Origin of the sequence: Virgibacillus kekensis (genome assembly GCF_042654125.1) — a bacterium.
Taxonomy (GTDB): Bacteria; Bacillota; Bacilli; order Bacillales; family Amphibacillaceae; genus Lentibacillus; species Lentibacillus kekensis.
In genome coordinates this window covers 1-55,819 of record NZ_JBHSFU010000010.1, presented here as the reverse complement: position 1 = coordinate 55,819, position 55,819 = coordinate 1, and the positions used below count along the sequence as shown (strand labels likewise).

Below are 55,819 nucleotides of genomic sequence, written 5' to 3'. Positions count from 1 at the left end.
GTTAAGATTATATGTTTACTAAATTGACTGTTTTATACAGTTGTGCTATGGTCTATTTGAAATGATATTTTTTTTTATTAGGAAAGACCTAAGTTCCTGCATCGGATTTAGGTCAGCAAGCGTTATGTAATAATCGGGTTTTCTTTTTCTAACGATAAAGTGAACAACGGATTATTTTTGGAAAAATAGGTAATAATAGGAGTTAGGAGGTGACAGTGGTGCTGAAAAAGATTGTCCATTTATTTTTTCTCATTACTGGTGGAACGATCGGGTATCTATATGTACCTGATATAGTTAATTTCATGGATTTCACAGAAGCAGACTGGGTTGCATCCCCATACGTAGGTTTAGTACTAGGTGCAATAATTTTATTTTTAATTTCTTACTGGATTGCTGATTACATTGTCGGTTTTCTAAGATGGATTGAGGAAGCGCTGATTAAAGTGCCTGTCGGTGATTTATTCTTCGGAAGTCTTGGTCTAATTATCGGTCTGGTCGTAGCGTATCTGATTAATATTCCTCTGCAGGATATTGAGATTGAGCTTGTCTCCCAGGTAATACCGCTATTTATTACGATTTTATTAGGTTATTTTGGTTTTCAGGTTGGTTTCAGACGCAGAGAGGAATTTGTCAATCTGCTTAATATCGGCCGAAAAGAGCGTGAAAAACGGGGAGGATCCGATGGGGAAACTCCAACGCAGATTCAGCCCAAAGCAAAAATTCTGGATACCAGTGTTATTATCGATGGGCGTATCGCTGACATTTGTCAGACCAGCTTTCTGGAAGGAACAATTGTGATTCCCCAGTTTGTCCTTGGTGAACTGCAGCATATTGCCGATTCATCCGATGTCCTGAAACGAAATCGTGGCCGGCGTGGTCTTGATGTACTGAACCGAATTCAAAAGGAACTTCCGGTTAACGTTGAGATTTACGAAGGTGATTTCGAGGAGATCCAAGAAGTTGACAGTAAGCTGATCAAACTGGCAAAAGTGATTAATGGAATTGTTGTTACGAATGACTTTAACCTAAACAAAGTCTGTGATCTGCAGGGTGTCCATGTGTTAAACATCAATGACCTGGCAAATGCCGTAAAACCGGTTGTGTTACCAGGTGAAGAGTTAATGGTTCAGGTGATTAAAGATGGTAAAGAGCAGAATCAAGGTATTGCATATTTAGATGATGGTACAATGATCGTCGTGGAAGAAGGACGCGATTATATTGGTAAAACAATTGAAGTACTTATTACGAGTGTGCTCCAGACATCGGCTGGCCGTATGATCTTTGCTAAACCAAAATTACTTGAAAAAGCACAGTAAAAAGGGTATAACATAAGAGGATGGGAAAGTGATAACAGAAGTGTTATCACTTTTCTTACGGAAGGAAAAGTATACACGAAAGTTATATTATGCTGAGATACCGGGTTTTCTGCTAATAAGATGAACAGAAATATAGGCAACTGGGTTATTTTCTGTAGTTTCAGCAGACAATCCGGTTTAATTATTATTTTGGCAGGCAGAGAAATTTTACGATTTCCGCCAACGCACGTGTAACTAAGGCTTAGCGATATATTTACAGAAGAAAGGGGAACCACCATGGCAAATCAGGTTCGTGTACGTTATGCGCCCAGTCCTACAGGTAATCTACACATTGGGAATGCGCGGACGGCATTATTTAATTATTTGTATGCAAGGCATTTTGACGGGAAATTTATTATTCGGACAGAGGATACCGATCAGAAAAGGAATGTGGTTGGTGGGGAAGAGAGCCAGCTGAAGTTTCTGAAATGGCTCGGAATTGATTGGGATGAAGGTGCTGATCTTGGTGGTAATTATGGACCATACCGCCAGATGGAGCGACTGGATATTTATCAAAAATATGTGGACGAGCTGCTGGAAAAAGGGCTTGCCTACAAATGCTATATGACAGAAGAAGAACTGGAACAGGAACGTGAGGAGCAGCGTGCGAAGGGAGAAGTTCCTAAATACTCCGGCGCACACAGCAATCTGAGTGATGAAGAAATCGCCAAATTTGAAGAAGAAGGCCGTCAGCCGAGTATCCGGATGCGGGTTCCTGCCAATAAGGTATATACGTTCAACGATATTGTGCGTGACAATATTTCTTTCGAATCAAGCGATTTCGGTGACTGGGTTATTGTTAAGAAAAACGGGATACCGACATACAACTTTGCCGTGGCCATTGATGACCATCTGATGGAAATCACGCACGTACTCAGAGGGGAAGAGCATATCTCCAATACGCCCAAACAGATAATGGTTTACGAAGCATTTGGCTGGGAGCCTCCACAGTTCGGTCATATGACGCTTATTCTAAATGAGGAACGTAAAAAGCTGAGTAAACGTGACGAACATATTCTGCAGTTTATTGAACAGTATCGTAATCTTGGTTATCTGCCGGAAGCACTGTTTAACTTCATTACATTGCTTGGCTGGTCACCAGTTGGCGAGGAAGAGATTTTCACCAAGGAAAAGCTGATTGAGATTTTTGACCCGGAACGTCTGTCAACTTCAGCAGCAATTTTTGATCGCCATAAGCTGAAGTGGATGAACAATGAATATATTAAAGCGGCTGATGTGAAGGATGTTATTGACCTTGCACTGCCGCATCTGATTGAAGCAGGAAAACTTCCAGAGGACATGGATGCATCAACACGTGAATGGGCTGAGAAAGTTATCGCGCTTTATCAGGAACAGCTGCGTTTCGGTGCAGAAATCGTGGAACTGACTGAGCTGTTTTTCCAGGAAGATATCAGCTATGATGAAGGGGCCATGGATATTCTGCAACAGGAGCAGGTGCCAGAAGTATTGCAAGTATTCACCGATAAACTGATTCATCTGGACGAATTCACAGGCGCTGAAATTAAAGCACAAATTAAAGCGACACAGAAAGAGACTGGACACCGCGGTAAAAAGCTGTTTATGCCAATCCGCGTGGCTACAACTGGACAGGCACATGGACCTGAACTTCAGACTGCGATTGAGCTGCTAGGCAAAGAAGTTGTCCTTTCTCGTCTTGATAAAGTGCTGAAACAAATAGGAGCGTAATGATTCACATCCCGCATAAAATGTAATATAGTATTAATACAATATAGAGCGTCGATAAGGAGAAGTAAAAAACGACAAACTTACACAGAGAGAATCACCATCGGCTGGAAGTGATTCTGAGTATCGTTTTTGAAATGCACCTTGGAGCCCGTTATGGAATAAAGTACATAACGGCGGTACTCTGCCGTTAATGGAGCCAAGTTGGGAGATAGCATCTCCAAACAGAGTGGGACCGCGCCAAAAGCGTCTCTGTGTATACCAAGCACAGGGACGCTTTTTTTTAACGTATAGAAAAGTATAAAATTTGAGGCGTTGTTCAGCTTTTGACAGGGCAAGCCACGTCTAGCTCCAGCACCCAGCAACTAGCAAACTTCACACTCCTTCACTACGATAAGTTAACATCGGCTCGTACCTCGCCGTGTTTCCTTTATCTCATTGCAGATTGCTCCAGTTTGTATGTTGCTAAACGGGCGCTTGCGCTTTTCTTACGTAAAAACAATATCACTGATAGTTGAAAGCCAGATTTCAAATATTTATATAAAGGAGGTTGGCGGTTATGGGGTTTTTTAAACGGTTAAAAGAAGATATGGATGTTGTGTTCGATCAGGACCCGGCAGCACGGACTTATTTTGAAGTGTGCCTGACGTACTCAGGACTCCATGCAATCTGGATGCACCGTATTGCACACTTTTTTTTCAAACGGCGGTTATTCTTTATTGCACGGGCAATCTCCCAGTTCAGCCGCTTTTTGACCGGAATTGAAATCCATCCTGGAGCCAAAATCGGCAGAAGGTTCTTTATTGACCATGGAATGGGAGTCGTAATAGGGGAGACATGCGAAATAGGGGATGATGTCACCGTGTTTCAAGGGGTTACATTGGGAGGGACCGGCAAGGAAAAAGGCAAGCGCCATCCTACTATTAAAAATAATGCAATGATTGCTACTGGTGCCAAGGTACTGGGTAATATAATAATAGGAGAAAGCTCAAAAGTCGGCGGTGGATCTGTCGTGCTTAAAGATGTGCCTGACCATTCCACTGTGGTAGGTGTTCCGGGACGGGTAGTTGTACAAAATGGTGAAAAAGTCCGTAAAAATCTCGACCACCATAAGCTCCCTGATCCGGTTGCAGACCGTTGTGACCTGCTCCAGAAGGAAATCGATATGTTAAGAGAAGAAATAGCCAAGCTGAAGGAAGTGAATGATCATGCCAATAACCATCTATAATACACTTACACGCGACAAAGAAGAATTTAAACCGCTTGAAGAAGGAAAAGTAAGCATGTATGTATGCGGACCAACTGTGTACAACTATATTCATATTGGAAATGCGAGGCCGGCCATTGTATTTGATAGCGTTCGGCGCTACCTTGAATACAGAGGTTACCAGGTAGACTATGTCCTTAACTTTACCGATGTTGATGATAAAATAATCAAAACCGCCAATGAATCGGGAGAAGAAGTACAGGTAATTGCAAACCGCTTTATTAATGCATATCTTGAAGACGTGGAAACCTTGGGTGTGAAGAAAGCTACCTATAATCCACGAGTGACCGAAACAATGGATGAAATCATTAGTTTCATCGACGGTTTAATTGAAAAAGGTTTTGCCTACGAAGTGGAAGGCGACGTGTATTTTAAGCCGCGGGCGTTTGAAGGATATGGGAAACTTTCACATCAGTCCATCGATGAACTTCGCTCAGGTGCCCGTATTCAGGTAGGGGAGAAAAAGGAAGATCCGCTTGATTTTGCATTATGGAAGAAAGCGAAGGAGAACGAAATCGCCTGGGACTCACCATGGGGAAGAGGGCGCCCAGGCTGGCATATCGAATGCTCGGCAATGGCAAAGAAGTACCTTGGTGAAACAATCGACATTCATGCTGGCGGGCAGGATCTTACATTTCCACACCACGAGAATGAAATTGCTCAATCTGAGGCAATGAACGGAAAGTCTTTTGCAGCGTATTGGATGCATAACGGATATATTAATATCGATAATGAGAAAATGTCCAAGTCGCTAGGAAACTTTGTACTGACTCGTGATATTCTTAAGAAACAGGATCCGGAAGTTGTTCGTTTCTTTATGCTGAGTGTCCATTACCGGAACCCGATTAATTTTACGGAAGAATTACTGGAAGGAGCGGGGAACAGTCTGGACCGTATCCGGAATGCATACCTGAACCTTGAACACCGCAAACAGTCAAGTACTAATATGGATAAAAATACAGATGAATGGCTTGAAAAAATCAGCCAGTTTAAACAGCGGTTTGAGGAAGCAATGGACGATGACTTCAATACTGCCAACGCAATTTCCGTGTTATTTGATACAACAAAAGAAGCCAACTTGTATTTGCAGGAAAAGCATACTTCACCTCAGGTTATCGAAACGTTCCAGGAGACGCTGGAAACCCTGCTTGAAGTACTTGGTATTCAAGTTGAACAGGAAGCGGAGTTACTGGATGAAGAGGTTGAAGCACTACTGAAGGAGCGGGAAGAAGCCCGTAAAAACCGGGACTTCAGCCGGGCAGACGAAATCCGGGACACCTTAAAAGACAAAGGCATTATTCTGGAAGACACCCCACAGGGCACACGTTGGAAAAGGGCCAGCAATGAGCATTGATGTTAAACAGATGAAAAGCCTGGCCCTCGCCTATATGGGCGATGCCGTATATGAGCTCCATGTACGGGAGTATTTACTAGAGAGCGGCAAGGTAAAGCCTAACCAGCTGCATCGGTCAGCGGTGTCGTTTGTCTCAGCAAAGGCTCAGGCTGCGGTGATTTTGCATTGGTTGGATAATGAAATACTCACCAAAGAGGAAGTAGCAGTTGCAAACCGCGGGAGGAACGCCAAGTCCGGCACCATCCCCAAAAATACCAGTGTTCAGACATACCGGTACAGCACTGCATTTGAAGCGGTGTTAGGATACCATTATCTTCTGAAAAACAATGATCGTTTAATGAGTTTGATTAAGGATGCTATACAGCTCAGTGAAGGGTGGCAAGGCTGAAAATGGATCAGGAAATTATCATTGGTAAAAACCCAGTTATTGAGGCGCTAAGTTCAGGCCGGTCCGTCAATAAAGTACTGGTGACCGAACAGCTTAACAGGCAGCTTTTCGGAAAACTGCAGCAGCTCAGTAAGAGTGCAGGTACAGTTATACAGAAGGTTCCGAAGAAGAAACTTGATCAGATTGCAGAAGGAAACCATCAGGGTATTATCGCTTATGTGGCTTCCTATCAGTACGCATCACTAGATGATTTGTTTCAGCGGGCGGAAGAAAAAGACGAGGCTCCATTTTTTATTATTTTGGACGAGCTTGAGGATCCACATAATCTTGGATCTATTTTACGGACATCGGATGCTGCCGGGGTACATGGTGTAATTATTCCGAAGCGGCGTTCAGTTGGACTGACGGCAACAGTAGCCAAAACAGCTGCAGGAGCGCTCGAACATATCCCTGTTACACGGGTGACCAATATTGCTCAGACTATAGAAGAATTGAAGTCCCGGCAGGTATGGATAGTTGGAACGGCAGCAGATGGCACGGAAGACTATCGAGCCCTTGATGGAACCATACCGATTGCTCTAGTAATCGGAAATGAGGGAAAAGGAATAAGCCGTCTCGTGAAAAAGAACTGTGACTGGACCGTGAGCCTTCCCATGACTGGACATGTATCCTCCCTTAATGCCTCGGTTGCATGTGGCCTTCTTTTGTATGAAGTTTACCGGAAAAGGTTCCCGCTCGTTGAGTGACCACCATTTCATTCTCGTAGTTGATGGTTACAACATCATCGGGGCATGGGATGAACTACAACGGTTGAAGGAAAAAGATATAGGACAGGCACGTGACAGGTTAATCGATCAGATGGCGGAGTATCAGGCGTACTCTGGATTCCGGGTAATTGTAGTATTTGACGCTTATTATGTTAAAGGGATTGAAAGCAAGCATAAGGCTTCAAAAGTGGAAGTTATTTATACAAGGGAACATGAAACCGCGGACGAGTGTATAGAAAAGCTGGTAAAAGACTTAAAGAATGTAAAAACCCAGGTGTATGTGGCTACCTCTGATTATGCGGAACAACGAACAATATTTGGTCGCGGAGCATTAAGGAAGTCGGCTAGAGAATTACTTATCGAACTGAATGATATCCACCGGGAAATTAAAGCAAGTGTTGAAATTCATAAAAAGGCAAGACCCAAGTTGAAAATTCCTTTAAAAGATGAAGTTTTGGAAAAATTTGAGAAGTGGCGAAGGGGAGACAAATAGAGTCTTCTCTTGGTCAAAACCCTTGTCCTATATACGGTTGAGCGTTTAAACTCTATCTTCAGACTGCGAAGAACCGGGGTTTTAGAAGATTATGCTCTATTGACGGTTGTAAAGCGCTTACTGTATAATACGTTTAAATTGACTGCAGTGTAGTCGGGGGGTCTTACTTGATGTATGTCAAGCTAGCAGAGACAGATGAACAAAACTTGGAAATGCTTGATGACGATCAAATTATTCGTTTAATCCATGATGATAACAGTCAGGCGCTTGATTTTTTAATAAATAAATACATTAATTTCGTACGCGCCAAGGCAAGGACATACTTTATCATCGGGGCGGATAAAGAGGATATCATTCAGGAAGGTATGATTGGGCTGTATAAAGCTATCCGTGATTATGACGGGGAAAAGCTTTCATCCTTCAAAGCATTTGCAGAGTTATGTGTAACCCGCCAGATTATCACTGCCATCAAAACGGCTACCCGACAGAAACACATACCGCTTAATTCGTATGTGTCATTGGACAAGCCCATATATGAAGAAGAGTCTGATCGCACTTTGCTTGACGTTATTGCTGGCTCAAAGGCGATAGATCCACAGGAGTTACTACTGAACCGGGAAAAATTCGGTGATATGGAACTTAAATTATCTGAATTATTGAGCGAGTTAGAAAAGAAAGTCTTGCATCTCTATCTTGATGGGCGAACCTATCAGGAAATCTCGGTAGAATTAAAACGCCATGTCAAATCTATCGATAATGCCCTTCAGCGGGTAAAAAGAAAGCTTGAGCAACTGCTGGAGTCAAGCGAAGTAAGCATTTGATAGCCGTTGACACTTCAGGGTAACCATGCTACATTTATAAGAGTGAGAAAAACCCTTTATGGGGTGATAAGATGAATAAAAAAGTAATTCTAGCGTGTGCAATCTGTTCTAGCAGAAATTATACTACCAGCAAAAATGTATCCACACAACCTACACGACTTGAAGTGAAAAAATACTGCAAAACATGTGGGAAACATACATTGCACCGTGAGACTAAATAAAGCATTCTTCGGTTAGAGTTTGGGGGTACAGGCATGAATCTAGTGAAATTTTTTAAGAACGTATCTAGAGAAATGAAAAAAGTCAGCTGGCCTAAAGGCCGGGAACTGACAAGCTATACGATTACAGTAATAGCAACTGTGGCGTTTGTAGCAGTGTTTTTTGCACTTGTTGATTTAGGGATAACACAAATTTTAAATTCGCTATTTTAAATCTTAATTATACTTGAATAAATAAACAGTTTTTATGCTATAATGAGATATAATATTTCGATTAAAAAACCCGGCGACGGGTTTTTTAATATGGCGGAAATTCCTAATGGAAATAGAAACTTACCTTAGTAAGGGAGGGAAGGACAAATAATTTTGTCCTGAATAAATGGAAAAGAACTGGTACGTGATTCATACTTACTCCGGGTATGAAAACAAAGTGAAAACTAATCTGGAGAAGCGCGTGGAGACAATGGGGATGGATGACAAGATATTCCGTGTTATAGTTCCGGAAGATGAAGAAACAGAAATCAAGAATGGTAAGAAAAAAGTCTCTATGAAAAAATCTTTCCCGGGATATGTCCTTGCGGAAATGGTTATGACCGATGATTCCTGGTATGTTGTCCGTAATACTCCTGGTGTAACCGGGTTTGTTGGTTCAAGTGGACATGGGACCAAGCCGACTGCCTTGCTTCCTGAAGAAGTGGATGCGGTGTTGAAACGTATGGGGGTATCAGAACCGACAACTCAAATAGACTTTGAGCTTAAGGAAAACGTTCGGGTAAACGATGGTCCTTTCACCAACTTCACTGGATCAATTGAACATATTGATTTGGACAAGCAGAAGGTAAAAGTGCATGTTAATATGTTTGGCCGGGAAACACCTGTTGAACTCGAATTCTCTCAGATAGAGAAGCTCTAACCTAACCAATAGGCTATAGTCTTTATCAAGAATAACTGGTTTAAGAGACTGGGACATAACCAAGACTTTGCCATCTAGAGACGAACGAGTTTGGATGGAAATCTTATAATATTACCCTTTTATAGTTAGATCTTATTTCAAAGTTGATATAAACTGCGACATAGCTAGCTATGTTGATTTTCGCTTCGCGCAGTCGCTTTCCGCGGGCAACGCTTCAACTTCCTCGGAAGAAGACCACTTCCTGCGGGATTTTCAGCTGTTGCTTTTCCCGCAGGAGTCGACTACTCTACGCTCCAATCAACGCCAAGTTAGCGAAGGAGATTTATGTAGAATTCAGTACAAGCCTATTGGAATCATGTTCAAACCCTTATAAGTTTTTGGACAACAAGCGTAAGCAATACGCGTAGACTCCTGTGGAAAAACGAGCCTAAGAGACCCCGCAGTGAGCGATTTTTGCGAACGAGGAGGCTCGTGGTGAGTCCAACGGCAAAGGAGACACTACGAAAGCGAACGGCGTGAGCTTGAGTAGATGTCGCACTTGCACCCGGAGTGGTGAAAGCGAAGTGTATTGCTGTAGCGGTTACCTAACATTTCCTAAATTCACTACTTCGCAGTTTATAGATTCTACGAAGGCAACCTAAGAATATGGAAGGTAGTTCTGATTATTTTACGAGTTGTACACTTTTGGCCCAGCCTCAATGAATACAGCGTAGAAATTGGCAACATGTAAATCGATTCACAACAAAAACTTGCAAAGTTATATATTTCATGCTAAAATTCTTTTGTTATTTATGTCCTCGAAATAAGAGGAAAATGGCTAATAATGAGTGGGAGGGGTAATCCCCTATTACCACATCACGGACTTTAAGGAGGTGTGTCTCGTGGCTAAAAAAGTAATTAAGGTTGTTAAATTGCAAATCCCAGCTGGGAAAGCAAACCCTGCACCGCCAGTAGGACCTGCATTGGGTCAGGCCGGCGTTAACATTATGGGATTCTGTAAAGAATTTAACGCACGCACGCAAGATCAGGCTGGTATGATCATTCCGGTTGAAATCTCAGTTTTTGAGGACCGTTCATTTACGTTTATCACAAAAACTCCACCTGCAGCTGTACTTCTTAAGAAAGCAGCAGGAATCGATACTGCTTCAGGTGAACCAAACCGAAATAAAGTAGCTACCATCAAGCGTGATAAAGTTAAAGAAATCGCAGAAACCAAAATGCCTGATTTAAATGCTGCTGATGTAGATGCAGCTATGCGCATGGTTGAAGGAACTGCACGCAGTATGGGCATCACTATTGAAGACTAATGCTTAGTGATTTTTAAAACTGTACAGGTTGCGGAAAATGCCATTTCCCGCAACCTTTTTAGAGAAAAGTGAAATAGAAATTATGAATGCCACTGTGGCATTTATACTATATGCTTATGCTCTTACGCTAGGCTTTATAAAGGCGGACGAAGCCTTTATAAGTGGGAGGTCTTACCGCTATAAACCACAACCCAAGGAGGAAACAAAATGGCTAAAAAGAGTAAAAGGTATCAAGAAGCTACTAAGCTTGTTGATCGTTCAAAATCATATGAAATCGAAGAAGCTATTTCATTGCTGAAAGAAACAGCAAAAGCAAACTTTGATGAAACTGTAGAAGCTGCATTCCGTCTGGGCGTTGACCCTAAGAAAGCAGACCAGCAAATCCGCGGAGCAATGGTTCTTCCGCATGGTACTGGTAAAACACAGCGCGTTCTAGTATTCGCAAAAGGCGATAAAGTAAAAGAAGCTGAAGAAGCTGGCGCAGATTATGTAGGAGATCAGGATCTTATTAATAAAATCAACCAGGGATGGTTTGATTTTGACGTAATCGTTGCTACTCCTGACATGATGGCTGAAGTCGGTAAATTAGGGCGGGTACTCGGACCAAAAGGTCTTATGCCTAACCCGAAAACTGGTACAGTGACATTCGAAGTTGAAAAAGCTGTTAAAGATATCAAAGCTGGTAAAGTTGAATACCGCGTAGATAAATCAGCAAACATTCACGTACCAATCGGTAAAATTTCATTTGATAATGAAAAACTGGTTGAAAACTTTGCATCTCTGACTGAAACACTTGTAAAAGTAAAACCTCAGGCAGCAAAAGGTGTTTATATGCGTAATGTTTCTGTTACTTCAACAATGGGACCTGGAATCAAAGTTGATGTTTCCAACTACCGTTAATTTTTCTATCTGATTGGATTTACAGAATGTCCTTGACTTTTTGATAATCATCGGATATACTAATTCTCGTTGAAAAAATAAATACGTTGTACCGTAGACAGTAGGTGCGAGCAATCGCTTAATTTCCTGCCGAGGTGTTAAAAGCAGATTGGATAACCCATAGCGGTTGATAATTTTGTAATAATAGCCTCCATGTCTACATGGGGGCTTTACTTATTATATGAGTCCTGCGCTTTTCGGAGTCCGGTATAATGAACGTTAAACTAACAGGAGGTGGAACAATGTCAAACAGCACTATTATTGAGCAAAAGAAGCAGCTCGTACAAGAGATTGCTGACAAATTCCGTAATAGCCAGTCTACACTTCTGGTTGATTACCGTGGGCTTGATGTTGCTGAAGTAACCGAACTGCGTAAGCAGCTTCGTGAAGCTGGCGTTGAATTCAAGGTCTACAAAAACTCAATGGCACGCCGTGCGGTTGAGGAAGTAGAGTACAATGAACTGTCCGAAAACCTGGTTGGACCTACCGCTATCGCATTCAGTAATGAAGACGTAGTGGCACCGGCCAAAATTTTGAACAACTTCGCAAAAGAGCATGAAGCACTTGAAATCAAAGGCGGCGTAATCGAAGGAAACGTTGCAAGTCTTGAACAGATAAAAGAGCTTGCAGATCTCCCAAATTACGAAGGTATGGTATCCATGCTGCTTAGCGTGCTTCAAGCACCAGTACGGAACTTTGCATACGCTGCAAAAGCTATTGCAGAACAAAAAGAAGAAGAGCAAGGTGCGTAAGCTGCCGATTCTGGCAAGTTAGCACATCGATAATAATTAATTAAAAAAACGGAGGAATATAATCATGACTAAAGAACAAATCATTGACGCGATTAAAGAAATGTCTGTTCTGGATCTTAACGATCTAGTAAAAGCTATTGAAGAAGAATTTGGTGTAACTGCTGCAGCACCAGTTGCTGTTGCTGGCGGAGGCGGCGGAGAAGCTGCTGAAGAGCAAACTGAATTTGATGTAGTACTTGAAAGTGCTGGAGCATCAAAAATTAAAGTAGTTAAAGCAGTACGTGAAATCACTGGTCTTGGTCTTAAAGACGCTAAAGATCTTGTAGATAACGCTCCAAAAGCAATCAAAGAAGGCGTTTCTAAAGACGAAGCTGAAGAAGTCAAAGGCAAGCTTGAAGAAGCTGGCGCAACTGTAGAAGTTAAGTAATTTTTTATACAATAAGGAGCTCGTCGGACTACGGCGGGCTTTCTGTATTATTTCTTCATATACTACTTGCAAAGTAGGTGCCCGAATGTCAGAGCATTACTTTTCGCAGAAACCTCATTCAAAAAGTTCACCCAAGAAGTGGAGTTATCAGTTACGAGACAGAGATTATACATTTGAGAGTGATTATGGCGTTTTTTCGAAAGACGAAGTAGATTTCGGTACACGTTTACTGGTTGAGCAATTTAGGTTACCGGAAATAGAGGGAGATTTGCTGGACCTTGGATGTGGTTATGGTCCAATTGGGGTCACCCTTGCTGATTGTTTTCCGGACCGTAACGTAGTGATGGCCGATATCAATGAACGTGCAGTATCACTCGCAAAACAGAACGCAAAACATAACGATGCAACAAACGTTGAAATTGTCCAAAGTAACAGATTCAGTGCTATTTCCGAAAGATCATTTGCAGCAATTCTGACTAATCCACCAATCAGAGCTGGTAAAAAGACCGTTCATCAAATGTTTGAGGAGAGTAAAGATGCTCTCTTGCAAGGCGGTGAACTCTGGGTGGTTATTCAGAAAAAGCAGGGCGCTCCATCCGCGATGGAGAAACTGAATGATTTGTTCGGGGGAGTTGAAACAGTGGCTCGAAGCAAAGGGTACTATATTCTTCGATCGGCAAATGTTTGACCTTGCAAACCACTTGTGATAACATAGTAAAATGCTAACATGGGACTTCCTTTGTCAAGAGGAAATTTTATGTGTATGAAATGTATATTTCATTGTGAATCGGAGACACTGTTAGAATCTAAAAATAAGCAACCACGGCGTGAAGAAGGTTGTTTTTTCCAGTTGTTACTACATAACTACTGGAAGTCTGCTCTGCCGGGGGATGATAAGTGGAAGCTTGTAATAACTCCGGATTGCAAGTTTGTTCGGCATGCCTAAGAGCAGTAGTCTAGTAAATGCTGTTGTTAGCATGTGTATAATCATTATCAGATTTCAAAACAACTGATCTATCTTAACGTGTATATCAGTTTGTTTTTGCTAAATATTATTAGCCATTTTTCAAAACCGATTAGTATATCTATTCGGTGAAAAATGCTGGATTTGAGGGGTGAAGCAGTTGACAGGTCAACTAGTTCAGTATGGACGGCACCGCCAGCGCAGAAGCTATGCGCGTATCAGCGAGGTGTTAGAATTACCAAATCTTATCGAAATTCAAACCGCTTCGTATGATTGGTTCTTAGAAGAAGGTTTGAGGGAGATGTTTCAGGACATTTCACCGATTGAGGATTTCGCAGGTAACCTATCACTGGAGTTCATTGATTACAGTCTAGGAGAACCAAAGTACTCTGTGGATGAATCAAAGAACCGTGATGTAACGTATAATGCTCCACTTCGCGTGAAGGTTCGTTTGATTAACAATGAAACCGGTGAAGTGAAGGAGCAGGAAGTATTCATGGGTGATTTCCCGCTCATGACAGATACAGGTACGTTTGTAATCAATGGTGCTGAACGTGTCATTGTTTCCCAGCTTGTACGTTCACCAAGTGTTTATTATAACGAAAAGATAGACAAAAATGGCAAACGAGGCGTCACCGCTACGGTTATTCCAAACCGTGGGGCATGGCTCGAGTTTGAAACTGATGCCAAAGACGTGGCCTATGTCAGGATTGACCGGACACGTAAACTGCCTATCACAGTACTTCTGCGTGCACTAGGTTTCAGCACAGATCAGGAGATAATGGATCTTATAGGCGAAAATGAATACCTGAAGAATACGCTGGAAAAAGACAATACCGAAACAACTGACAAAGCTTTGCTAGAAATCTATGAGCGTTTGCGTCCTGGTGAACCACCTACAGTGGATAACGCAAAAAGTTTGCTTGTTTCTCGTTTCTTTGATCCAAAGCGATATGACCTGGCGCATGTTGGCCGGTATAAAATGAATAAGAAGCTTCACATTAAAAACCGCCTGTTCAACCAGGTGCTTGCTGAACCTGTTGTCGATCCTGAAACAGGGGAAGTTCTGGCAGAAAAAGGCGATAAACTGGAACGTAAATTACTTAATAAAATAATCCCTTATCTTGAAAATGATGAAGATATGGTTGGCGAAAAGGTGCTTGAGCCCCAGGAAGGTGTTCTTGAGGACCCAATTCGCTTGCAGTCCATTAAAATAGTAGACCCAACCGATCCTAGCGGAGAAAGAGAATTAAATGTTATAGGAAATGCGGCGATAGACAGAAGCGTTAAAAATATCACGCCTTCTGATATTCTATCAGCAGTAAGCTATTTCTTTAATTTACTTCATCGGGTTGGAGATACCGATGATATTGACCATTTGGGTAACCGTCGTCTCAGATCAGTAGGGGAATTGCTGCAGAATCAGTTCCGTATTGGTTTGTCCCGGATGGAGCGTGTTGTGCGTGAAAGAATGTCCATTCAGGACACTTCCAGCATTACACCACAACAGTTGATCAATATCCGGCCGGTAATTGCATCAATTAAAGAGTTTTTCGGAAGTTCTCAGCTGTCACAGTTTATGGATCAAACGAATCCATTGGCTGAACTGACGCATAAACGTCGTCTATCAGCACTTGGACCTGGTGGTCTGACGCGTGAGCGTGCCGGATTTGAGGTTCGTGACGTACACTACTCCCACTATGGGCGTATGTGTCCAATCGAAACGCCTGAGGGTCCAAACATCGGACTTATTAACTCTTTGTCAAGTTATGCAAAGGTAAATAAATTCGGGTTTATTGAAACACCGTATCGCCGTGTCGACCCTGAAACAGGGAAGGTAACCGCACAAATTGATTATCTGACAGCAGATGAAGAAGATAATTATGTTGTGGCACAAGCTAACGCCCGCCTTGATGAAGACGGAAGCTTTACCGACGAAGAAGTTATCGCCCGTTTCCGTGGTGAGAACACTATCGTCGCCCGTGAAAAAATCGACTATATGGATGTTTCGCCAAAGCAGGTAGTATCTGCTGCGACTGCTTGTATTCCGTTTTTGGAAAACGATGACTCCAACCGTGCGCTAATGGGTGCAAACATGCAACGTCAGGCTGTACCGCTTATGCAGCCGGAAGCACCATTGGTAGGAACAGGTATGGAATACGTTTCCGGAAAAGACTCCGGTGCTGCAATTATTTGCCGGTATGAAGGGGTAGTTGAACGGGTCGAGGCCAAAGAAGTACAGGTCCGTCGTATATCAGAAGTAGATGGTAAAGAGGTAAAAGGTGAATTGGACGTTTACCGTCTGCAGAAATATATCCGTTCCAACCAGGGAACATGCTATAACCAGCGTCCGATTGTCAGTGAAGGTGACCGTGTCACAAAAGGTGAAATACTTGCTGATGGTCCGTCAATGGAAAAAGGTGAACTTGCGCTTGGCCGCAACGTCCTTGTCGGCTTCATGACCTGGGAAGGTTATAACTACGAGGATGCAATTATTATGAGTGAGCGTCTTGTAAAAGACGATGTCTATACATCTATTCATATTGAAGAATATGAATCAGAGGCACGCGATACTAAACTCGGACCTGAAGAAATCACCCGTGATATTCCAAACGTGGGTGAAGAAGCACTGAAAGATCTTAACGAACAGGGGATCATCCGTGTTGGTGCAGAAGTTACCGACGGAGATATCCTAGTAGGTAAAGTAACTCCTAAAGGGGTTACGGAGCTATCAGCTGAAGAACGTCTTCTTCATGCAATATTCGGTGAGAAAGCCCGCGAAGTACGGGATACTTCACTGCGTGTGCCTCACGGAGCTGGCGGCATTGTGCTGGATGTGAAAATCTTTAACCGTGAAGATGGCGATGAACTGCCACCTGGTGTTAATGAGCTTGTACGTGTGTACATTGTTCAGAAACGTAAGATTCATGAAGGTGACAAAATGGCCGGACGTCACGGTAACAAAGGTGTTATTTCAAAAATATTACCTGAAGAGGATATGCCGTTCCTTCCAGACGGCACACCGATCGATATCATGCTTAACCCGCTAGGTGTTCCATCACGAATGAACATCGGACAGGTGTTTGAACTGCATCTTGGTATGGCTGCAAGAGCACTTGGCATACACGTTGCTTCCCCAGTATTTGATGGGGCGCGCGAGGAAGATGTTTGGGATACGCTTGAAGAGGCAGGCATGGCGAAAGATGCTAAGACAATCCTGTATGACGGAAGATCCGGGGAGCCTTTTGACAACCGTGTTTCTGTAGGTGTCATGTACATGATTAAACTTGCACACATGGTTGACGATAAGCTTCACGCACGTTCTACAGGCCCATATTCACTTGTTACACAGCAACCGCTGGGTGGTAAAGCTCAGTTCGGTGGACAGCGTTTCGGTGAAATGGAGGTTTGGGCACTTGAGGCATATGGTGCTGCATATACCCTGCAGGAAATTCTAACCGTCAAATCAGATGATATTGTCGGACGGGTAAAAACCTATGAATCAATCGTTAAAGGGGATAACGTTCCTGAACCAGGCGTTCCTGAATCATTTAAAGTACTGATTAAGGAGCTTCAGAGTCTCGGAATGGATGTTAAGATGCTGGCAGCTGACGAATCGGAAATTGAAATGCGTGAGCTGGAAGAGGAAGAAACGCAGGCTGCAAGCAAACTGAACCTGGAAGTCGATTAACGGAAGAAATGGAGATGGCTGACTCAAAAGGGTTGGCCCCTCCAATTATATAATTCTGAGTAAATGGTAAAATCGGACACTAAAAGGGAGGTAGGCCCCTTGCTGGATGTTAATAACTTTGAGTATATGAAAATTGGTTTAGCGTCACCGGAAAAAATCCGCTCATGGTCTTATGGCGAGGTCAAAAAACCAGAAACAATAAACTACCGTACACTAAAACCGGAGAAAGACGGATTGTTTTGTGAACGAATCTTCGGGCCGCAGAAAGACTGGGAATGTCATTGCGGGAAATACAAACGTGTCCGGTATAAAGGTGTTGTCTGTGACCGATGTGGTGTAGAGGTGACAAAAGCAAAAGTACGTCGTGAACGTATGGCGCATCTTGAGCTTGCTGCACCTGTATCGCACATCTGGTACTTTAAAGGAATCCCAAGCCGTATGGGGCTCGTGCTGGATATGTCTCCACGGGCGCTTGAGGAAGTAATTTATTTTGCCGCGTATATTGTGACCGAGTCAGGTGATACACCACTGGAGAAGAAACAACTTCTCTCCGAAAAAGAATACCGGGCATATTATGATAAATACGGCAAGTCATTCAAGGCGCAAATGGGCGCTGAAGCTATCCGTAAACTTCTCCAGGATATAGACTTGGACAAAGAAGTGGATGCACTGAAAGAAGAACTTAAAACTGCCCAGGGGCAACGCAGAACCCGGGCAATAAAACGGTTGGAAGTGCTTGAAGCGTTCCGCCATTCCGGAAACGATACATCATGGATGATTCTTGATGTACTGCCGGTTATTCCGCCAGAAATCCGCCCGATGGTACAGTTGGATGGTGGGCGTTTTGCCACATCTGACCTAAATGATCTGTATCGTCGTGTGATTAACCGTAACAACCGTCTTAAACGACTACTGGACCTTGGTGCCCCTAGCATCATCGTGCAGAATGAAAAACGGATGCTGCAGGAAGCAGTTGACGCACTGATTGACAATGGACGTCGCGGCCGTCCGGTAACCGGACCAGGTAACCGTCCACTTAAGTCTCTGTCCCACATGCTGAAGGGTAAACAGGGGCGTTTCCGTCAGAACCTGCTGGGTAAACGTGTTGACTATTCCGGCCGTTCCGTTATCGTAGTTGGCCCGCACCTGAAAATGTATCAGTGTGGTCTGCCAAAAGAAATGGCATTGGAACTGTTCAAGCCATTTATCATGAAAGAACTGGTTGAGAAGGGCTTTGCGCACAACATAAAGTCAGCTAAACGGAAAATCGAACGGGTGCATCCGGAAGTCTGGGACGTTCTGGAGGAAGTTATCAAGGAACACCCAGTACTGCTTAACCGTGCACCGACACTGCACCGTCTGGGTATTCAGGCATTTGAACCAACATTGGTTGAAGGACGTGCAATTCGTCTGCATCCATTGGTATGTACGGCGTATAACGCTGACTTTGATGGGGACCAGATGGCCGTTCACGTGCCGCTTTCAGCTGAAGCACAGGCTGAAGCCCGTATTCTGATGCTGGCAGCGCAAAACATTCTGAATCCAAAAGATGGCAAGCCTGTTGTTACACCATCACAGGATATGGTATTGGGTAACTATTACCTGACACTGGAACGTGAAGGTGCAATGGGTGAAGGAAGCATCTTTAAAGATGTTAAAGAAGCAGTCCTTGCATATCAGAATGGTTATGTACATCTGCATACAAGAATTGCAGTTCAGGCATCCAGCTTAAATAAAAAGTCATTTACCGAAGAGCAGCAGAATCAGTTACTGCTCACAACGGTTGGAAAACTGATTTTTAATGAGATACTGCCGGAGTCGTTCCCGTATATTAATGAACCAACAAATGAAAACCTGGAAGTGAAGACTCCAGAAACATACTTTGTTGAAAAGGGAACTGACGTAAAAGAAGAGATTAAAAAGCGTGAAGAAATACTTCCGTTTAAAAAAGGTATCCTTGGCGATATCATCGCGGAAGTCTTCAAACGGTTCAAAATTAGTGAAACGTCCAAAATGCTTGACCGTATGAAAGATCTTGGATTCAGCTACTCAACAAAAGCGGGTATGACCGTTGGTGTATCCGATATTGTGGTACTTGCTGAAAAAGAAAAGATTCTGGATGAGGCACAGACAAAGGTTGATAATGTGCTGAAGCAGTTCAGACGTGGTCTGATTACAGAAGAAGAACGTTATGACCGTGTTATTGCCATCTGGTCTCAGGCAAAAGACGATATTCAGGAGCGACTGATGAAGTCACTGGATAAGCGGAACCCAATCTTCATGATGAGTGATTCCGGTGCCCGTGGTAACGCGTCGAACTTCACTCAGCTTGCTGGTATGCGTGGTCTGATGGCCAATCCGGCTGGTAAGATCATTGAATTGCCGATTAAATCAAGCTTCCGTGAAGGTCTGACAGTATTGGAATACTTTATTTCCACACACGGTGCGCGTAAAGGTCTTGCCGATACAGCACTGAAGACAGCCGACTCAGGTTACCTGACACGCCGTCTTGTGGATGTTGCACAGGATGTGATCATCCGTGAAGATGACTGTGGAACTGACCGCGGTCTGACCGTTTCCGCATTGACCGATGGAACCGAAATGATCGAACCACTGCTTGACCGTCTGATTGGACGTACAGCATTTGAGACTGTTAAACATCCTGAAACAGGCGAAGTCATCGTTGAAAATGATACCGTAATTTCAGAAGACCAGGCTAAACAAGTTGTTGAGTCCGGTATAGAAGAAGTTGCTATCCGTACAGCATTTACATGTAACACTAAGCATGGTGTATGTCAGAAATGTTATGGTCGCAACCTGGCAACAGGTGACGAGGTTGAAGTCGGAGAAGCAGTTGGTATTATCGCAGCTCAATCTATCGGTGAGCCAGGTACACAGCTTACAATGCGTACATTCCACACAGGTGGGGTAGCAGGTGACGATATTACACAGGGTCTGCCGCGTATTCAGGAGCTCTTTGAAGCGCGTAATCCGAAAGGTCAGGCAGTCATCAGTGAAATCCACGGTGTGGTTCACGAAATTAAAGAAGTTAAGGATAAGCAGGAAATTGTCGTTCAGGGTGATGTGGAGCAACGTTCCTATGCTGTACCATACAATGCTCGGATGAAAGTTGCTGTCGGCGATGAAGTCGAAGCCGGTGAGGAACTTACAGAAGGTTCTGTTGATCCGAAACAACTTCTTAGCATTAAGGGTGTTTCCGGAGTTCAGGACTATCTGCTTCGTGAAGTACAGCGTGTATACCGAATGCAGGGTGTTGAAATTGGTGATAAGCACGTTGAAGTTATGGTTCGCCAGATGCTTCGTAAAATTCGCGTGGTCGAATCTGGAAATACAAATGTGCTTCCAGGATCACTGCTTGAAATTCACCAGTTTAAAGAGGCCAACCGTCCTATTCTTCAGGAAGGTCAGGAGCCAGCCGTTGGTAAACCGGTATTGCTTGGGATCACGAAAGCCTCACTGGAAACAGACTCGTTCTTATCTGCAGCATCATTCCAGGAAACAACTCGTGTCCTGACAGATGCAGCAATTAAAGGTAAGCGTGATGAACTACTAGGTCTGAAAGAAAATGTTATTATCGGTAAGCTTGTTCCGGCGGGGACTGGAATGCAACGCTACCGCAAAATAGAAGCAGGGTTGAATGTTCCACAGGAAAGTGTGGAAGAACCGGAAGAGACAGAAACGGTTCAGTAGCATTAAAAAAAACTTGGCTATTACCAGCCCTGTTAAAAACAAGATAATATATCGGAAGCACCTAAAAAATAGTTGAATTGCAGTTGACATTGAAAAACCAGGATGATACTATATTCAGGGTGCTTCCGATTATACTTGTTACTTTGGAGGATATGAGAATGTCTTATGAAAAAGTACAGCAAGTTCAATCACGATTAATAATTGGAACAAAGCAAACACTTAAGGCACTGAAAAATGCTGCCGTAAGTGAAGTGTTTATTGCTGAAGATGCAGACCAACAGATCATACAGAAGGTGGAACGTTTAGCCAGGGAAGTTAATGTACCTTGTCAGCGTGTTGATTCAATGAAACGGCTGGGCAGGGCTTCCGGGATAGACGTCGGCGCATCTGCGGTGGCAGTGAAAGAATAGAGGTTTTGGCGGGTAACTCGCGCGAAAGCTTTTGTTTTTTGCCAAAAGATGAACCACCTGGATATGTGGTATTACAAAATAACCGTTAAATGGGTGTTTGGTTACTGCTAAAACCCATCAATATAGAAGGGAGGATATATATAATGCCTACAATCAATCAGCTTGTACGTAAAGGTCGAGTAAGTAAGCCAAGGAAGTCTGATTCTCCTGCACTTAACAAAGGATACAACAGCTTCAAAAAATCACTTACTGATGAAAACTCACCACAAAAACGCGGTGTTTGCACACGTGTTGGTACATTGACTCCAAAAAAACCGAACTCGGCACTACGTAAGTATGCACGTGTTCGTTTGTCAAACAACATGGAAGTAACAGCATACATCCCTGGTATTGGACACAACCTGCAGGAGCACAGTGTAGTACTGATCCGCGGTGGACGTGTTAAAGACCTTCCGGGTGTACGTTACCACATTGTACGTGGTGCTCTTGATACTGCCGGTGTTGAAGGACGTGCCCAAGGCCGTTCTAAATACGGAACCAAGAGACCTAAGAAGAAATAACTAAATCACAAGTGATTAGAGATACACCTATGATACAGGAAAGGAGGGGGACATATGCCACGTAAAGGACCAGTACCTAAGCGCGATGTCTTGCCGGATCCACTTTATAATTCAAAACTAGTTACCCGTCTGATCAACCAGATCATGATTGATGGTAAAAGAGGTAAGGCACAAAAGATTCTTTATAATGCGTTTGAATTAGTCGCTGAAAGAAGCGGCCAGAACGCAATGGAAGTTTTTGAACAAGCTATGAAAAACGTAATGCCAGTACTAGAGGTGCGTGCCCGCCGTGTTGGTGGCTCGAACTACCAGGTACCAATGGAAGTACGCCCAGAACGCCGTCAGGCACTAGGACTTCGTTATATCGTTAACTATTCACGTCTTCGCGGTGAAAAGACGATGGAAGAACGTCTTGCTAATGAAATTCTTGATGCTTCCAATAACACTGGAGCTTCAGTTAAGCGACGTGAAGAAATGCATAAAATGGCGGAAGCCAACAAAGCATTTGCTCACTACCGTTGGTAAGAAACCAAATAAAGCACTTAACAGGAAGGAGAAGAATACATGGCTAGAGAGTTCTCCTTGGAAAAGACGCGTAATATTGGTATTATGGCTCACATCGATGCAGGTAAGACCACTACTACAGAGCGTATTCTTTTCTACACAGGACGGATCCACAAAATTGGTGAAACGCACGAAGGTGCTTCACAGATGGACTGGATGGAACAAGAGCAGGAACGTGGAATCACAATCACTTCCGCGGCCACTACTGCTCAATGGAAAGGCCACCGTATCAACATCATTGATACACCGGGGCACGTGGACTTCACAGTTGAAGTTGAACGTTCATTGCGTGTACTTGATGGTGCGGTAACGGTTCTTGACGCCCAATCAGGTGTTGAACCACAAACAGAAACTGTATGGCGCCAGGCTACTACGTATGGTGTACCTAGAATTGTTTTTATCAACAAGATGGATAAAGTGGGAGCAGATTTCCTTTATTCCACCAACACATTGAAAGAACGTCTGGGAGCAAACGCTCATCCTGTACAGCTGCCAATCGGTGCTGAGGATGATTTTGAAGGCATCATCGACCTGATTACCATGCAGGCGTATTACTACGAAGATGACTTGGGTACACGTGCTTCTGCTCGTGAAATTCCTGCCGACTATAAAGAGAAGGCAGAAGAATTACGCGGTGAGTTGGTTGAAGCAGTATCTGAGCTTGACGAAGAGCTAATGATGAAGTACCTCGAAGGAGAAGAAATCTCTAATGAGGAACTGAAGAGTGCAATTCGTACTGCTACCCTAAATATCGAGTTCTATCCGGTATTCGTTGGGTCAGCATTTAAGAACAAAGGTGTACAGCTAATGCTGGATGGTGTCTTAGACTACCTTCCTGCTCCAACAGATGTACCGCCAATTGAGGGTATTCTTCCTGGCAGTGAGGAGAAAGTGACTCGTCCATCTGACGATAACGCACCATTCTCAGCACTTGCGTTTAAGGTTGCTACAGACCCTTATGTTGGTAAACTCACTTTCTTCCGCGTTTATTCTGGAACATTGGATTCTGGCTCCTATGTCAGAAACTCTGTAAAAGATAAGCGTGAACGTGTAGGTCGTATCTTGCAGATGCACGCGAATTCACGTGAAGAAATTTCTACAGTATATTCTGGTGAAATTGCTGGTGCTGTAGGACTTAAGGACACTTCAACAGGTGATACCCTATGTGATGAAAAGGATCTTGTAATCCTTGAATCTATGGAATTCCCTGAACCGGTTATCGGTGTTGCAATTGAACCTAAGACAAAAGCAGACCAGGATAAAATGTCTGTTGCTCTAGGTAAGCTTGCAGAAGAGGATCCTACTTTCAGAACTGAGACAAATGTGGAAACTGGTCAGACAATCATTTCTGGTATGGGTGAACTTCACCTTGATATCATTGTGGACCGTCTGAAACGCGAATTTAAAGTTGAAGCTAATGTTGGTGCACCTCAGGTTGCATACCGTGAAACTTTCCGTGGATCAGCAGAAGTTGAAGGTAAATTCGTACGTCAGTCTGGTGGACGTGGACAATACGGACACGTTTGGGTTAAATTTGAGCCAAACGAAGAAGGTGCCGGATTTGAATTCACTAACAAAATTGTTGGTGGGGTAGTACCACGTGAATATATCCCTTCTGTTGAACATGGTATTAAAGAAGCGACAGAAAATGGTGTATTGGCTGGTTATCCGCTGATTGACATCAAAGCAACATTGTATGATGGAAGCTATCACGACGTCGACTCCAACGAGATGGCATTTAAGATTGCAGGTTCAATGGCATTGAAAGCTGCTAAGAATAAATGTAACCCAGTTCTTCTGGAGCCAATGATGCGCGTGGAAGTTGTAATCCCTGAAGAATATATGGGAGACATCATGGGTGACATTACATCCCGTCGCGGACGTGTGGAAGGTATGGAATCACGCGGGCCTGCACAGGTAGTAAAAGCCTTTGTACCACTGGCTGAAATGTTTGGTTATGCAACAGCATTGCGTTCCAATACACAGGGCCGTGGACAGTTCACAATGCACTTTGATCACTATGAAGAAGTGCCAAAGAGCATCTCTGAAGAAATTATCAAGAAAAATGCAGGAGAATAATTGATTTTTTCCTGAATGTAACGTATAACATTTATTATGAAGCTAAGGAATACTAAGCGCATTCCTTAGCTACACATAAACTAAAACATTACTTTTATTCAATTAAAGGAGGAAATATAAATGGGTAAAGAAAAGTTTGATCGCTCAAAAAGTCACGTTAACATTGGAACTATTGGACACGTTGACCATGGTAAAACTACTTTAACTGCTGCAATCACTACTACATTGCACAAGAAATCAGGTAAAGGATCTGCAATGGCATATGACCAAATTGACGGTGCTCCTGAAGAGAAAGAGCGCGGTATCACAATCGCAACTTCTCACGTTGAGTATGAAACTGATACTCGTCACTATGCACACGTTGACTGCCCAGGTCACGCTGACTATGTTAAAAACATGATCACTGGTGCAGCACAAATGGACGGAGCTATCCTTGTAGTATCTGCTGCTGATGGCCCAATGCCACAAACTCGTGAGCACATTCTGCTTTCACGTAACGTTGGTGTACCTTCAATCGTTGTATTCCTGAACAAAACTGACATGGTAGACGACGAAGAACTTCTTGAACTAGTAGAAATGGAAGTACGCGACCTTCTTACTGAATACGACTTCCCTGGTGATGACGTACCAGTAATTAAAGGTTCTGCACTTAAAGCACTTGAAGGCGATGCAGAATATGAAGAGAAAATCTTCGAGCTAATGGCTGCAGTTGACGAATACATTCCAACTCCAGAACGTGACAATGACAAGCCATTCATGATGCCTGTTGAGGACGTATTCTCAATCACTGGCCGTGGTACTGTTGCGACTGGACGTGTTGAACGTGGATCTGTTAAAGTCGGTGACGAAGTAGAAATCATCGGTCTTGCAGAAGAGCCTTCTAAAACAACAGTAACTGGTGTAGAAATGTTCCGTAAGCTTCTTGACTATGCAGAAGCTGGTGACAACATCGGTGCACTTCTTCGTGGGGTTTCCCGTGAAGATATCAACCGTGGTCAGGTACTTGCTAAACCAGGTTCAATTACACCACACACGAACTTCAAAGCTGAAGTTTATGTTCTGTCAAAAGAAGAAGGTGGACGTCACACTCCATTCTTCGGAAACTATCGTCCACAATTCTATTTCCGTACAACTGACGTAACTGGTGTTATTCAGTTGCCAGAAGGAGTAGAAATGGTTATGCCTGGCGATAACATTGAAATGGACGTTGAGCTTATTTCACCAATCGCTATTGAAGACGGTACTCGTTTCTCTATCCGTGAGGGTGGACGTACTGTTGGATCAGGCGTAGTATCTTCTATCTCTAAGTAATAGCATATTGAATAAAAAAACAGACAGCGTGACGACGCTGTCTGTTTTTTTGTCTATCGATACATCAGAGAACGAGGCTGGGACATAACTATAGTTTTACATTTTAAAGACGAACGAATTAGCCACGGAATCTTATAATGTTATCCTCTTATAGTTGAATCTTTATTCAAAGTTGATATAAACTGCAAAATAACTCGTAGCTTCGCTCCGGAAATACACTACGCTTTCCGCGGGCTCGCACTGAGCCTCCTCGTTCGCCAAGAACGCTCACTGTGGGGTCTCAACGTCTTCGCTTTCCCGCAGGAGTCTTTGTGTATTTCCCTCGCTACCATGGTGTTGATTGGAGTGCAGGAAGTGGTTTTCTTCCGAGGAAGTTGAAGCGTTGCCCGTGGAAAGCGATTTGTCCGAAGCGCAAATCAACATCGCTATACTTTGTCCCAGCTCCCTTTTTGTCTATCGATACATCAGATAACTTCCTAACGCTTAATTCAGTACTTTTTTTACAAGATTTCTTACACCCATTGACTTTACCATATTTAAATAGACTATGAATGTAGTTTATAAAAGCTGATTGAATCGAAAGACAATAGAATGTTGCAAGCCCATTAAAAGCGAGTGTCTCGAAGTTAAAGCTAAAGTTCTAGATAGAGACTACGCAGCAATGTATTTTTATTAACATGCAGCTCATAGTTAAAGAATTTAGGAATGGATGAACTTTCCCGTTAAAAAAATTGCAATAACCCTTGCAATCAGTGCTATACCTTAGTATAATACATAAATGTGCAATCTAATAGTTAACTCAAAAAGGGTTGCATTGACCACGTTTTTTCTTTATACTATTAATGTTGGTCAAAAAAAGGCGATGAAGTGAAAGGTTGTTGATACACCCGGCCCCTTTGCCATGGCGGGTGCTCAAGAAATTTTCACGGAGAAAGTCTATTATAAAATGGGCGAAAAGGAGGGAAAATAATGGCAAAAGAAAAGATTAGAATTCGATTAAAGGCATATGATCACCGCATTCTTGATCAATCTGCTGAAAAGATTGTAGACACTGCGAAGCGTTCTGGTGCTAATGTATCCGGTCCGATTCCATTGCCTACAGAAAAGTCTATCTACACAGTTCTTCGTGCAGTACACAAGTACAAAGATTCTCGTGAGCAGTTTGAGATGCGTACTCATAAACGTTTAATCGACATTGTCAATCCAACACCACAGACAGTTGATTCGCTAATGCGTCTTGACCTGCCATCAGGTGTGGATATCGAAATTAAATTATAAACTATTGAATTATTATAGGAGGTGTAACGGATGACGAAAGGAATCTTAGGTCGTAAAATCGGCATGACACAATTGTTTTCGGAAGAGGGAGAACTTGTCCCGGTAACAGTTGTGCAGGCTGAGCCAAACGTAGTTCTTCAAAAGAAGACTATGGAAAATGATGGCTATGAAGCACTACAAATCGGTTTTGCAGATGAAAAGGAATCACGTACAAACAAAGCGGAAAAAGGTCATGCTGAGAAAGCTAACACAGCCCCTAAGCGCTACGTTCGTGAAATCCGTAACGCAAATCTTGATGAATATGAAGTTGGTCAGGAACTTGGCGTTGATGTATTTCAGGAAGGCGATAAAATCGATGTAACTGGAACTTCCAAAGGGAAAGGATTCCAGGGTGCGATTAAGCGTCATGGACAACAGCGTGGACCAACAACTCACGGCTCTCATTTCCATAGAGCTCCAGGTGCGATGGGTGTTATTGACCCAATGCGTGTTTTCAAAGGTAAAAAGCTTCCAGGACAAATGGGTGGTAAGCAAATCACAATCCAGAACCTTGAAGTGGTTAAAGTGGATGCCGAGCGCAACCTGCTTCTAATCAAAGGTAATGTCCCTGGTGCGAAGAAATCCTATGTAAAAATCGAAAGTGCTTTAAAGGATAACTAATCAGATTACGAAGGGAGGATATGTCATGCCTAAAGTAGCACTATTAAAACAAGATGGTTCTCAAGCTGGAGATTTCGAACTGAATGATTCAGTATTTGGTATTGAACCAAACACACATGTATTAAACGAAGCGGTTATAATGCAACGTGCTAACCTGCGTCAGGGTACTCACGCTGTTAAAAACCGTTCAGAAGTAAGAGGCGGTGGCCGTAAGCCGTGGCGCCAAAAAGGAACTGGACGCGCACGTCAAGGTTCAATCCGTTCACCACAATGGGTTGGCGGTGGAGTTGTCTTCGGACCTACACCACGCAGCTACAGCTACAAACTGCCTAAGAAAGTTCGCCGTCTGGCACTTAGATCTGCACTTTCTTCTAAAGCAGTAGAGGAAAACATTATTGTTTTGGATAGCATTTCAATTGAAGCTCCTAAAACAAAAGAAGTTGTTAAGATGCTGGAAGCACTTAGCGTAGACACAAAAGCATTAATCGTGACAGCTGATAAAGATGAGACTGTTGTCCGTTCAGCAAATAACCTTCAAAATGTAAATGTGCTTACTGTTGAAGAGGTAAACGTACTTGACTTGCTGACGCATGACAAGCTGATCATCACGAAAGATGCGGCTGAAAAAGCAGGGGAGGTGCTTGCATAATGAAAGATCCACGTGATATTATTAAGCGCCCTGTCATTACAGAGAACACTGCTGATTTAATGGCAGAAAAAAAGTACACTTTTGAAGTCAGCACTAAAGCCAACAAGACTGAGATCAAAGATGCAGTTGAACTGGTTTTCGGTGTTAAAGTAGATCGTGTAAACACAATGAATATTAAAGGTAAATTCAAGCGTATGGGCCGTTATGGCGGTTACCGTGCAGACCGTAAAAAAGCTATCGTACAGCTTTCAGAGGACAGTAAAGAACTGGACTTCTTTGAAGGTTAAAAACAACAAACTAGCAGAGGAGGGAAATTAGATGGCTATTAAGAAATTCAGACCTACCACAAACGGTAGACGTAATATGTCTGTATCTGACTTTGCAGAGATCACCACGGATACTCCGGAAAAATCTCTACTTAGTCCTCTATCAAAACGCGGCGGCCGTAATAACCAGGGTAAACTGACTGTCCGTCATCAAGGTGGAGGCCACAAGCGTCAATATCGTATTATCGACTTTAAACGCGACAAAGATGGAATACCTGGACGCGTTGCTACAGTTGAGTATGATCCTAACCGTTCAGCAAACATTGCGCTGATTAATTATGCGGATGGAGAGAAGCGTTACATCCTTGCTCCAAAAGGCGTAAAGGTAGGTCAGCAAATCGAATCAGGGGAAAACGCAGATATCAAAACTGGTAATGCTCTTCCACTTAAAAACATTCCAGTGGGTACAATTATCCACAATGTTGAACTGAAGCCAGGTAACGGTGGTCAGCTTGCACGTTCTGCAGGAGCTGAAGCACAAATCCTTGGTCGTGAAGATAAATATACACTTGTACGTCTGGCATCAGGCGAAGTACGTCTGGTATTATCTACTTGCCGTGCTACTGTCGGCCAGGTTGGAAACATCGAACACGAACTTATACGTGTTGGTAAAGCAGGACGTTCCCGTTGGAAAGGTGTCCGCCCAACTGTACGTGGTTCTGTTATGAACCCTAACGATCACCCACACGGTGGTGGTGAAGGACGTGCGCCAATCGGTCGTAAATCACCAATGTCACCATGGGGCAAACCAACTCTTGGTTACAAGACTCGTAAGCGTAACAAACCTACAGATAAATTCATCGTTCGTAAGCGCAAGAAATAAACGGATAAAACGGCGGTCTAAAACATCCGTCGTTCAAGTGCGAAAGGAGGTTTATCCATGGGTCGTAGTTTAAAAAAGGGACCTTTTGTAGATGACCATCTAATGAAAAAGGTTGAAAGCTTAAATGAAGCGGATAAGAAGCAGGTAGTTAAAACCTGGTCTCGCCGTTCAACAATATTCCCTACTTTTGTTGGCCATACAATCGCTGTATATGACGGTCGCAAACATGTGCCTGTCTATGTTACAGAAGATATGGTAGGACACAAACTAGGTGAATTCGCGCCAAGCCGTACGTATAAAGGGCATGCTGGTGCTGATAAGAAAACAAAACGCTAATGAGAGGAGGCACTTAACATGCAAGCTAAAGCCGTTGCGAAATCTGTTCGTATTGCTCCTCGTAAAGTTCGTTTAGTCGTAGATTTGATTCGAGGAAAAGAAGTTGGTGAAGCAGTAGCAATTTTGCGCCATACACAACGCGGTGCTTCTCCGGTTGTAGAAAAGGTTTTGAACTCTGCTATTGCGAATGCAGAGCATAACTATGAAATGGATGCAGATAATCTGGTAGTTTCCGAAGTGTTCGTAAACGAAGGTGCTACATTGAAACGTTTCCGTCCGCGTGCACAAGGTCGTGCAAGCAAAATCAATAAACGCACAAGCCACATTACAGTGGTTGTAACTGAAAAGAAGGAGGGATAGTCAGTGGGTCAAAAAGTAAATCCTAAGGGTCTTCGCGTAGGTATCATTAAAGACTGGGAGTCTAAATGGTATGCTGGCAAAGACTATGCAGACTTACTACATGAAGATATTAAAATAAGAGAATATCTTGAAAACCGCTTGCGTATTGCTGCTGTTTCTTCGATCGAAATTGAACGTGCAGCAAACCGCGTAAACATCACTATCCATACTGGTAAACCTGGAATGGTTATTGGTAAAGGCGGTTCTGAAGTAGAAGCTCTACGTAAATCATTAAACGCTCTGACAGGCAAACGTGTTCACATCAATATCGTTGAGATTAAAAAAGTTGATCTTAATGCAGCATTGGTTGCTGACAACATTGCCCGTCAATTGGAAAACCGTATTTCATTCCGTCGTGCACAGAAACAGGCTATTCAGCGTGCTATGCGCGGTGGGGCAAAAGGTATTAAAACACAAGTATCCGGGCGTCTTGGCGGTGCCGATATCGCTCGTGCGGAACATTACAGCGAAGGAACAGTACCACTTCACACGCTTCGTGCTGACATCGACTATGGTACAGCAGAAGCAGACACAACTTATGGTAAGTTAGGTGTCAAAGTGTGGATTTATCGTGGAGAAGTCCTTCCAACTAAAACGAATAAATAAGGAAGGGGGAAATGCATTATGTTAATGCCTAAACGTGTTAAATATCGTAGACAGCATCGTGGAAAAATGACAGGCCGAGCTAAAGGTGGCACAACAGTAGCTTTTGGTGAATATGGTCTGCAGGCAGTTGAAGCTTCATGGATCACAAGTCGCCAAATCGAGTCTGCACGTATCGCAATGACTCGTTACATGAAACGTGGCGGTAAAGTCTGGATTAAAATATTCCCTGATAAACCATATACTGCAAAGCCCCTTGAAGTTCGGATGGGTTCCGGTAAAGGTGCTCCTGAAGGATGGGTAGCAGTAGTTAAACCAGGAAAGATTATGTTTGAAATCGCAGGTGTATCTGAAGAGGTTGCACGTGAAGCGTTGCGTCTTGCTTCTCATAAACTGCCGATTAAAACTAAGTTTGTAAAACGTGAAGAAATTGGTGGTGAAAGCAATGAAGGCTAATGAAATCAGAGAACTGACCACTGCCGAAATTGAACAGAAAGTTAAATCTCTAAAAGAAGAACTTTTTAACTTACGCTTTCAGCTGGCAACAGGACAACTTGAAAACACTGCACGCCTGCGTGAAGTACGTAAGTCCATTGCTCGTATGAAAACAGTTGTACGTCAACGTGAACTAAGCGTGAATAACTGAGACAAGAGAGGAGGCTAGCCTCAAATGAGTGAGCGTAATAATCGTAAAGTATACACTGGACGCGTTGTATCCGACAAAATGGATAAGACAATCACAGTGCTGGTTGAAACTTATAAATTCCATAAATTGTACGGCAAGCGTGTAAAGTATTCTAAGAAATTCAAAACACATGATGAGAATAACCAAGCTAAGATTGGTGATATCGTTCAAATCATGGAAACTCGTCCGCTGTCAGCAACTAAACGTTTTCGTCTAGTTGAAGTCGTTGAAGAAGCGGTAATAATATAATAAAGTTCGCTCGGAAGGTATCCGAAGGGAGGTCACAGCGATATGATTCAACAGGAAAGTCGTTTAAAAGTTGCAGATAACTCTGGTGCACGTGAAGTATTGACCATCAAAGTATTGGGTGGTTCCGGACGTAAGACAGCTAATATCGGTGATGTGATTGTTTGCACGGTCAAACAAGCAACACCAGGAGGCGTTGTCAAAAAAGGTGAAGTCGTAAAGGCTGTTATCGTACGTTCTAAGTCTGGTATGCGCCGTAAAGATGGATCATATATTCGTTTTGATGAAAATGCTGCCGTAATAATCCGTGATGACAAGGGTCCACGTGGTACACGTATTTTTGGACCAGTTGCACGCGAATTACGTGATGCAAAATTCATGAAAATCGTATCTCTAGCTCCAGAAGTTTTATAAGCAGTAATGAAAAGCCTTGTAGGGAGGTGCGTCAAGCATGCATGTAAAAAAAGGTGATAAAGTAAAAGTCATTTCCGGTAAAGACCGCGGAAAGCAGGGCACTATTTTAGAAGCATACCCAAAAAATGAACGTGTTCTTGTTGAAGGTATTAACATGATCAAGAAACACGCAAAGCCTTCACAGGATAATCCGCAAGGTGGGATTCTTAACCAAGAGGCACCAATCCATGTTTCTAACGTAATGCCAATCGATCCAAAATCCGGAGAGCCAACTCGTGTTGGATATGAAGAACGTGACGGAAAAAAAGTCCGTATCGCTAAAACATCCGGTGAAGCATTAGATAAATAGTTTCAGGTGAAAGGAGGGCGACATGATGAATGAACTTAAACAAAAGTATCAGGATGATGTACTGCCATCATTAATGAATAAATTCGAATATGACTCAGTTATGGAAGTGCCGGCTGTAGAGAAAATAGTTATCAACATGGGTGTTGGTGATGCTGTTCAGAACTCTAAAGCATTGGATAATGCAGTAGAGGAACTTTCATTAATTTCCGGTCAGAAACCTATGGTAACTCGTGCTAAAAAATCAATCGCTGGATTCCGCTTGCGTGAAGGTATGCCGATCGGTGCAAAGGTTACACTTCGCGGAGAGCGTATGTATGAATTCCTGCAAAAACTGATTGCAGTTTCACTGCCACGTGTACGTGACTTCCGTGGTATTTCCAAGAAAGCTTTTGATGGCCGTGGCAACTATACCCTAGGCGTTAAAGAGCAACTGATTTTCCCGGAAATCAACTATGATAAAGTAAGCAAAGTGCGCGGTATGGATATTGTTATCGTAACAAGCTCCAACACTGATGAAGAAGCACGTGAACTTTTAACTCAGCTAGGCATGCCTTTCCAAAAATAAGCTGAAAGCTGAAAAGGAGGGAAAATTTTGGCTAAAAAATCAATGATCGCAAAGCAAAAGCGCCCACAGAAGTATAAGGTTCAGGAATATACACGCTGTGAAAGATGTGGACGTCCACACTCTGTAATCCGTAAATTTAAACTTTGCCGTATTTGTTTCCGCGAACTTGCCTATAAAGGTCAAATTCCTGGTGTCAAAAAAGCAAGCTGGTAAACCCCGATTCGGGAAGGAGGTAATGTAGTAATGGTTATGACAGATCCAATCGCAGATATGCTGACTCGTATTCGTAATGCAAACATGGTACGCCATGAAAAGTTGGAGCTTCCGGCTTCTAAAATGAAAAAAGAAATCGCTGATATCCTTAAACGTGAAGGTTTCGTTCGTGATTATGAATTCATTGAAGATAACAAGCAAGGTGTTCTGCGTCTTTTCCTTAAGTACGGTTCAAACAACGAACGAGTAATTACAGGTATCAAACGTATCAGTAAACCAGGATTACGTGTTTATGCCAAAGCTGATGAGGTACCACGCGTACTGAACGGTTTGGGTATTGCTATCGTTTCAACATCCAATGGAGTGCTTTCCGACAAAGAAGCACGCAAGCAGGCTGTTGGTGGCGAAGTACTCGCGTATGTTTGGTAATTTATACTTTTAAGACAGGAGGTGCATGGGATGTCTCGTATAGGACATAAGACACTCGAGATTCCAGAGGGCGTTGAAATTAAATTCAACGACAACACTGTGACAGTTAAGGGCCCTAAAGGGGAATTAACCAGAGATTTTAGTAAAGATATGAAAATCGTTATTGAAGATAACGTTCTTACTGTTCAGCGTCCTAGTGACAATAAAGAACACCGCGCGCTGCACGGTACTACTCGCAGTTTGATCGGCAACATGGTAGAGGGAGTTCACAAAGGTTTTGAGAAAAGCCTTGAAATCAACGGCGTTGGTTATCGTGCTCAGAAGCAAGGTAACAAAGTCGTTGTAAACGCAGGTTACTCACATCCAGTTGAACTTGATCCAATCGAAGGTATTGAGATTGAGGTTCCTAAAAACACACAGATCGTTGTAAAAGGGATTGACAAAGAATTAGTTGGCGCAGTAGCCGCTAATATCAGAGCAATCAGACCACCTGAGCCATACAAAGGTAAAGGGATTCGCTATGAAGGTGAATATGTACGTCGTAAAGATGGTAAAACTGCTAAGTAAGGTTAGTTAGGGAGCAGAAAGGAGTGACCTAGATGATCACAAAACCTGACAAAAATGCTGTACGCAAAAAAAGACATGCTCGTGTCCGTAAGAACCTTTTCGGAACTGCGGAACGTCCACGTCTGAATGTGTACCGTTCAAATAAACACATTTATGCACAATTAATTGATGATGTTAATGGCACAACAGTGGCAAGCGCATCTACTAAAAACAATGATGCTTCAGGGAATGTTGAAGGAGCTAAGCAGGTCGGAGAAATGATCGCGAAACATGCCCAAGATAAAGGTTACAAATCAGTTGTATTTGATCGCGGAGGCTACCTTTATCATGGACGTGTCAAAGCTTTAGCAGATGCGGCTCGTGAAGCCGGTCTTGAATTTTAATCGATAGATAAAGGAGGGACATAGATGCTTACTAGCATTGATCCGAACAAATTAGATCTTGAAGAACGCGTAGTAACAATCAACCGTGTTGCAAAAGTAGTTAAAGGTGGACGCCGTTTCCGTTTTGCTGCACTAGTTGTTGTTGGAGATAAGAACGGACATGTAGGTTTTGGTACAGGTAAAGCACAGGAAGTACCTGAAGCAATCAAGAAAGCTGTTGATGATGCTAAGAAAAACCTTATTACAGTACCAATCGTAGGAACAACAATTCCACACGAAATTCATGGCAGATTCGGTTCTGGTAACGTATTACTAAAACCTGCTGCAGAAGGTACTGGAGTTATTTCCGGTGGCCCTGTTCGTGCTATTCTGGAACTTGCAGGTGTTGGTGATATCCTGACAAAATCACTTGGATCCAACACACCAATCAACATGATCCGCGCAACACTTAATGGATTAACAAACTTGAAACGTGCAGAAGAAGTAGCAAAACTACGAGGAAAGTCTGTAGAAGAACTGTTAGGATAAGGAGGGAAATACTATGGCTAAAAAGTTAGAAATCACCCTCACGCGAAGTGTCATCGGCAGAATCGAGTCACAACGTCAAACTGTTCAGGCACTAGGTTTGAAAAAAATTAATCAATCCGTAGTCCGTGAAGATACTCCAGCCGTACGTGGTATGGTTGACAAAGTATCTCACCTGGTATCGGTTAAAGAAGTTTAATATAACAAAGCGTAAAGAGGAGGTGCTCGCATGAAACTTCACGAATTGAAGGCATCAGAAGGAACACGCAAAAAGCGCAATCGCGTAGGTCGCGGAATGTCATCAGGTAACGGAAAAACTTCCGGCCGTGGGCATAAAGGACAAAAAGCACGTTCAGGTGGCGGAACACGTCCAGGCTTCGAAGGTGGCCAAATGCCATTATTCCAGCGTCTGCCTAAGCGTGGATTCACCAATATTCACCGTAAAGAGTTTGCTGTTGTAAACCTAGATGCTCTAAATCGTTTTAAAGAAGGCACAGAAGTAACACCGGAACTTCTACTTGAAGAAGGTGTTGTAAGCAAGCTTAAAGCAGGTGTTAAAGTACTTGGTAAAGGTACTGTCGAAAAGAAACTAACTGTTAAAGCTCATAAGTTCTCTGCTTCAGCGAAAGAAGCTATTGAAGCAGCGGGCGGTCAAACAGAGGTGATTTAATGTTCCGCACGATCTCCAATTTTATGCGCGTAGCTGACATTAGACGGAAAATAATTTTCACTTTGTTAATGTTAATTGTATTCCGTATTGGTACGTTTATTCCCGTGCCATATACAAACAAGGATGCCATTGATTTCATGAATTCGCAGAATGTGTTCGGTTTTCTGAATACATTCGGAGGCGGGGCATTACAAAACTTCTCCATTCTTGCAATGGGGATTATGCCTTACATTACAGCATCCATCATTATGCAGCTTCTGCAAATGGATGTTGTGCCAAAGTTTGCCGAGTGGAAGAAGCAAGGTGAAATGGGCCGCAAAAAGCTGGCGCAAATCACCAGATATGGGACCGTAGTCCTTGCATTCGTTCAGGCAATTGCAATGTCAATTGGGTTTAATGCGATGGCTGGCGGAGCTTTAATTGCTGATCCGAGTGCGTTTAAATTCATTATCATCGCACTGGTTCTGACAAGTGGAACGACATTCCTTATGTGGTTGGGCGAGCAGATTACTGCGAATGGTGTTGGAAATGGTATATCCATTCTGATTTTCGCGGGTATTGTTGCTGCTGTACCAAACGGAGTAAATCAATTATACAGCCAGTATTTCGTAAATCCTGGTGATGAATTATTCATTAACATTGTGATCGTTGCATTAATTATACTGGTGGTCATTGCAGTAACTGTTGGTGTTATCTTTATCCAGCAGGCATTGCGTAAAATACCAATTCAGTATGCTAAAAAGCTTGTAAACCGTTCACCGGTTGGCGGGCATTCAACCCATCTGCCGTTGAAAGTTAATGCAGCAGGGGTTATCCCGGTAATCTTCGCAATTGCATTCATTATTGCACCTCGGACAGTCGCGGGTCTTTTTGAAGGTAATGCGTTTGCTGATTCAATTGAGCGGATATTCAATTATACGCAACCAATCGGTATGGTAATCTATGTAGCACTGATTATTGCTTTCACGTACTTCTATACCTTTGTTCAGGTGAATCCTGAACAAATGGCAGAGAATCTGCAGAAGCAAGGTGGCTATATCCCAGGTATCAGACCTGGTAAAAATACTGAAACGTATTTGACACGAGTTATGTATCGCTTAACATTTGTAGGTTCCATCTTCCTGGCGGCTGTTTCAGTGTTGCCTATCATATTGGGTGGTCTTGCAAATCTGCCTCAAGCAGTCCAAATCGGCGGCACAAGCTTACTGATTGTTGTAGGTGTTGCGCTCCAGACAATGAAACAACTGGAAAGCCAGCTGGTTAAGCGGCACTACAAAGGTTTTATCAAGTAAGGAATTATACTGCCAATGAGAGCGAGGGGAAAGTAGTTGAATTTAATCCTAATGGGTCTTCCTGGTGCTGGTAAAGGCACCCAGGCAGAGAAGATAAATGAAAAGTACCAAATCCCTCATATTTCAACAGGAGATATGTTCCGTTTAGCAATAAAAGAAGGAACTGAACTTGGTAAGCAGGCTAAGGCTTATATGGATCAGGGTGACCTTGTTCCAGATGAAGTAACAATAGGAATTGTCAAAGAGCGGTTAAGCAAAGATGATTGTAAAAATGGATTCTTATTGGACGGTTTTCCGCGAACCATCGCACAAGCCGAGGCTTTGCAATCTCTTTTATCCGATATGAAGGAATCAATTGATTGCGTTTTGCATGTAGATGTACCAGAAGAAAAATTAGTGGAGCGTCTGACCGGTCGTAGAATTTGTCCAACATGCGGTGCCACTTATCATGTTATCTATAATCCCCCGAAAGAAGAGGGGATATGTGACAAAGATGGCTCTGCGTTAATTCAGCGTGAAGATGATCAGCCAGAAACGGTTAAGACGCGTTTGAGAGTAAATATCAAGCAGGCTCAGCCGTTACTGGACTTTTATCAGGAAAAAGGGTATCTCGTGACAGTCGATGGCGACCAGTCAATCGATAAGGTGTTCGAGGATATCCAATCAAAACTAGAAAAATAAGCGTTTTGGATGTATAACCAGCACGGGACGGATGCAATTTTGTCCGGTTAAAGATATAATGAATTCCGTAGTGTAGTTACTACTGAGATGCGTACGACTTGATTAGCAGTGACACAAAAGATTACAGACAGTGTGGTTCCTCTTCAAGAGGACAGCAATAAAATATGCCTAAGTGAAGGTGATCGTTGTTGAGCGAAGCTGAGTCGGTTCCGCGAATAGGTCAAGTTGTTCGTATTATGCGAGGACGAGAAGCCGGGCAATACGCGGTAGTATTAAAATTGATAGATGATCGATATGTATTGCTGGCAGATGGGGAAAAACGTAAATATGATCGGCCAAAGAAAAAGAATCTGCATCATATTGAAGTTATGGATTATGTTTCTCCGGAAGTCCAAAACAGCCTTCTAGAAACCGGTCGTGTCACAAATGGCAAGTTACGATTTGCCATAACTAAATTTGTCAATGAGGTTGTGACTGATTTGAAGAAGGGAGATCAACACGATGGCGAAAGACGATGTAATTGAAGTCGAAGGTACCGTTACGGAAACATTGCCGAACGCAATGTTTAATGTTGAGCTTGAAAACGGTCATACTGTTCTGGCTCATGTCTCCGGTAAAATCCGCATGCACTTTATCCGCATTTTACCAGGTGATAAAGTAACGGTAGAACTTTCACCGTATGATTTAACAAGAGGACGAATTACGTACCGTTATAAATAGACGAGTGAGCTCCGATATTAAAGGAGGTAAAGATGATGAAAGTAAGAGCATCTGTAAAACCCATTTGTGAAAAATGCAAAGTCATTAAACGCAAAGGTAAAGTAATGGTGATTTGTGAAAATCCGAAACACAAGCAAAAACAAGGCTAACAAACAAGGAGGTGCGAAGAATCTATGGCACGTATTTCAGGAGTAGATATTCCACGTGATAAACGTGTAGTTATTTCATTAACGTATATTTATGGTGTTGGAAAAAGTACTGCACAGAAAGTCCTTAATGAAGCAGGCGTTTCAGAAAGCACTCGTGTACGCGATCTGACTGAAGATGAACTTGGACGTATCCGTAAGGCTATCGGCGACTATACAGTTGAGGGTGACCTTCGTCGTGAAACATCCCTTAACATCAAGCGCCTGATCGAGATCGGTTCTTACCGTGGTATCAGACACCGTCGTGGCTTGCCGGTTCGTGGACAAAAGACTAAAAACAACTCACGTACCCGTAAAGGTCCTCGTCGTACAATCGCAAACAAGAAAAAGTAAAGTAAAGGAGGTAAGCTAATCCATGGCACGTAAAACAAATACGCGTAAGCGTCGTGTGAAAAAGAATATTGAAACAGGTATCGCTCATATCCGTTCCACATTCAACAATACTATTGTTACTATTACGGATACTCAAGGGAATTCCATCGGATGGAGCTCTGCTGGATCACTTGGCTTCAAAGGTTCCCGTAAGTCAACACCATTTGCTGCACAAATGGCCGCTGAAACTGCAGCTAAAACAGCAGTAGATAACGGAATGAAAACACTTGAAGTAACTGTTAAAGGACCTGGTGCTGGTCGTGAAGCAGCTATTCGTTCTCTGCAGGCAGCTGGTTTGGAAGTTACCGCTATTCGTGACGTAACCCCAGTACCTCATAATGGTTGCCGCCCACCAAAACGTCGTCGTGTATAATTATACCGTATAGAATTTGTCACCCTGTCTATAATGGGTTATGATAGCTAAAAGTAAAATGCCGAAAAGTTTCGCTACTTTTAAGCAGAACTTTACTATTCAACATGACAGAGACAAGAAGATACGAAGGAAATGCAATAGTGCAGAAACGCCAACTGCCTATTTGAGGAATTTCGGTTAGACTGGTGTCTAACCGGGGTTTCGACGTTTTAAAGGAGGGTTTTGTGAATGATCGAAATTGAAAAACCAAGAATAGAAACGGTAGAGATCAGCGATGATGCCACTTTTGGGAAATTCGTCGTCGAGCCGCTTGAGCGTGGATATGGTACTACTCTAGGAAACTCCTTGCGTCGTATCCTAGTATCCTCACTTCCGGGTGCCGCTGTAACATCGGTTCAAATTGATGGAGCACAGCATGAATTTTCAACAATCGAAGGCGTTGCTGAAGATGTGACCACTATTATTCTGAACCTGAAGAAGCTTGCTCTGAAGATTTATTCTGATGAAGAGAAGACTTTGGAAATCGATGTGCAGGGAGAAGGAAAGGTTACCGCTGCAGATCTGACATATGACAGTGATGTAGAGGTGTTAAATCCGGAATTGCCAATCGCTACGATCAACAGCAAAGGCAGTTTGCATATGAAGATTACTGCAGAACGGGGCAGAGGCTACCGTCCGGCAGAATCCAACAAACGCGATGATCAGCCAATTGGCGTAATTCCTGTTGATTCTATCTTTACACCAGTGTCACGTGTAACATATCAAGTTGAGAATACTCGTGTAGGTCAAATCACTAATTACGATAAACTTACCCTTGATGTATGGACAGATGGAAGCATTCGTCCTGAGGAAGCAGTTTCTCTAGGTGCGAAAGTATTCAATGAACATCTGAATATTTTCATTGGGTTGACCGATGAAGCGCAAAACGCAGAAATCATGGTCGAAAAAGAAGAAGACCAGAAAGAAAAAGTTATGGAAATGACCATTGAGGAACTTGATCTGTCAGTCAGATCCTATAACTGCCTGAAGCGTGCTGGAATTAATACAGTTCAGGAGCTTTCAAATAAATCAGAAGAAGATATGATGAAAGTACGTAACCTTGGCCGTAAGTCACTTGTGGAAGTAAAACACAAACTTGAAGATTTAGGTCTCGGACTGCGTGATGACGATTAATAGATAAGACACCTTTAGAATTTCCAAAAAGGGAGGGAAAGTCCATGGCTAGAAAGTTAGGTCGTACAACAGACCATCGTTTGGCATTGCTTCGTAACCTTGCTTCAGATCTGATCATTCATGAGCGGATTGAAACAACGGAGGCAAAAGCGAAAGAACTTAAATCAATCGTTGATAAAATGATTACACTTGGTAAACGCGGTGACCTTCACGCGCGTCGTCAAGCTGCAGCATTCTTATATAACAAAGAGGCTAACGACAACGAAAACGTTATTCAGAAACTCTTTGATGACGTTGCTGCACGCTACGAAGACAGACAAGGTGGATATACACGTGTTCTTAAGCTTGGTGCTCGTCAAGGTGATGGAGCAGAAATGGCAATCGTTGAGTTAGTATAAACAAAACGTACGCGTTAAGGGGCAGGACTGAATCTCTTCCATGAGGTGAATCCAGGCCCTTTTTTTGTAGGACCGGGACAAAGGGGACAGGCTCCATGTCCCAAATCATTGGGACACGGAGCCTGTCCCCTTGTCCCTTCTGGGGGGAGGAACAACGGAATGCGGAATAAGTTGATAGAATTCAAAAATGTATCATTCAAGTATGGGGAAGAGCAACCATGGGTCCTGAAAAATTGTTCATTTGAAGTATATGAGAATGAGGCCATTGCGATCATAGGTCACAATGGATCGGGTAAATCTACCATAGCCAAACTTATGAACGGGCTTCTTTTTCCCCAGGAAGGTGAAATAGTCATCAATGGTCAGCGTGTTACCGAAGAATCTATTTGGGAAGTTCGGAAAGAGGTCGGGATGGTGTTTCAGAATCCGGATAACCAGTTTGTCGGTACCACTGTTCAGGATGATGTAGCATTTGGCATGGAGAATCGTGGCATTCCCCGAGAGATCATGATTAACCAGATTGATAAGATGTTAACAGCGGTGGGCATGCAGGACTATCTGATGACAGAACCCCACAAATTGTCAGGCGGGCAAAAACAGCGTGTAGCCATCGCCAGTGTACTGGCAATCTCCCCAAAGGTACTTATTCTGGATGAGGCTACTGCTATGCTCGATCCCAAAGGCCGGAAAGAAATTATGAAGACGGTCACGGAAGTTCAGGAAGAGCATCAACTTTCTCTGATAACTATTACTCATGACTTATATGAAGTGGTGCAGGCAGAGCGTGTAATCGTTATGAACAAAGGGGAAGTTTGGGATGAGGCGACCCCGCGTGATATTTTTGCGAAGAAAGAGGAGCTACGCAAAATTGGCTTAGATGTACCGTTTGTTGCAATCTTATCCGATGAACTCAAGAAAGCGGGCATAGAGATGAAACGGGAAGCCTTAAATCAGGAAAAATTGTTGGAGGACCTATGGACATCACATTCAGAAATGTAAGCTATATATATCAGGAAAATACACCGTTCGCCCATAAAGCAATCGATAATCTTTCCTTTGACATCCCATCTGGTTCCTTTGTGGCGGTGATTGGCCATACAGGGTCGGGTAAATCTACTCTGATTCAGCACTTAAATGGATTGGTCCGCCCAAGTAAGGGTGAGGTTATCATAGGGGATTTCCGTCTGAGCAGCGAGGGTAAACCTAAGAATATGAAAGAACTGCGCAGTCGAGTAGGTGTGGTGTTTCAATATCCGGAACACCAACTATTTGAGGAAACAGTTGAGAAAGATATTGCTTTTGGTCCTCAGAATTTCGGTGTATCGGAAAATAAAATACAGGACCGGATTCGCCAGATTATCCCTCAGGTTGGTTTGCCTGAAGAATTACTGGAGCGGTCACCGTTTGATTTGAGCGGTGGACAGATGCGCCGGGTGGCAATTGCTGGAGTGCTAGCAGTCAGACCGGAAGTGCTCGTCCTCGATGAACCAACTGCAGGACTCGACCCTCGTGGACAAAAAGAAATGATGAAAATGTTTTATGAATTACATAAAACACAGGGACTAACGACTGTTCTAGTCACCCACAGCATGGAGGATGCCGTACGATATGCAGATCATGTAATTATTTTAAACAAAGGCACCAAATACATGGAAGGTAACCCGGAAGAGGTATTCACGCAGAAAGAGGCGCTGAATCAGGTGCAACTTGATGTACCGGAAATGGTGGAGTTCCTGAATGCGTTTGAGGCGAAATTCGGAGTTAAAATACCTTTTCGAAGACAATCAGCGGCTGAGATTGCCCGGGAAATACGAAGTGTGCTGAAGGGGGACCCCTCATGAATAATTCACTGATAATTGGTCAGTATGTACCGGGCCAGTCCCTTGTTCATAAACTCGATCCGCGAACCAAGATTACAGTCATTTTCTTCTTTGTTTTTGTTGTATTTTTTGCTAATTCAGCGATCAGTTATGGAATACTCACTATATTCGCATTGACAAGTATGCTTACTACAAGAATACCGATGCGCTTTATTATCAAGGGATTAACACCTGTTTGGTTTTTGATTATATTTACATTTATTCTGCATCTGATCGTGACAAAAGAAGGCACTGTACTTTTAAGTATATTCGGACTTGAGATTTATTCAGGAGCAATTATAAAGGGGTTTGAAATCTCTATACGGTTTTTCCTGTTGATACTGATGACTTCGTTACTGACCTTGACCACAACCCCTATTGAGATTACCGATGCAATTGAGGAAATACTTCATCCGCTAAAGAAAGTCAGATTCCCTGTACATGAATTGGCGCTGATGATGTCAATTTCACTTAGGTTTATCCCTACTCTAATGCAAGAAACAGAAAAAATATCGAAAGCGCAGGCCTCCCGTGGTGTAGATTTTCGTACAGGCCCTGTAAAAGAGCGAATAAAGGCAGTTGTTCCATTATTAGTACCTTTATTCGTCAGCGCGTTTAAACGTGCTGAAGAGCTCGCAATGGCTATGGAAGCGCGTGGCTATCAGGGCGGGGAAGGCCGGACAAAGATACGGGAATTGAAGATTGAAAAACGCGATATCTGGATTTATATTTTATTTATTATGGTTATTGCCGGACTATTGCTAACCAGGAATTATTAGTATGTATGTAAGGCTGGAGGCTGTATGGAGAAAATAAAATGCATAATAAGCTATGATGGAACAAATTTTTCCGGGTTTCAGATACAACCCGGCAAACGGACTGTCCAGGGAGAATTGGAAAAAGCGTTAACCAAGATGCATAAAGGGGAACATATCCGTATACAGGCGTCCGGACGAACTGATACTGGGGTCCATGCCAAAGGGCAGACGATTCATTTTGATTCCCCGTTTGAATTGCCAACTGAAAACTGGAAGCGGGCCCTAAATACTTTGTTGCCTGCAGATCTCTACATTAATCAGGCGCAAATTGTTCCTGATACCTTCCATGCACGGTACGACGTAGTGGAAAAAGAATACCGTTATTATGTATGGAATGAGCGGGAAACTGATGTTTTTAAACAGAATTATTATTATCAGTTTCCATATCCACTGAATATCCATGCAATCCAGGAAGCCTGCCAGTACTTTGAAGGCACCCATGACTTCACAACCTTTTCCTCGGCAAAAGCAACGATAAAAGGCGGGAAAGAGCGGACTATGTATGAGGTTTCCTGCAACAGGGACGGCAGTCAAATTGAATTTGTTTTCCGTGGGAGCGGTTTTTTGTACAACATGGTCCGGATTATTGTTGGTGCCCTGCTTGATATCGGTCAGGGAAGACGCAGTCCGTCAGAGATAGCCGTCTTGCTTGAAAAAAAGGATCGACGGCTGGTTGGCGCCACCGTTCCTGCACAGGGCTTATACTTATGGCAGGTTAAGTATGAAGATTGAACTATCTTGCCTGCCGACGCCAAGTTTTCTAATTGACTTTCTCAAAACTTAGTGCTAAGGGTTGACACAGACACCAGTTATGGTTTATGATGATTCTTGGCATTTTATTTCTAAAACCGCGATTAGCCCCGGAAACTAATTGTGTTGAAGATATAGGAATAACAAGTGAAAACGACTAATGAAATATGGAGGGAAACCATCATGCGCACAACTTTCATGGCAAATGAAGCGAATATTGAACGCAAATGGCTCGTTGTGGATGCAGAAGGCAAGCGTCTTGGCCGTCTAGCAAGTGAAGTTGCTGCAATCCTTCGCGGAAAGCACAAGCCAACTTACACACCACACGCAGATACAGGTGATCATGTAATCATCATCAATGCTGGCAAAATTGAATTGTCAGGTAAAAAACTAACAGATAAGACTTACTATCGTCACTCAAACCACCCAGGTGGTATTAAATCTCGTAGCGCGAACGAAATGCGTACGAAATATCCTGAACAAATGCTTGAGCTCGCTGTTAAAGGCATGCTTCCAAACGGTCCACTGGGACGTAAAATGGGTAAAAAGCTGCACGTATTCGGCGGTGCGGAACACAATCACCAAGCACAGAAACCAGAAGTTTACGAACTTCGCGGATAATTAAAAGGAGGTAACGTAATTGGCACAAGTACAATATTACGGCACAGGCCGTCGTAAACGTTCAACTGCACGTGTACGCCTGGTTCCCGGAACTGGACGTGTACTAATCAACAATCGCGATGCGCAGGATTATTTCCCATATGAAACACAGCGCATTATTCTAAACCAGCCATTGGCTGCAACTGAAACTGAAGGCACTTACGATGTACTCGTTAATGTGCACGGTGGAGGTTTCACTGGCCAAGCCGGCGCAATCCGTCACGGTATTGCCCGTGCACTTCTGGAAGCAGACCCAGAATACCGCGGTACACTTAAGCGTGAAGGATATCTAACTCGTGACGCACGTATGAAAGAGCGTAAGAAATACGGTCTTAAGAAAGCACGTCGTGCACCACAGTTCTCAAAGCGTTAATATCTTTTGTAAAAGACTCTCAACTTTATTGGTTGGGAGTCTTTTTTTAATCACCCCATTACACTACCAATATAAATCTAGTATGATAAGGAAAGAAAAAGTAACCAGGGGGACTGCAAATATGAGCGAAATTAAACGACTCACCGAGGCGCACTATGACGAAATTTTTGCTTTGTCGCAATTTGCCTTTCAGTACGAATTAACAGATGAGGCAATGGTGAAAAAGCGCGAAGAAGCTGAACGGCATATTATCTGGGGAACAAAAGATTATGACAAAATAACCGCAAAACTGCATTTACTTCCGCTTCCCTGTTATATAAACGGCAAAGAATTTGAAATGGGTGGAATTAGCGCCGTCGCCACATGGCCAGAGTACCGACGGAAAGGCAATATTAAAAAGCTGCTTGAGCATGCCTTGTATTACATGAAGGAGCATGGTCAGATGGTATCGTTCCTTCATCCGTTCTCGATCCCATTTTACCGTAAGTATGGCTGGGAGCTTGCCTTTACCGAAAAGAAATACACGATTCCAATCGAGCGACTAATGAAGGATTGGAGTGTTGATGGTTATGTGCGACGTACAGATGATATCAGTCTGCTGCAAAGGATTTACACCGATTACGCAAAGCAGTTCAACGGCCCGCTTGTCCGCGACGAAAAATGGTGGAAACAGCGGGTGCTGACAGGGAAATTAAACAAAGCAGTAGCGTATAACGGAAAAGACCAGGCTGAGGGCTACATATTGTATAAAGTAAAAGATGAGGTAGTAACCATTGAGGAACTGACATATCGGACGCTCGATGGCCTGAAAATCCTGCTTCAATTTATCGCCAATCACGATTCGATGGCCCCAAAAGTGAAAATGACGGTACCGGAAAATGATAACTTGCCATTGCTGATTGATGAACCACGGTTTGAACAGAAGTTGGAACCGTACTTTATGGCACGGATTGTAGATGTGCCGCAATTTCTGAGGCATTACCCCTTCAATGATGCTGGTGACCGATCGATAACACTAGTTGTTGAGGATTCTTTTATGCTTGAAAACAGTGGGACCTATCAGATTTCCCAGCGTGATGGGAAGACTGCTGTGACACACATAAAGGAAAGAAAGGAAGAGGGTGTTCAGTGTTCCGTACAACAGCTGGCAGGAATCCTGCTTGGTCATAATCGGCCGGAGGAATTATACCGGCTTGATTTGCTCAAAGGAACAGCGGAAGAGGTAGAAACACTTGAGGGATTTATACCCCATCGGCAGACATTCTTTCCGGATTTCTTTTAGGAGAAAGTGCGAATAACCTCAATTATTGGAAAAATATATTAAAATAAGTGGGATATTATAGTATATTAAGTTAAAATGGATAATAAATAGAAATAATTTGAAATTTAAAGGAATGTCGCACATGTCTTACCCGATTAACATGATAAAATTTTTCTTTCCACTCAATGATCATTTATTCCGCATTCAAAAGGCTGAGTCATTTAAAAACCTCTGGAAAGTCTTTTTTCTTTTATTGCTTAGTACGGTTGTTGTCTATTTTTGGATGGCAAGTCTTGGGCTTGGTTCGGACACTGTTTCGGTAAATGCAACTGAACTAGCCCCTTTAGAGTATGAGGCAAGCAAACTTTGGTTTGTTCTTGGAAGAATGGGTTACGGTCTCTTACTGGCGGTTTTGATTTTGTTACTGCCGTCACTCTGGTTCTATGTGATTACTGGTATACCATACAAGAAACTGCTGATCATGCAGCAGGCTGTTCTCCTCGTTATGTTGCTTGAACGGATTACCTGGATACCGCTTGCGGTTTATTTTGGACTGGAATGGTTTGTGTCACCATTGTCATTCGGAATTATTGCATCCTATTTTACGGAATTACCTTGGGTCACAGCTTTCTTTGGGGCTATATCACTGTTCCAATTATGGATTATTTGGTTTCAGGTAAAGTTCTTGCGATATATGTCGTCAACCAAAAGAGGATGGATCTGGGCCGGCGTAATATCGCTTCATCTATTATATTGGGCCCTTGCAGCAGCTTTATCATTTACAGATATCTATCTCATAAGCGGGTGGTTTGAATGAAACGCAGAAATATTATAATCACACTGGCTATTCTGTTTGCTGCTGTCAATAGTCTGCTGGTGTATTTGGATAAAGAAGACAGGGTCCCGCGTTTATCCTATGTTGAAGAATGGTCCCAGACGTTTGAAGAGGATCTATATGTTGAACTGGAGACGCCGGGAGTGCTCACAGCGCTTACGCAGAAAAACGTTTACTTCGATGAGGACCGGGGAAGCTTTGGGGAATTTCTTGTGAATAGTAATGACAAGGTGGACGTTGGGGACGGGCTATTTACATACAAAGCACACGATTATTATGAAACAAAATCTTATCTTGAAAATGAAGTCAGTAAGCTGAACAGTCAGGTTGCTGCAATTGAACAGGCAATCACTGATATTTCTTTATACAGTATTCCGGAGGCTGAAGTAACTACCGAACTGGAGAGTGAGGACAGCACCTTGGTAATTGCAAATGAATCGGCTGAAGCAGACTACCGGAAAGAGCAATATTTGGCTGAGAAAAATAAAGAGCTTGCCTTAAAAGAAGCTGAGCTGCAAAGTTTACAAACCCAATTGTCTGAGCTAGAGACCAGCGGGGACATCATCACCGTAGAAAGTCCGTACGAGGGAATTGTTACGGAGGTATCCGAGTCGCTGAATGACCCACTACTTACCATTAGGGACACGGAGCTGAAAGCAGAAGGGGAACTAACCGAGTCAGAGCGAATGAAAGTGCAACAGGAAATGCCGGTGGAAGTAATCGTACGGGAAGATGGCTCCGTGCTGGATGGAACTGTTCAGGAGGTTAGCCAGTCACCTGAAGATGTTACGGTTGAAGGTACAAGCACTTATCCCCTCCAGGTGGGACTTGCTGAGGGAAGTGACATAGAGGGATTGCTGCCGGGGTATCATACAACCATGGCAATTACACTGAAAAAAGCGGTGGGCGCAACGGCAGTCATGGACGACGAAGTGTATAATAAGAGAATCTGGGAAATGACACCCGAAGGAAAACTCGATAAGCAAAAGATTGAAACAGGTATTCATGTGAATGGAATGTACGAGATAACTAAAGGAGCAGAATCCGGTCAGTGGATTGCTGCTGAAGAAAATTCTCAATTCAGGGACGGGGCACCTTTTATTACGCCAGTTCAATTGGATAACATACAATGGAAACATTTGGGGAATTATGATAATGTTAGCTGGAAAAAGTATTTTGTCACCGGCCTGCTGTCAAGATAATGTTTTAACAGCATTGGCTTGTGGTAAAACTTCTTAGAAAGGGAGGGTACATATTCAATGGAATTAGTCTATGTAGGAGTTTTGCTTTGTGCATTGGCATTCGCTTTAGTCGTCATATATGCTTCCCTCGTATTGAACCGTGTTGCAAGCACAATGCAGACACTTGGCACCACATTGAACGATATGGAGAAAAAAATGCAGCAGCTTACTCCTGAATTACAGAATACCGTTAAAGAAACGAAGAAAATCGTCGATGATTTTGAGGACAAAATTTCGGCGACCGATGGCTTTTTCGATGCACTTCACAATATTGGTATTTCCGTGAATTCCTCGAATCGAATTTTAAATCAGCAAGCAAAGAAGCTTCCTGAGTATACATCTAAACAGTCATTGGATAGACTGTCAGAAGGTATCAAATGGGGAGATGCAGGATATCAGCTGTACAAGAAATGGAAAAACAGAAACAATCATGAAATCGTCGTTCGTGACGAAAACCTTCCAACGAAAAAATAAGGAAATGAGGGATCAGGGTGAGTTTAACAGGAATAGGGGTCATATTAATCGGAATAGCTTTTCTTGTTTTGGCAATTTATTTGGCCTGGACATTAAATAATCTGGCGCATGTTCTTCGTGGGATTGAAAAGACGGTTGATCATTTACCGGATCAGCTCGATGATATTTTCAGGGAGACAGGTAATCTGATTAATCAGACCAATAGCACGGTATCCGATGTAAACGAGAAATTGCGGGCAATCAGTCCATTATTCTATATTGTTGGGGATGTAAGTGAAATGTCGAGAAAGTTGACGTCTCCATTGTCCAAGTTCAAAATGTCCGCCAGAAAGCGAAAAGAGAGCCAATAAGAAAATCCCCAGTGATGGGGATTTTTTAATTTGTACTTTTTCTATGCAGTAAGGAAGACCTTCCCATCTCCATAAGGACAACTACGACAATCGCTGAAAAGCTCAACGATTGTCGCTTTTTTTAGTGTTTGTATGTTGATACATCATATAACCCAGAGTAACAGCACCGTATATGCCTTCTAGATTATTACGTTCAACAAAAGTACTGCCGCTAGTTGATTTTGATTTCATTTTTTCTGCCAAAAATGCCATATGAGATGCAAGGTCGCGTGTGGCCTCCCCGGCATTTTGGATAATAGTAAAAATCGGGCTTAACTTCTTTGTCTGTTCCGTTACTTGATTTAATGTATCTCTCGTACTTGAGATTGTGGTTTTTACCTCGGATGTAATATCGGAAACCTGCTGCGGAAGGTTATCAGTTGTTCCTTTTAGACCCGCAATTACTCCCGTTAGTTTGTTCAGTGGTTTAATTAAAAGGAAAACAAGTATCAAAAATGCGATACCAATTATAATGACGCCAATTCCAATCCAGTCCATCTGTTAACATCCCTCCTGTACCCTTCTTAGTTTAAAATACCACCCTGATTCATTCTATAAACTACCCAATAGTATAATCATAAACAACAATCTTGTCCCATACAATAATTAAAGCAGAATAATAAGGGGCGAATGCGATGGAACGGTATCTAAAGGTGATTGTTTGGGGGTTAGGTTTTGTTGTTTTAGCATTTCTTATTCAGTTACCAATCAATAAAGTGGACTCAACTTGGCAGACCTGGTCACTGCCACTGTCAGGAAAAACAATTGTAATTGACCCTGGACATGGTGGACCTGATGGCGGTGCAGTCGGAAAAGATGAGACACTTGAGAAGGACATTGCACTGGCGGTTTCAAAAAAAACACAGGATTACCTGCAGCAGGCGGGAGCGCTTGTCTATTTAACAAGGGATAAGGATACCGATCTTGCTGATAAGGATACAGCGGGATTATCTAGACGGAAAGCACAGGATATCCGGAGACGGCTAGAATTTATTAAAGAAAAGGAAGCGGATTTTTTCATTACACTCCATTTAAACGCTTTGCCTTCTTCCAAATGGAGCGGAGCGCAGACTTTTTATTATCCGAAGTATGACAAAAGCAAGCATCTAGCAACAATGATCCAGGAAGAGATTATCCGGAATCTTGAAAATACCACACGAAAGCCATTACCACTTAAAAGTGTCTACCTTCTTAAATACGCTGAAACACCCGGAGCCCTTGTGGAAATTGGTTTTTTATCGAATGAACATGAGCGTGAACAGTTGAAAAAGGAAGAATATCAGCAGAAAATGGCTGGAAGCATTTATGAAGGTATTCTTCGTTATATGACAGAAAAACCCAAAAAAGATTAAATTCGGAGTAAGTAGCCTCCCATGATTCATATCACTTAGCATCTGAGTGATTTGTGTTATACTAGCGTTGTATCGCAAATAGTTACAAAAAGTTCATTTATACAACGCTGGGAAAGGGATGGTGACAATATGCTGACGAAAGATGAAATCAGGGATTTGTTAAAGTCTGTTAAAGATCCATTTTTACATAGAACACTTGAAGAAACAGAAGGTATAAAGGAAATCACCATAAAAGAAGAGAAAAAGCATGTCAGTGTAAAAATTGGGATAGGAAAAACAAATACCGCTGAACAAATGCAGCTCCAGCAGGAAATTGTAGGTATTCTGAAAAAGAACGGGGCTACAACTGTAGGTCTTCGTTTTGAGCAATTGCCTGATGAGATTATCCAGAAGTACCAGCCGGCAGCTGAAGCGGATAAGGAAAAAACATTGATGGGTGGCGCTAAACAACCTAACTTTATCGCTGTAGCCAGTGGTAAAGGTGGGGTTGGTAAATCAACTGTAACCGTCAACCTGGCAATGTCATTGATGCGTCTTGGCAAAAAAGTCGGTATCATTGATGCTGATATTTACGGTTTCAGTGTTCCGGATATGATGGGCGTGGAAGAACGGCCTGCAGTACGTGGCGAAAAGATAATTCCTGTGGAACGTTTTGGAGTAAAAGTCATTTCAATGGGATTCTTTGTAGAAGATAACTCTCCAATCATCTGGCGTGGACCAATGCTTGGTAAAATGTTGAACAGTTTCTTTAAGGAAGTAGAGTGGGGCGACCTTGATTATTTACTACTTGACTTGCCACCAGGTACAGGCGATATTGCGATGGACGTTCATGAAATGCTGCCTACCTGTAAAGAGGTCATCGTTACAACTCCACATCCAACCGCGGCTTTCGTAGCGGCGCGTGCTGGCCAAATGGCGCTTAAGACTGAGCATGAGATTCTTGGTGTAGTGGAGAACATGGCTTACTTTGAAAGTAAAAAGACAGGTGAAAAAGAGTATGTTTTCGGACAAGGCGGTGGCAAGAAGCTTGCTGAAGTCCTGAAAACCCAAGTGCTTGGCCAGTTGCCGTTGCAACAGCCATATGAAGATGAGGATGAATTTTCTCCATCTGTTTATCAGCAGGATCATCCGCTAGGAAAAGAATACCATAAAATTGCTTCAAAAATTGTTGCAAAAGTGGAAGAGTAATAAATAAAGGTATACGGATTAAGTCCGTGTACCTTTTTTGCAAAATTCTTTGTCAGCGTTTTCCCTGCTTCAACATACAGGGCATTCCAAACGATGGAGGACGCCTGTGTTTTTGCCTCAAAGCAATAAAAATGAGCCTGAAGGAACAAATCCTTTAAGCTCATTTTTTGAGGTAGGGTATTTGCGGTTGAGATGCAGGTGTAGGATTCTTTATTATGGCCCACCACCAGATCCTCCACCACCACCACCTTGGCCGCTTCCGCCACCACCGGCACCTCCACCGCCTTGACCGCCACCACCAGATTTCTGTTCTTGCTGCTTACCTTGTTCCTCGGCAGCTTTCAACAGAAGTTCAGTGATTTTAGCCTGGAAGAGGGGTGATTCTAGCGTTTGCTGTATGGTTTCCTGTAGGTGCTTGCGGAATTGTTGGCTTTTCATAACGGTAATCATTTGCTTTTCCACTTCAGGGTTTTTCATAAGTTCAAGCATTTGTTTCTGATAATCAGGGTCTTTCATCAGGTCTTTCATCAATTTTTTATGTTGATCAGACATTGACTTAGCATAATCTTTTACGAATTTTGGGTCTTGGAATAACTTGGTCCACATTTCTTTACTTTTTTCGGAGGCAAGGAATTCACTTATGGCTTTTTTAACAGCATCTGATTGAATGACAAGTTGCTGTTTCAGTTTTTCGTCAGACAGGATCTCAACAAGTGCTTTTTTACCATCTTCGGTTTGCAGTATATCAACGACCATTTTTTTGGTCGTATCATAATCGGCCTCTTTCCCGGCAGTTGCCCCGCCTCCATTACAGGCGGATACGAATACCAGGGAGGAAACGGCCAGCATAATTAATATCTTCCGAAACATTGGGATCCTCCTTCCTCATATAGTTAATATGAGTTTTCTGAAGGAAAATTATGCGCGCAGGAGAGGAAAAATGCCCACGTTCATGATAAAATGTGTTGAGGCATTTAGACAGTTGTAGGAGGAAATTAGATTGAACAGTCGTAAATGGGTAGGGCTATTTATAAAAACGTTAATAATTGGTGCAATCACCGGTTTAATTACCAGTTTTTTTATAGAAGCCGCTTTATACAGTAAATATCTGGCGCCGCTTAACTTTGGCGAGCTGGCCGGATTGGTAATTTATTTCGTGGGGCTTGGATTGCTATTCAGTGTAATCAGTCAGACTGGTTTTTTTGTTTATTTATTCATTAACCAATTCGGTTTAGGGTTATTTCGGTCTTTCTGGCCAACCGTACAAGTTCTCTTGATTGCCTTTGTAGTGTTTGACCTTGTGTATTTTCCATATCAGGCAGCTGATGGCAGCATTTCGATATTCTGGCTTATCCTTATGTCGCTGGCAATACTAGGGTATGGATGGGCTATAGCTGAAATTAAAGCAAGGCAGACTAACAGGCGGGCTTTTGTTCCGGCACTTTTTTTGATGGTAGTAATGACGACAATTGAGTGGGTGCCTGGTCTGAGGACATCTGGAACGGATTACGCATGGCTGATGATTATACCTTTACTTGCCTGTAATACATACCAGCTTTTAATGTTGCACCGAATAACACGCAATAAGTAATGATAAAGGAAGTAAATAACTAAACAAATCCCTGATGTGAATAAACACATCAGGGGTTTTTCATTCAACCAGTTTTGATTCTGCGTGTGCCTGACTGATAAGTTCTGAAATAGTAACAAATGTAAATCCCTTATTCTTCAGTCCTGGTAAAATCGTTTTTAAAGCGTCTGCTGTTTGTTTAACAGAGTCTGACGCATGCATTAGAAGGATATCGCCGTTCCCGGTCTCTTTCATAACAAAGTCAGTTATTTTTTGGGTACCCGGGTTTTTCCAGTCATTCGGATTTACATTCCAATGAATTACAGTAAAGCCCATTTTTTCTGCTAGTTCAATTATTTCTTTGTTAAAATGCCCGCTTGGTGGTCTAAGTAACGTAATGTCTTTATATCCCAGCTTTCCAAAAATCTCTTTAGCATGGAGTAAATCTTTCCGTACCTGATCGATTTCTTGATCCAGATAACTCTTATATCGGTATCCGAGCATACCTAGTTCATGGTCGCCCTCGTTTATTTTCTCCAGTATTTTGGGGTGGCGTTCGGCCCACTCTCCACTGACAAAGAAGGTTGCCTGTACCTGTGCCTGTTCTAATTGCTTTAATATGCTATGTACTTTTTCTTCTCCCCAGCTGATATTGAACGTTAATGAAATTGCGGGTTTATCGGCATCCCCACGTGAGACTGCAGCAGGCTCCTCATTGGAGAAAGCGGTAAAAACTTCATTATTTTGAATCCATAGCAAGGCTGCGGTAATAAATGCCACTAATACTACAACAGCGTAGCGCTTCCACTTATGCAATCGAAAAGTATAAAAGTGATCCATCCATTTATCATTCCCTTCAAATCCTTTTATATTAATTCTATGAGGACAAATACAGAATATGAACAAGCCTCTTGGTTCTTTTTTACTAAACTTGAGAAAATAGGATAAAAAAGATGAATTATGGGGAATAGTAATCCTTAATGAAAGGTTTGCCAGTCTATAATCTGTTTTATACCGTATGATCGGGGTAATATATGCTACAGAGTGAGTAGACTTACTGGTGAAAGAATAAAGGAACGACATACGCATTTAATTTGGCGGTTAAGAATTATATAAGGGTTTCTAAAGTATTTAAAAAAATCCTTTTAACCAATGCCGGGTTTTCCAATGAATAAGGTAATAAGGTCAGGTGAAGCGGAATGTTAGGATTATTGATTAATGAGATGGAAGCAAAAGAAATGGAGTACCTGTTAAAGCGCGAACTGGAGGAACTACTGCTGGATTTAGATGACCATCGAATAGATCATTTGGTCAAGCGGGCTATGAAAGAAAGATACAGAACACTTTTCAACTTGTTGCGAAGAGTGGCAACCCATGAAGAATGTTTGAAGTATTTGCCGAAAAGGACAGAAAACAAGTAATATCCCGCCTGCTCGGGTGCGAGATAAAATAATGTACTTACTGACCAAAAAATCGCTCGATTTTTTGGTTTTTCTATTGAACTTATCTATGGAGTATGCTATATTAATCTCTGTTGCCAGTTAAGTGCCTAACAAATTCTTTGTTTTAAAAAAAACATAAAAAAAGTTATTGACATTCAATTGGAACCATGATAAATTATATCTTGTCGCAAAAAACGACAGACAACAAATTGATCCTTGAAAACTGAACAAAACAACCAGTATGTCAAGAAGACAGGAAAAGCATTTAATGCTTTCC

Annotated in this window: 72 protein-coding genes and 2 other annotated features; of the genes, 68 read left to right on the top strand and 4 right to left on the bottom strand. The window is 42.7% G+C overall.

Annotation, left to right across the window (positions count from 1 at the left end; all coding sequences use genetic code 11):
* The first annotated feature begins 218 nt into the window (after positions 1-218).
* The 64 genes from ACFO3D_RS16000 to ACFO3D_RS15685 all read left to right on the top strand — a co-directional run bounded on the left by ACFO3D_RS16000 (position 219) and on the right by ACFO3D_RS15685 (position 49,951).
* Positions 219-1,316, top strand: a complete 1,098-nt coding sequence (locus ACFO3D_RS16000) for a PIN/TRAM domain-containing protein (protein ID WP_390298367.1) — start codon at positions 219-221, stop codon at positions 1,314-1,316.
* Between the two features lie 276 nt (positions 1,317-1,592).
* Positions 1,593-3,062 (top strand): glutamate--tRNA ligase, encoded by a 1,470-nt coding sequence (gene gltX, locus ACFO3D_RS15995; protein ID WP_390298364.1) that lies wholly within the window; start codon positions 1,593-1,595, stop codon positions 3,060-3,062.
* A 42-nt stretch (positions 3,063-3,104) separates the two neighbouring features.
* Positions 3,105-3,316: a binding site (T-box leader), on the top strand.
* Positions 3,317-3,618: 302 nt separating this feature from the next.
* Positions 3,619-4,287, top strand: a complete 669-nt coding sequence (cysE, locus tag ACFO3D_RS15990) for a serine O-acetyltransferase (protein ID WP_390298362.1) — start codon at positions 3,619-3,621, stop codon at positions 4,285-4,287.
* Positions 4,268-5,680: a cysteine--tRNA ligase gene (cysS, locus tag ACFO3D_RS15985; RefSeq protein WP_390298359.1), complete on the top strand. Its 1,413-nt coding sequence runs from the start codon at positions 4,268-4,270 to the stop codon at positions 5,678-5,680. The genes cysE and cysS overlap by 20 nt, the downstream gene beginning before the upstream one ends.
* Positions 5,670-6,068 (top strand): Mini-ribonuclease 3, encoded by a 399-nt coding sequence (locus ACFO3D_RS15980; RefSeq protein WP_390298356.1) that lies wholly within the window; start codon positions 5,670-5,672, stop codon positions 6,066-6,068. The genes cysS and ACFO3D_RS15980 overlap by 11 nt, the downstream gene beginning before the upstream one ends.
* A gap of 2 nt (positions 6,069-6,070) precedes the next feature.
* A complete protein-coding gene (gene rlmB / locus ACFO3D_RS15975) occupies positions 6,071-6,814 on the top strand; it encodes a 23S rRNA (guanosine(2251)-2'-O)-methyltransferase RlmB (RefSeq protein WP_390298353.1) in 744 nt (247 codons plus the stop codon).
* Positions 6,807-7,328 carry an NYN domain-containing protein gene (locus ACFO3D_RS15970; protein WP_390298348.1) on the top strand — a complete coding sequence of 174 codons (522 nt, stop codon included), beginning with the start codon at positions 6,807-6,809 and terminating at the stop codon, positions 7,326-7,328. The genes rlmB and ACFO3D_RS15970 overlap by 8 nt, the downstream gene beginning before the upstream one ends.
* A gap of 170 nt (positions 7,329-7,498) precedes the next feature.
* Positions 7,499-8,149, top strand: coding sequence for an RNA polymerase sporulation sigma factor SigH (sigH, locus tag ACFO3D_RS15965; RefSeq protein WP_390298345.1), 651 nt, complete (start codon positions 7,499-7,501; stop codon positions 8,147-8,149).
* Positions 8,150-8,220: 71 nt separating this feature from the next.
* A complete protein-coding gene (gene rpmG, locus ACFO3D_RS15960) occupies positions 8,221-8,370 on the top strand; it encodes a 50S ribosomal protein L33 (protein WP_390298342.1) in 150 nt (49 codons plus the stop codon).
* A gap of 33 nt (positions 8,371-8,403) precedes the next feature.
* Positions 8,404-8,580 carry a preprotein translocase subunit SecE gene (gene secE, locus ACFO3D_RS15955; protein WP_390298339.1) on the top strand — a complete coding sequence of 59 codons (177 nt, stop codon included), beginning with the start codon at positions 8,404-8,406 and terminating at the stop codon, positions 8,578-8,580.
* A gap of 166 nt (positions 8,581-8,746) precedes the next feature.
* Positions 8,747-9,280, top strand: coding sequence for a transcription termination/antitermination protein NusG (gene nusG, locus ACFO3D_RS15950; protein ID WP_390298336.1), 534 nt, complete (start codon positions 8,747-8,749; stop codon positions 9,278-9,280).
* A gap of 881 nt (positions 9,281-10,161) precedes the next feature.
* Positions 10,162-10,587, top strand: a complete 426-nt coding sequence (gene rplK / locus ACFO3D_RS15945; RefSeq protein ID WP_390298333.1) for a 50S ribosomal protein L11 — start codon at positions 10,162-10,164, stop codon at positions 10,585-10,587.
* Between the two features lie 207 nt (positions 10,588-10,794).
* Positions 10,795-11,487, top strand: coding sequence for a 50S ribosomal protein L1 (gene rplA, locus ACFO3D_RS15940; RefSeq protein ID WP_390298330.1), 693 nt, complete (start codon positions 10,795-10,797; stop codon positions 11,485-11,487).
* Between the two features lie 73 nt (positions 11,488-11,560).
* Positions 11,561-11,710, top strand: a sequence feature (ribosomal protein L10 leader region).
* 58 nt (positions 11,711-11,768) lie between these two features.
* On the top strand, positions 11,769-12,278 hold the full coding sequence (gene rplJ / locus ACFO3D_RS15935; RefSeq protein WP_390298327.1) for a 50S ribosomal protein L10: 510 nt from the start codon (positions 11,769-11,771) through the stop codon (positions 12,276-12,278).
* A 64-nt stretch (positions 12,279-12,342) separates the two neighbouring features.
* Entirely contained in the window at positions 12,343-12,705 is a 363-nt protein-coding gene (rplL, locus tag ACFO3D_RS15930; RefSeq protein ID WP_390298324.1) for a 50S ribosomal protein L7/L12, read from the top strand.
* Positions 12,706-12,790: 85 nt separating this feature from the next.
* Positions 12,791-13,393: a class I SAM-dependent methyltransferase gene (locus tag ACFO3D_RS15925; protein ID WP_390298321.1), complete on the top strand. Its 603-nt coding sequence runs from the start codon at positions 12,791-12,793 to the stop codon at positions 13,391-13,393.
* 436 nt (positions 13,394-13,829) lie between these two features.
* A complete protein-coding gene (rpoB, locus tag ACFO3D_RS15920) occupies positions 13,830-17,360 on the top strand; it encodes a DNA-directed RNA polymerase subunit beta (protein ID WP_390298318.1) in 3,531 nt (1,176 codons plus the stop codon).
* Between the two features lie 99 nt (positions 17,361-17,459).
* Entirely contained in the window at positions 17,460-21,071 is a 3,612-nt protein-coding gene (gene rpoC / locus ACFO3D_RS15915) for a DNA-directed RNA polymerase subunit beta' (protein ID WP_390298315.1), read from the top strand.
* A 158-nt stretch (positions 21,072-21,229) separates the two neighbouring features.
* Positions 21,230-21,481, top strand: coding sequence for a 50S ribosomal protein L7ae-like protein (locus tag ACFO3D_RS15910; RefSeq protein WP_390298312.1), 252 nt, complete (start codon positions 21,230-21,232; stop codon positions 21,479-21,481).
* Positions 21,482-21,624: 143 nt separating this feature from the next.
* Entirely contained in the window at positions 21,625-22,041 is a 417-nt protein-coding gene (gene rpsL, locus ACFO3D_RS15905; RefSeq protein WP_390298309.1) for a 30S ribosomal protein S12, read from the top strand.
* Positions 22,042-22,095: 54 nt separating this feature from the next.
* On the top strand, positions 22,096-22,566 hold the full coding sequence (rpsG, locus tag ACFO3D_RS15900; protein WP_390298306.1) for a 30S ribosomal protein S7: 471 nt from the start codon (positions 22,096-22,098) through the stop codon (positions 22,564-22,566).
* A gap of 39 nt (positions 22,567-22,605) precedes the next feature.
* The gene (fusA, locus tag ACFO3D_RS15895) at positions 22,606-24,684 is read left to right on the top strand and encodes an elongation factor G (RefSeq protein ID WP_390298303.1); all 2,079 of its coding nucleotides are present in this window, start codon (positions 22,606-22,608) and stop codon (positions 24,682-24,684) included.
* 120 nt (positions 24,685-24,804) lie between these two features.
* Complete coding sequence (tuf, locus tag ACFO3D_RS15890; RefSeq protein ID WP_390298300.1) at positions 24,805-25,995, top strand: elongation factor Tu; 1,191 nt, start codon at positions 24,805-24,807, stop codon at positions 25,993-25,995.
* Between the two features lie 969 nt (positions 25,996-26,964).
* Positions 26,965-27,273 carry a 30S ribosomal protein S10 gene (gene rpsJ, locus ACFO3D_RS15885; RefSeq protein ID WP_390298297.1) on the top strand — a complete coding sequence of 103 codons (309 nt, stop codon included), beginning with the start codon at positions 26,965-26,967 and terminating at the stop codon, positions 27,271-27,273.
* A gap of 30 nt (positions 27,274-27,303) precedes the next feature.
* Entirely contained in the window at positions 27,304-27,933 is a 630-nt protein-coding gene (rplC, locus tag ACFO3D_RS15880; RefSeq protein WP_390298294.1) for a 50S ribosomal protein L3, read from the top strand.
* A 25-nt stretch (positions 27,934-27,958) separates the two neighbouring features.
* Positions 27,959-28,582 carry a 50S ribosomal protein L4 gene (rplD, locus tag ACFO3D_RS15875; RefSeq protein WP_390298291.1) on the top strand — a complete coding sequence of 208 codons (624 nt, stop codon included), beginning with the start codon at positions 27,959-27,961 and terminating at the stop codon, positions 28,580-28,582.
* A complete protein-coding gene (rplW, locus tag ACFO3D_RS15870; protein WP_390298288.1) occupies positions 28,582-28,869 on the top strand; it encodes a 50S ribosomal protein L23 in 288 nt (95 codons plus the stop codon). The genes rplD and rplW overlap by 1 nt, the downstream gene beginning before the upstream one ends.
* 31 nt (positions 28,870-28,900) lie before the next feature.
* Positions 28,901-29,731, top strand: coding sequence for a 50S ribosomal protein L2 (gene rplB, locus ACFO3D_RS15865; protein ID WP_390298285.1), 831 nt, complete (start codon positions 28,901-28,903; stop codon positions 29,729-29,731).
* 57 nt (positions 29,732-29,788) lie between these two features.
* Positions 29,789-30,067: a 30S ribosomal protein S19 gene (gene rpsS / locus ACFO3D_RS15860; RefSeq protein ID WP_390298282.1), complete on the top strand. Its 279-nt coding sequence runs from the start codon at positions 29,789-29,791 to the stop codon at positions 30,065-30,067.
* A gap of 18 nt (positions 30,068-30,085) precedes the next feature.
* Entirely contained in the window at positions 30,086-30,427 is a 342-nt protein-coding gene (gene rplV, locus ACFO3D_RS15855; protein ID WP_390298279.1) for a 50S ribosomal protein L22, read from the top strand.
* A 3-nt stretch (positions 30,428-30,430) separates the two neighbouring features.
* Entirely contained in the window at positions 30,431-31,072 is a 642-nt protein-coding gene (gene rpsC / locus ACFO3D_RS15850; RefSeq protein WP_390298276.1) for a 30S ribosomal protein S3, read from the top strand.
* A gap of 18 nt (positions 31,073-31,090) precedes the next feature.
* Complete coding sequence (rplP, locus tag ACFO3D_RS15845) at positions 31,091-31,525, top strand: 50S ribosomal protein L16 (RefSeq protein WP_390298273.1); 435 nt, start codon at positions 31,091-31,093, stop codon at positions 31,523-31,525.
* A complete protein-coding gene (gene rpmC / locus ACFO3D_RS15840) occupies positions 31,515-31,715 on the top strand; it encodes a 50S ribosomal protein L29 (protein ID WP_390298270.1) in 201 nt (66 codons plus the stop codon). The genes rplP and rpmC overlap by 11 nt, the downstream gene beginning before the upstream one ends.
* 24 nt (positions 31,716-31,739) lie before the next feature.
* Positions 31,740-32,003 (top strand): 30S ribosomal protein S17, encoded by a 264-nt coding sequence (gene rpsQ, locus ACFO3D_RS15835; protein ID WP_390298267.1) that lies wholly within the window; start codon positions 31,740-31,742, stop codon positions 32,001-32,003.
* Positions 32,004-32,045: 42 nt separating this feature from the next.
* Positions 32,046-32,414, top strand: a complete 369-nt coding sequence (gene rplN, locus ACFO3D_RS15830; protein WP_390298264.1) for a 50S ribosomal protein L14 — start codon at positions 32,046-32,048, stop codon at positions 32,412-32,414.
* A 37-nt stretch (positions 32,415-32,451) separates the two neighbouring features.
* Positions 32,452-32,763 (top strand): 50S ribosomal protein L24, encoded by a 312-nt coding sequence (rplX, locus tag ACFO3D_RS15825; RefSeq protein WP_390298261.1) that lies wholly within the window; start codon positions 32,452-32,454, stop codon positions 32,761-32,763.
* Between the two features lie 25 nt (positions 32,764-32,788).
* Entirely contained in the window at positions 32,789-33,328 is a 540-nt protein-coding gene (gene rplE, locus ACFO3D_RS15820) for a 50S ribosomal protein L5 (protein ID WP_390298258.1), read from the top strand.
* 27 nt (positions 33,329-33,355) lie between these two features.
* On the top strand, positions 33,356-33,541 hold the full coding sequence (locus ACFO3D_RS15815; protein ID WP_010652082.1) for a type Z 30S ribosomal protein S14: 186 nt from the start codon (positions 33,356-33,358) through the stop codon (positions 33,539-33,541).
* Between the two features lie 30 nt (positions 33,542-33,571).
* Positions 33,572-33,970 (top strand): 30S ribosomal protein S8, encoded by a 399-nt coding sequence (gene rpsH / locus ACFO3D_RS15810; RefSeq protein ID WP_390298254.1) that lies wholly within the window; start codon positions 33,572-33,574, stop codon positions 33,968-33,970.
* Positions 33,971-34,000: 30 nt separating this feature from the next.
* Positions 34,001-34,537, top strand: coding sequence for a 50S ribosomal protein L6 (rplF, locus tag ACFO3D_RS15805; RefSeq protein ID WP_390298250.1), 537 nt, complete (start codon positions 34,001-34,003; stop codon positions 34,535-34,537).
* Between the two features lie 32 nt (positions 34,538-34,569).
* Positions 34,570-34,920 (top strand): 50S ribosomal protein L18, encoded by a 351-nt coding sequence (gene rplR, locus ACFO3D_RS15800; protein ID WP_390298247.1) that lies wholly within the window; start codon positions 34,570-34,572, stop codon positions 34,918-34,920.
* A gap of 24 nt (positions 34,921-34,944) precedes the next feature.
* Positions 34,945-35,448: a 30S ribosomal protein S5 gene (gene rpsE, locus ACFO3D_RS15795; RefSeq protein WP_390298245.1), complete on the top strand. Its 504-nt coding sequence runs from the start codon at positions 34,945-34,947 to the stop codon at positions 35,446-35,448.
* A 13-nt stretch (positions 35,449-35,461) separates the two neighbouring features.
* Positions 35,462-35,644, top strand: a complete 183-nt coding sequence (gene rpmD / locus ACFO3D_RS15790) for a 50S ribosomal protein L30 (RefSeq protein WP_390298243.1) — start codon at positions 35,462-35,464, stop codon at positions 35,642-35,644.
* 30 nt (positions 35,645-35,674) lie between these two features.
* Positions 35,675-36,115 carry a 50S ribosomal protein L15 gene (gene rplO / locus ACFO3D_RS15785; RefSeq protein ID WP_390298240.1) on the top strand — a complete coding sequence of 147 codons (441 nt, stop codon included), beginning with the start codon at positions 35,675-35,677 and terminating at the stop codon, positions 36,113-36,115.
* Positions 36,115-37,407: a preprotein translocase subunit SecY gene (gene secY / locus ACFO3D_RS15780; protein ID WP_390298237.1), complete on the top strand. Its 1,293-nt coding sequence runs from the start codon at positions 36,115-36,117 to the stop codon at positions 37,405-37,407. The genes rplO and secY overlap by 1 nt, the downstream gene beginning before the upstream one ends.
* Positions 37,408-37,443: 36 nt before the next feature.
* Entirely contained in the window at positions 37,444-38,088 is a 645-nt protein-coding gene (locus tag ACFO3D_RS15775; protein WP_390298234.1) for an adenylate kinase, read from the top strand.
* A 188-nt stretch (positions 38,089-38,276) separates the two neighbouring features.
* A complete protein-coding gene (locus ACFO3D_RS15770; RefSeq protein ID WP_390298231.1) occupies positions 38,277-38,612 on the top strand; it encodes a KOW motif-containing protein in 336 nt (111 codons plus the stop codon).
* Positions 38,590-38,808 carry a translation initiation factor IF-1 gene (gene infA / locus ACFO3D_RS15765; protein ID WP_010095735.1) on the top strand — a complete coding sequence of 73 codons (219 nt, stop codon included), beginning with the start codon at positions 38,590-38,592 and terminating at the stop codon, positions 38,806-38,808. The genes ACFO3D_RS15770 and infA overlap by 23 nt, the downstream gene beginning before the upstream one ends.
* Positions 38,809-38,843: 35 nt before the next feature.
* A complete protein-coding gene (gene rpmJ / locus ACFO3D_RS15760; protein ID WP_010095733.1) occupies positions 38,844-38,957 on the top strand; it encodes a 50S ribosomal protein L36 in 114 nt (37 codons plus the stop codon).
* A gap of 24 nt (positions 38,958-38,981) precedes the next feature.
* Positions 38,982-39,347 carry a 30S ribosomal protein S13 gene (gene rpsM, locus ACFO3D_RS15755; RefSeq protein WP_390298226.1) on the top strand — a complete coding sequence of 122 codons (366 nt, stop codon included), beginning with the start codon at positions 38,982-38,984 and terminating at the stop codon, positions 39,345-39,347.
* 22 nt (positions 39,348-39,369) lie between these two features.
* Positions 39,370-39,759 (top strand): 30S ribosomal protein S11, encoded by a 390-nt coding sequence (rpsK, locus tag ACFO3D_RS15750; RefSeq protein WP_390298223.1) that lies wholly within the window; start codon positions 39,370-39,372, stop codon positions 39,757-39,759.
* 228 nt (positions 39,760-39,987) lie between these two features.
* Positions 39,988-40,932 (top strand): DNA-directed RNA polymerase subunit alpha, encoded by a 945-nt coding sequence (locus ACFO3D_RS15745; RefSeq protein WP_390298220.1) that lies wholly within the window; start codon positions 39,988-39,990, stop codon positions 40,930-40,932.
* Between the two features lie 44 nt (positions 40,933-40,976).
* Positions 40,977-41,330 carry a 50S ribosomal protein L17 gene (gene rplQ, locus ACFO3D_RS15740; protein ID WP_390298217.1) on the top strand — a complete coding sequence of 118 codons (354 nt, stop codon included), beginning with the start codon at positions 40,977-40,979 and terminating at the stop codon, positions 41,328-41,330.
* A gap of 159 nt (positions 41,331-41,489) precedes the next feature.
* Positions 41,490-42,329, top strand: a complete 840-nt coding sequence (locus ACFO3D_RS15735) for an energy-coupling factor ABC transporter ATP-binding protein (protein ID WP_390298214.1) — start codon at positions 41,490-41,492, stop codon at positions 42,327-42,329.
* Entirely contained in the window at positions 42,305-43,171 is an 867-nt protein-coding gene (locus ACFO3D_RS15730; RefSeq protein WP_390298211.1) for an energy-coupling factor ABC transporter ATP-binding protein, read from the top strand. Before ACFO3D_RS15735 ends, ACFO3D_RS15730 begins: the two co-directional genes overlap by 25 nt.
* Positions 43,168-43,968 carry an energy-coupling factor transporter transmembrane component T family protein gene (locus ACFO3D_RS15725; RefSeq protein ID WP_390298208.1) on the top strand — a complete coding sequence of 267 codons (801 nt, stop codon included), beginning with the start codon at positions 43,168-43,170 and terminating at the stop codon, positions 43,966-43,968. Before ACFO3D_RS15730 ends, ACFO3D_RS15725 begins: the two co-directional genes overlap by 4 nt.
* A 24-nt stretch (positions 43,969-43,992) precedes the next feature.
* The gene (truA, locus tag ACFO3D_RS15720) at positions 43,993-44,739 is read left to right on the top strand and encodes a tRNA pseudouridine(38-40) synthase TruA (protein ID WP_390298205.1); all 747 of its coding nucleotides are present in this window, start codon (positions 43,993-43,995) and stop codon (positions 44,737-44,739) included.
* A gap of 201 nt (positions 44,740-44,940) precedes the next feature.
* Entirely contained in the window at positions 44,941-45,378 is a 438-nt protein-coding gene (gene rplM / locus ACFO3D_RS15715) for a 50S ribosomal protein L13 (RefSeq protein ID WP_390298202.1), read from the top strand.
* A gap of 19 nt (positions 45,379-45,397) precedes the next feature.
* Positions 45,398-45,790, top strand: coding sequence for a 30S ribosomal protein S9 (gene rpsI / locus ACFO3D_RS15710; protein ID WP_390298199.1), 393 nt, complete (start codon positions 45,398-45,400; stop codon positions 45,788-45,790).
* A gap of 121 nt (positions 45,791-45,911) precedes the next feature.
* Positions 45,912-47,072 carry a GNAT family N-acetyltransferase gene (locus tag ACFO3D_RS15705; RefSeq protein WP_390298196.1) on the top strand — a complete coding sequence of 387 codons (1,161 nt, stop codon included), beginning with the start codon at positions 45,912-45,914 and terminating at the stop codon, positions 47,070-47,072.
* 121 nt (positions 47,073-47,193) lie between these two features.
* Positions 47,194-47,868 carry a hypothetical protein gene (locus tag ACFO3D_RS15700; RefSeq protein ID WP_390298193.1) on the top strand — a complete coding sequence of 225 codons (675 nt, stop codon included), beginning with the start codon at positions 47,194-47,196 and terminating at the stop codon, positions 47,866-47,868.
* Positions 47,865-49,088, top strand: a complete 1,224-nt coding sequence (locus ACFO3D_RS15695; protein ID WP_390298190.1) for an efflux RND transporter periplasmic adaptor subunit — start codon at positions 47,865-47,867, stop codon at positions 49,086-49,088. The genes ACFO3D_RS15700 and ACFO3D_RS15695 overlap by 4 nt, the downstream gene beginning before the upstream one ends.
* 57 nt (positions 49,089-49,145) lie before the next feature.
* Positions 49,146-49,601 carry a DUF948 domain-containing protein gene (locus ACFO3D_RS15690; RefSeq protein WP_390298187.1) on the top strand — a complete coding sequence of 152 codons (456 nt, stop codon included), beginning with the start codon at positions 49,146-49,148 and terminating at the stop codon, positions 49,599-49,601.
* Positions 49,602-49,618: 17 nt separating this feature from the next.
* Complete coding sequence (locus ACFO3D_RS15685) at positions 49,619-49,951, top strand: DUF948 domain-containing protein (RefSeq protein ID WP_390298184.1); 333 nt, start codon at positions 49,619-49,621, stop codon at positions 49,949-49,951.
* A gap of 102 nt (positions 49,952-50,053) precedes the next feature.
* Here the strand turns inward: ACFO3D_RS15685 and ACFO3D_RS15680 are convergent, their stop codons facing one another.
* Positions 50,054-50,488, bottom strand: coding sequence for a DUF948 domain-containing protein (locus ACFO3D_RS15680; protein WP_390298181.1), 435 nt, complete (start codon positions 50,486-50,488; stop codon positions 50,054-50,056).
* A 137-nt stretch (positions 50,489-50,625) separates the two neighbouring features.
* On the opposite strand from ACFO3D_RS15680, the gene cwlD reads away from it, so the two are divergent.
* Together cwlD and ACFO3D_RS15670 are read left to right on the top strand one after the other, a co-directional pair.
* Positions 50,626-51,342, top strand: a complete 717-nt coding sequence (cwlD, locus tag ACFO3D_RS15675) for an N-acetylmuramoyl-L-alanine amidase CwlD (protein WP_390298178.1) — start codon at positions 50,626-50,628, stop codon at positions 51,340-51,342.
* A gap of 129 nt (positions 51,343-51,471) precedes the next feature.
* Positions 51,472-52,530: an Mrp/NBP35 family ATP-binding protein gene (locus tag ACFO3D_RS15670; protein ID WP_390298175.1), complete on the top strand. Its 1,059-nt coding sequence runs from the start codon at positions 51,472-51,474 to the stop codon at positions 52,528-52,530.
* Here ACFO3D_RS15670 and ACFO3D_RS15665 read toward each other — a convergent pair.
* Both ACFO3D_RS15665 and gerD read right to left on the bottom strand, forming a co-directional pair.
* A complete protein-coding gene (locus ACFO3D_RS15665) occupies positions 52,467-52,796 on the bottom strand; it encodes a hypothetical protein (protein WP_390298172.1) in 330 nt (109 codons plus the stop codon). The genes ACFO3D_RS15670 and ACFO3D_RS15665 overlap by 64 nt on opposite strands.
* Entirely contained in the window at positions 52,744-53,400 is a 657-nt protein-coding gene (gene gerD, locus ACFO3D_RS15660) for a spore germination lipoprotein GerD (protein ID WP_390298169.1), read from the bottom strand. Before gerD ends, ACFO3D_RS15665 begins: the two co-directional genes overlap by 53 nt.
* Positions 53,401-53,530: 130 nt before the next feature.
* On the opposite strand from gerD, the gene ACFO3D_RS15655 reads away from it, so the two are divergent.
* Positions 53,531-54,121, top strand: coding sequence for a KinB-signaling pathway activation protein (locus ACFO3D_RS15655; protein WP_390298166.1), 591 nt, complete (start codon positions 53,531-53,533; stop codon positions 54,119-54,121).
* A 60-nt stretch (positions 54,122-54,181) separates the two neighbouring features.
* On the opposite strand, the gene pdaB is transcribed toward ACFO3D_RS15655, so the two are convergent.
* A complete protein-coding gene (gene pdaB / locus ACFO3D_RS15650; RefSeq protein ID WP_390298162.1) occupies positions 54,182-54,940 on the bottom strand; it encodes a polysaccharide deacetylase family sporulation protein PdaB in 759 nt (252 codons plus the stop codon).
* Positions 54,941-55,299: 359 nt separating this feature from the next.
* On the opposite strand from pdaB, the gene ACFO3D_RS15645 reads away from it, so the two are divergent.
* Complete coding sequence (locus ACFO3D_RS15645) at positions 55,300-55,521, top strand: hypothetical protein (protein WP_390298159.1); 222 nt, start codon at positions 55,300-55,302, stop codon at positions 55,519-55,521.
* Positions 55,522-55,819: the final 298 nt, after the last annotated feature.

Coding starts and splice junctions, on each gene's coding strand:
- gltX (WP_390298364.1), top strand. CDS start 1,593: ATGGCAAATCAGGTTCGTGTACGTTATGCGCCCAGTCCTACAGGTAAT.
- cysE (WP_390298362.1), top strand. CDS start 3,619: ATGGGGTTTTTTAAACGGTTAAAAGAAGATATGGATGTTGTGTTCGAT.
- cysS (WP_390298359.1), top strand. CDS start 4,268: ATGCCAATAACCATCTATAATACACTTACACGCGACAAAGAAGAATTT.
- ACFO3D_RS15980 (WP_390298356.1), top strand. CDS start 5,670: ATGAGCATTGATGTTAAACAGATGAAAAGCCTGGCCCTCGCCTATATG.
- rlmB (WP_390298353.1), top strand. CDS start 6,071: ATGGATCAGGAAATTATCATTGGTAAAAACCCAGTTATTGAGGCGCTA.
- sigH (WP_390298345.1), top strand. CDS start 7,499: ATGTATGTCAAGCTAGCAGAGACAGATGAACAAAACTTGGAAATGCTT.
- rpmG (WP_390298342.1), top strand. CDS start 8,221: ATGAATAAAAAAGTAATTCTAGCGTGTGCAATCTGTTCTAGCAGAAAT.
- secE (WP_390298339.1), top strand. CDS start 8,404: ATGAATCTAGTGAAATTTTTTAAGAACGTATCTAGAGAAATGAAAAAA.
- nusG (WP_390298336.1), top strand. CDS start 8,747: ATGGAAAAGAACTGGTACGTGATTCATACTTACTCCGGGTATGAAAAC.
- rplA (WP_390298330.1), top strand. CDS start 10,795: ATGGCTAAAAAGAGTAAAAGGTATCAAGAAGCTACTAAGCTTGTTGAT.
- rplJ (WP_390298327.1), top strand. CDS start 11,769: ATGTCAAACAGCACTATTATTGAGCAAAAGAAGCAGCTCGTACAAGAG.
- rplL (WP_390298324.1), top strand. CDS start 12,343: ATGACTAAAGAACAAATCATTGACGCGATTAAAGAAATGTCTGTTCTG.
- ACFO3D_RS15925 (WP_390298321.1), top strand. CDS start 12,791: ATGTCAGAGCATTACTTTTCGCAGAAACCTCATTCAAAAAGTTCACCC.
- ACFO3D_RS15910 (WP_390298312.1), top strand. CDS start 21,230: ATGTCTTATGAAAAAGTACAGCAAGTTCAATCACGATTAATAATTGGA.
- rpsL (WP_390298309.1), top strand. CDS start 21,625: ATGCCTACAATCAATCAGCTTGTACGTAAAGGTCGAGTAAGTAAGCCA.
- rpsG (WP_390298306.1), top strand. CDS start 22,096: ATGCCACGTAAAGGACCAGTACCTAAGCGCGATGTCTTGCCGGATCCA.
- fusA (WP_390298303.1), top strand. CDS start 22,606: ATGGCTAGAGAGTTCTCCTTGGAAAAGACGCGTAATATTGGTATTATG.
- tuf (WP_390298300.1), top strand. CDS start 24,805: ATGGGTAAAGAAAAGTTTGATCGCTCAAAAAGTCACGTTAACATTGGA.
- rpsJ (WP_390298297.1), top strand. CDS start 26,965: ATGGCAAAAGAAAAGATTAGAATTCGATTAAAGGCATATGATCACCGC.
- rplC (WP_390298294.1), top strand. CDS start 27,304: ATGACGAAAGGAATCTTAGGTCGTAAAATCGGCATGACACAATTGTTT.
- rplD (WP_390298291.1), top strand. CDS start 27,959: ATGCCTAAAGTAGCACTATTAAAACAAGATGGTTCTCAAGCTGGAGAT.
- rplW (WP_390298288.1), top strand. CDS start 28,582: ATGAAAGATCCACGTGATATTATTAAGCGCCCTGTCATTACAGAGAAC.
- rplB (WP_390298285.1), top strand. CDS start 28,901: ATGGCTATTAAGAAATTCAGACCTACCACAAACGGTAGACGTAATATG.
- rpsS (WP_390298282.1), top strand. CDS start 29,789: ATGGGTCGTAGTTTAAAAAAGGGACCTTTTGTAGATGACCATCTAATG.
- rplV (WP_390298279.1), top strand. CDS start 30,086: ATGCAAGCTAAAGCCGTTGCGAAATCTGTTCGTATTGCTCCTCGTAAA.
- rplP (WP_390298273.1), top strand. CDS start 31,091: ATGTTAATGCCTAAACGTGTTAAATATCGTAGACAGCATCGTGGAAAA.
- rpmC (WP_390298270.1), top strand. CDS start 31,515: ATGAAGGCTAATGAAATCAGAGAACTGACCACTGCCGAAATTGAACAG.
- rpsQ (WP_390298267.1), top strand. CDS start 31,740: ATGAGTGAGCGTAATAATCGTAAAGTATACACTGGACGCGTTGTATCC.
- rplN (WP_390298264.1), top strand. CDS start 32,046: ATGATTCAACAGGAAAGTCGTTTAAAAGTTGCAGATAACTCTGGTGCA.
- rplX (WP_390298261.1), top strand. CDS start 32,452: ATGCATGTAAAAAAAGGTGATAAAGTAAAAGTCATTTCCGGTAAAGAC.
- rplE (WP_390298258.1), top strand. CDS start 32,789: ATGAATGAACTTAAACAAAAGTATCAGGATGATGTACTGCCATCATTA.
- rpsH (WP_390298254.1), top strand. CDS start 33,572: ATGGTTATGACAGATCCAATCGCAGATATGCTGACTCGTATTCGTAAT.
- rplF (WP_390298250.1), top strand. CDS start 34,001: ATGTCTCGTATAGGACATAAGACACTCGAGATTCCAGAGGGCGTTGAA.
- rplR (WP_390298247.1), top strand. CDS start 34,570: ATGATCACAAAACCTGACAAAAATGCTGTACGCAAAAAAAGACATGCT.
- rpsE (WP_390298245.1), top strand. CDS start 34,945: ATGCTTACTAGCATTGATCCGAACAAATTAGATCTTGAAGAACGCGTA.
- rpmD (WP_390298243.1), top strand. CDS start 35,462: ATGGCTAAAAAGTTAGAAATCACCCTCACGCGAAGTGTCATCGGCAGA.
- rplO (WP_390298240.1), top strand. CDS start 35,675: ATGAAACTTCACGAATTGAAGGCATCAGAAGGAACACGCAAAAAGCGC.
- secY (WP_390298237.1), top strand. CDS start 36,115: ATGTTCCGCACGATCTCCAATTTTATGCGCGTAGCTGACATTAGACGG.
- infA (WP_010095735.1), top strand. CDS start 38,590: ATGGCGAAAGACGATGTAATTGAAGTCGAAGGTACCGTTACGGAAACA.
- rpmJ (WP_010095733.1), top strand. CDS start 38,844: ATGAAAGTAAGAGCATCTGTAAAACCCATTTGTGAAAAATGCAAAGTC.
- rpsM (WP_390298226.1), top strand. CDS start 38,982: ATGGCACGTATTTCAGGAGTAGATATTCCACGTGATAAACGTGTAGTT.
- rpsK (WP_390298223.1), top strand. CDS start 39,370: ATGGCACGTAAAACAAATACGCGTAAGCGTCGTGTGAAAAAGAATATT.
- ACFO3D_RS15745 (WP_390298220.1), top strand. CDS start 39,988: ATGATCGAAATTGAAAAACCAAGAATAGAAACGGTAGAGATCAGCGAT.
- rplQ (WP_390298217.1), top strand. CDS start 40,977: ATGGCTAGAAAGTTAGGTCGTACAACAGACCATCGTTTGGCATTGCTT.
- ACFO3D_RS15735 (WP_390298214.1), top strand. CDS start 41,490: ATGCGGAATAAGTTGATAGAATTCAAAAATGTATCATTCAAGTATGGG.
- ACFO3D_RS15730 (WP_390298211.1), top strand. CDS start 42,305: ATGGACATCACATTCAGAAATGTAAGCTATATATATCAGGAAAATACA.
- ACFO3D_RS15725 (WP_390298208.1), top strand. CDS start 43,168: ATGAATAATTCACTGATAATTGGTCAGTATGTACCGGGCCAGTCCCTT.
- truA (WP_390298205.1), top strand. CDS start 43,993: ATGGAGAAAATAAAATGCATAATAAGCTATGATGGAACAAATTTTTCC.
- rplM (WP_390298202.1), top strand. CDS start 44,941: ATGCGCACAACTTTCATGGCAAATGAAGCGAATATTGAACGCAAATGG.
- ACFO3D_RS15705 (WP_390298196.1), top strand. CDS start 45,912: ATGAGCGAAATTAAACGACTCACCGAGGCGCACTATGACGAAATTTTT.
- ACFO3D_RS15700 (WP_390298193.1), top strand. CDS start 47,194: ATGTCTTACCCGATTAACATGATAAAATTTTTCTTTCCACTCAATGAT.
- ACFO3D_RS15695 (WP_390298190.1), top strand. CDS start 47,865: ATGAAACGCAGAAATATTATAATCACACTGGCTATTCTGTTTGCTGCT.
- ACFO3D_RS15690 (WP_390298187.1), top strand. CDS start 49,146: ATGGAATTAGTCTATGTAGGAGTTTTGCTTTGTGCATTGGCATTCGCT.
- ACFO3D_RS15680 (WP_390298181.1), bottom strand. CDS start 50,488: ATGGACTGGATTGGAATTGGCGTCATTATAATTGGTATCGCATTTTTG.
- cwlD (WP_390298178.1), top strand. CDS start 50,626: ATGGAACGGTATCTAAAGGTGATTGTTTGGGGGTTAGGTTTTGTTGTT.
- ACFO3D_RS15670 (WP_390298175.1), top strand. CDS start 51,472: ATGCTGACGAAAGATGAAATCAGGGATTTGTTAAAGTCTGTTAAAGAT.
- gerD (WP_390298169.1), bottom strand. CDS start 53,400: ATGTTTCGGAAGATATTAATTATGCTGGCCGTTTCCTCCCTGGTATTC.
- pdaB (WP_390298162.1), bottom strand. CDS start 54,940: ATGGATCACTTTTATACTTTTCGATTGCATAAGTGGAAGCGCTACGCT.
- ACFO3D_RS15645 (WP_390298159.1), top strand. CDS start 55,300: ATGTTAGGATTATTGATTAATGAGATGGAAGCAAAAGAAATGGAGTAC.